Annotated in this window: 54 protein-coding genes and 2 pseudogenes (1 of these 56 running past the window's edge); 14 read left to right on the forward strand and 42 right to left on the reverse strand. The window is 71.8% G+C overall.

The genetic code is table 11. The features are described 5' to 3' along the window. The 12 genes in view from nuoL to ACSLTV_RS03680 are tightly spaced (at most 55 nt apart) and all read right to left on the reverse strand, a layout consistent with a single transcriptional unit that may run on beyond the window. A protein-coding gene (gene nuoL, locus ACSLTV_RS03625) for an NADH-quinone oxidoreductase subunit L (RefSeq protein WP_432155490.1) crosses the window boundary here: on the reverse strand, positions 1–48 show its start. 1917 nt of this gene lie to the left of the window's left edge; only the first 48 of its 1965 coding nucleotides appear in the window; it begins with the start codon at positions 46–48; its stop codon lies off the left edge, out of view. A gap of 15 nt (positions 49–63) precedes the next feature. Beyond that, positions 64–363 (reverse strand): NADH-quinone oxidoreductase subunit NuoK, encoded by a 300-nt coding sequence (gene nuoK, locus ACSLTV_RS03630; protein ID WP_432134309.1) that lies wholly within the window; start codon positions 361–363, stop codon positions 64–66. Continuing rightward, positions 360–1202, reverse strand: coding sequence for an NADH-quinone oxidoreductase subunit J (locus ACSLTV_RS03635; protein WP_432134310.1), 843 nt, complete (start codon positions 1200–1202; stop codon positions 360–362). Before ACSLTV_RS03635 ends, nuoK begins: the two co-directional genes overlap by 4 nt. After that, positions 1199–1849: an NADH-quinone oxidoreductase subunit NuoI gene (gene nuoI / locus ACSLTV_RS03640; protein WP_432134311.1), complete on the reverse strand. Its 651-nt coding sequence runs from the start codon at positions 1847–1849 to the stop codon at positions 1199–1201. Before nuoI ends, ACSLTV_RS03635 begins: the two co-directional genes overlap by 4 nt. Then, the gene (gene nuoH, locus ACSLTV_RS03645) at positions 1842–3206 is read right to left on the reverse strand and encodes an NADH-quinone oxidoreductase subunit NuoH (protein ID WP_432134312.1); all 1365 of its coding nucleotides are present in this window, start codon (positions 3204–3206) and stop codon (positions 1842–1844) included. Before nuoH ends, nuoI begins: the two co-directional genes overlap by 8 nt. After that, positions 3203–5707 (reverse strand): NADH-quinone oxidoreductase subunit G, encoded by a 2505-nt coding sequence (locus tag ACSLTV_RS03650; protein WP_435611603.1) that lies wholly within the window; start codon positions 5705–5707, stop codon positions 3203–3205. Before ACSLTV_RS03650 ends, nuoH begins: the two co-directional genes overlap by 4 nt. After that, a complete protein-coding gene (gene nuoF / locus ACSLTV_RS03655; protein ID WP_432155492.1) occupies positions 5704–7050 on the reverse strand; it encodes an NADH-quinone oxidoreductase subunit NuoF in 1347 nt (448 codons plus the stop codon). The genes ACSLTV_RS03650 and nuoF overlap by 4 nt, the downstream gene beginning before the upstream one ends. Next, complete coding sequence (gene nuoE / locus ACSLTV_RS03660) at positions 7050–7922, reverse strand: NADH-quinone oxidoreductase subunit NuoE (RefSeq protein WP_435611604.1); 873 nt, start codon at positions 7920–7922, stop codon at positions 7050–7052. Before nuoE ends, nuoF begins: the two co-directional genes overlap by 1 nt. Continuing rightward, positions 7919–9235, reverse strand: a complete 1317-nt coding sequence (locus tag ACSLTV_RS03665; RefSeq protein WP_432134316.1) for an NADH-quinone oxidoreductase subunit D — start codon at positions 9233–9235, stop codon at positions 7919–7921. The genes nuoE and ACSLTV_RS03665 overlap by 4 nt, the downstream gene beginning before the upstream one ends. Before the next feature lie 55 nt (positions 9236–9290). After that, positions 9291–10034 (reverse strand): NADH-quinone oxidoreductase subunit C, encoded by a 744-nt coding sequence (locus ACSLTV_RS03670; protein WP_432134317.1) that lies wholly within the window; start codon positions 10032–10034, stop codon positions 9291–9293. After that, complete coding sequence (locus ACSLTV_RS03675) at positions 10031–10585, reverse strand: NuoB/complex I 20 kDa subunit family protein (RefSeq protein WP_055635348.1); 555 nt, start codon at positions 10583–10585, stop codon at positions 10031–10033. Before ACSLTV_RS03675 ends, ACSLTV_RS03670 begins: the two co-directional genes overlap by 4 nt. A gap of 15 nt (positions 10586–10600) precedes the next feature. Continuing rightward, complete coding sequence (locus ACSLTV_RS03680) at positions 10601–10960, reverse strand: NADH-quinone oxidoreductase subunit A (protein WP_007383963.1); 360 nt, start codon at positions 10958–10960, stop codon at positions 10601–10603. 737 nt (positions 10961–11697) lie between these two features. Here ACSLTV_RS03680 and ACSLTV_RS03685 point away from each other — a divergent pair. Beyond that, complete coding sequence (locus ACSLTV_RS03685; protein ID WP_432134318.1) at positions 11698–12525, forward strand: C40 family peptidase; 828 nt, start codon at positions 11698–11700, stop codon at positions 12523–12525. 120 nt (positions 12526–12645) lie between these two features. Here ACSLTV_RS03685 and ACSLTV_RS03690 read toward each other — a convergent pair whose 3' ends face one another. Continuing rightward, positions 12646–13941 carry a geranylgeranyl reductase family protein gene (locus ACSLTV_RS03690; protein ID WP_432134319.1) on the reverse strand — a complete coding sequence of 432 codons (1296 nt, stop codon included), beginning with the start codon at positions 13939–13941 and terminating at the stop codon, positions 12646–12648. 71 nt (positions 13942–14012) lie between these two features. On the opposite strand from ACSLTV_RS03690, the pseudogene ACSLTV_RS03695 reads away from it, so the two are divergent. Together ACSLTV_RS03695 and ACSLTV_RS03700 are read left to right on the forward strand one after the other, a co-directional pair. Continuing rightward, positions 14013–14543 (forward strand): annotated as a pseudogene (locus tag ACSLTV_RS03695) (GNAT family N-acetyltransferase); the annotation flags it as partial. Between the two features lie 292 nt (positions 14544–14835). Next, on the forward strand, positions 14836–15150 hold the full coding sequence (locus ACSLTV_RS03700) for a PASTA domain-containing protein (protein ID WP_432134320.1): 315 nt from the start codon (positions 14836–14838) through the stop codon (positions 15148–15150). Between the two features lie 44 nt (positions 15151–15194). Here ACSLTV_RS03700 and ACSLTV_RS03705 read toward each other — a convergent pair whose 3' ends face one another. The 6 genes from ACSLTV_RS03705 to ACSLTV_RS03730 all read right to left on the reverse strand — a co-directional run bounded on the left by ACSLTV_RS03705 (position 15195) and on the right by ACSLTV_RS03730 (position 21736). Continuing rightward, the gene (locus tag ACSLTV_RS03705) at positions 15195–15890 is read right to left on the reverse strand and encodes a demethylmenaquinone methyltransferase (RefSeq protein WP_432134321.1); all 696 of its coding nucleotides are present in this window, start codon (positions 15888–15890) and stop codon (positions 15195–15197) included. 57 nt (positions 15891–15947) lie between these two features. Further along, a complete protein-coding gene (locus ACSLTV_RS03710; RefSeq protein ID WP_432134322.1) occupies positions 15948–16598 on the reverse strand; it encodes a hypothetical protein in 651 nt (216 codons plus the stop codon). Between the two features lie 7 nt (positions 16599–16605). Then, a complete protein-coding gene (gene mqnC / locus ACSLTV_RS03715; RefSeq protein WP_432134323.1) occupies positions 16606–17817 on the reverse strand; it encodes a cyclic dehypoxanthinyl futalosine synthase in 1212 nt (403 codons plus the stop codon). 78 nt (positions 17818–17895) lie between these two features. Further along, positions 17896–18651, reverse strand: a complete 756-nt coding sequence (locus ACSLTV_RS03720; RefSeq protein WP_432134324.1) for a prepilin peptidase — start codon at positions 18649–18651, stop codon at positions 17896–17898. 178 nt (positions 18652–18829) lie between these two features. Beyond that, on the reverse strand, positions 18830–20803 hold the full coding sequence (locus ACSLTV_RS03725) for a protein kinase domain-containing protein (RefSeq protein ID WP_435611605.1): 1974 nt from the start codon (positions 20801–20803) through the stop codon (positions 18830–18832). A gap of 84 nt (positions 20804–20887) precedes the next feature. Continuing rightward, positions 20888–21736, reverse strand: a complete 849-nt coding sequence (locus tag ACSLTV_RS03730) for a menaquinone biosynthetic enzyme MqnA/MqnD family protein (RefSeq protein WP_432134326.1) — start codon at positions 21734–21736, stop codon at positions 20888–20890. Between the two features lie 375 nt (positions 21737–22111). Between ACSLTV_RS03730 and ACSLTV_RS03735 the strand changes: the two genes are divergently transcribed. From ACSLTV_RS03735 to ACSLTV_RS03745, 3 genes are all read left to right on the forward strand, one after another. After that, positions 22112–22315 (forward strand): cold-shock protein, encoded by a 204-nt coding sequence (locus ACSLTV_RS03735; RefSeq protein WP_004984723.1) that lies wholly within the window; start codon positions 22112–22114, stop codon positions 22313–22315. A gap of 156 nt (positions 22316–22471) precedes the next feature. Next, on the forward strand, positions 22472–23116 hold the full coding sequence (locus tag ACSLTV_RS03740; RefSeq protein WP_432134327.1) for a class I SAM-dependent DNA methyltransferase: 645 nt from the start codon (positions 22472–22474) through the stop codon (positions 23114–23116). Positions 23117–23287: 171 nt separating this feature from the next. Then, the gene (locus tag ACSLTV_RS03745; RefSeq protein ID WP_432134328.1) at positions 23288–24214 is read left to right on the forward strand and encodes a LysR family transcriptional regulator; all 927 of its coding nucleotides are present in this window, start codon (positions 23288–23290) and stop codon (positions 24212–24214) included. Here ACSLTV_RS03745 and ACSLTV_RS03750 read toward each other — a convergent pair. Further along, complete coding sequence (locus tag ACSLTV_RS03750; RefSeq protein WP_435611606.1) at positions 24196–26169, reverse strand: AMP-dependent synthetase/ligase; 1974 nt, start codon at positions 26167–26169, stop codon at positions 24196–24198. The genes ACSLTV_RS03745 and ACSLTV_RS03750 overlap by 19 nt on opposite strands. Positions 26170–26506: 337 nt before the next feature. Here ACSLTV_RS03750 and ACSLTV_RS03755 point away from each other — a divergent pair, with 337 nt between their 5' ends. Then, entirely contained in the window at positions 26507–27343 is an 837-nt protein-coding gene (locus ACSLTV_RS03755; RefSeq protein WP_435611607.1) for a MaoC/PaaZ C-terminal domain-containing protein, read from the forward strand. Here ACSLTV_RS03755 and ACSLTV_RS03760 read toward each other — a convergent pair. From ACSLTV_RS03760 to ACSLTV_RS03815, 12 genes and pseudogenes are all read right to left on the reverse strand, one after another. Further along, a complete protein-coding gene (locus tag ACSLTV_RS03760) occupies positions 27330–27980 on the reverse strand; it encodes a TetR/AcrR family transcriptional regulator (RefSeq protein ID WP_435611608.1) in 651 nt (216 codons plus the stop codon). The genes ACSLTV_RS03755 and ACSLTV_RS03760 overlap by 14 nt on opposite strands. Positions 27981–28049: 69 nt before the next feature. Next, on the reverse strand, positions 28050–29381 hold the full coding sequence (locus ACSLTV_RS03765; protein ID WP_435611609.1) for an SPFH domain-containing protein: 1332 nt from the start codon (positions 29379–29381) through the stop codon (positions 28050–28052). Then, positions 29378–31087 (reverse strand): SPFH domain-containing protein, encoded by a 1710-nt coding sequence (locus ACSLTV_RS03770; RefSeq protein WP_432134333.1) that lies wholly within the window; start codon positions 31085–31087, stop codon positions 29378–29380. The genes ACSLTV_RS03765 and ACSLTV_RS03770 overlap by 4 nt, the downstream gene beginning before the upstream one ends. Positions 31088–31246: 159 nt before the next feature. Continuing rightward, on the reverse strand, positions 31247–31546 hold the full coding sequence (locus tag ACSLTV_RS03775; protein ID WP_432134411.1) for a DUF4229 domain-containing protein: 300 nt from the start codon (positions 31544–31546) through the stop codon (positions 31247–31249). Between the two features lie 98 nt (positions 31547–31644). Continuing rightward, on the reverse strand, positions 31645–32169 hold the full coding sequence (locus ACSLTV_RS03780; RefSeq protein ID WP_432134334.1) for an N-acetyltransferase family protein: 525 nt from the start codon (positions 32167–32169) through the stop codon (positions 31645–31647). A 16-nt stretch (positions 32170–32185) separates the two neighbouring features. Then, positions 32186–32838: pseudogene (locus ACSLTV_RS03785) on the reverse strand (UdgX family uracil-DNA binding protein). Positions 32839–32916: 78 nt separating this feature from the next. Continuing rightward, positions 32917–34080 carry an aminofutalosine synthase MqnE gene (gene mqnE, locus ACSLTV_RS03790; protein ID WP_435611610.1) on the reverse strand — a complete coding sequence of 388 codons (1164 nt, stop codon included), beginning with the start codon at positions 34078–34080 and terminating at the stop codon, positions 32917–32919. 53 nt (positions 34081–34133) lie between these two features. After that, positions 34134–34589 (reverse strand): Lrp/AsnC family transcriptional regulator, encoded by a 456-nt coding sequence (locus ACSLTV_RS03795; RefSeq protein WP_432134336.1) that lies wholly within the window; start codon positions 34587–34589, stop codon positions 34134–34136. Positions 34590–34671: 82 nt separating this feature from the next. Then, on the reverse strand, positions 34672–35331 hold the full coding sequence (locus tag ACSLTV_RS03800; RefSeq protein ID WP_435611630.1) for a UbiX family flavin prenyltransferase: 660 nt from the start codon (positions 35329–35331) through the stop codon (positions 34672–34674). 55 nt (positions 35332–35386) lie between these two features. Continuing rightward, complete coding sequence (locus ACSLTV_RS03805) at positions 35387–35653, reverse strand: hypothetical protein (RefSeq protein WP_432134337.1); 267 nt, start codon at positions 35651–35653, stop codon at positions 35387–35389. Positions 35654–35675: 22 nt separating this feature from the next. Next, positions 35676–36578 (reverse strand): menaquinone biosynthesis prenyltransferase MqnP, encoded by a 903-nt coding sequence (gene mqnP / locus ACSLTV_RS03810; protein ID WP_432134338.1) that lies wholly within the window; start codon positions 36576–36578, stop codon positions 35676–35678. Continuing rightward, positions 36575–38026, reverse strand: coding sequence for a menaquinone biosynthesis decarboxylase (locus ACSLTV_RS03815; protein WP_432134339.1), 1452 nt, complete (start codon positions 38024–38026; stop codon positions 36575–36577). Before ACSLTV_RS03815 ends, mqnP begins: the two co-directional genes overlap by 4 nt. A gap of 87 nt (positions 38027–38113) precedes the next feature. Here ACSLTV_RS03815 and ACSLTV_RS03820 point away from each other — a divergent pair, with 87 nt between their 5' ends. Next, a complete protein-coding gene (locus ACSLTV_RS03820) occupies positions 38114–38428 on the forward strand; it encodes a PLD nuclease N-terminal domain-containing protein (RefSeq protein ID WP_432134340.1) in 315 nt (104 codons plus the stop codon). Positions 38429–38503: 75 nt separating this feature from the next. Here the strand turns inward: ACSLTV_RS03820 and ACSLTV_RS03825 are convergent, their stop codons facing one another. Together ACSLTV_RS03825 and ACSLTV_RS03830 are read right to left on the reverse strand one after the other, a co-directional pair. Beyond that, positions 38504–40411 carry an ATP-binding protein gene (locus tag ACSLTV_RS03825; RefSeq protein ID WP_432134341.1) on the reverse strand — a complete coding sequence of 636 codons (1908 nt, stop codon included), beginning with the start codon at positions 40409–40411 and terminating at the stop codon, positions 38504–38506. Between the two features lie 48 nt (positions 40412–40459). Next, positions 40460–40636: a hypothetical protein gene (locus tag ACSLTV_RS03830; protein WP_432134342.1), complete on the reverse strand. Its 177-nt coding sequence runs from the start codon at positions 40634–40636 to the stop codon at positions 40460–40462. Between the two features lie 246 nt (positions 40637–40882). On the opposite strand from ACSLTV_RS03830, the gene ACSLTV_RS03835 reads away from it, so the two are divergent. From ACSLTV_RS03835 to ACSLTV_RS03855, 5 genes are all read left to right on the forward strand, one after another. Further along, on the forward strand, positions 40883–41491 hold the full coding sequence (locus ACSLTV_RS03835; RefSeq protein ID WP_432134343.1) for a DUF6232 family protein: 609 nt from the start codon (positions 40883–40885) through the stop codon (positions 41489–41491). Then, a complete protein-coding gene (locus ACSLTV_RS03840) occupies positions 41488–41838 on the forward strand; it encodes a hypothetical protein (protein WP_435611611.1) in 351 nt (116 codons plus the stop codon). Before ACSLTV_RS03835 ends, ACSLTV_RS03840 begins: the two co-directional genes overlap by 4 nt. A gap of 93 nt (positions 41839–41931) precedes the next feature. Further along, complete coding sequence (locus ACSLTV_RS03845; RefSeq protein WP_435611631.1) at positions 41932–43323, forward strand: condensation domain-containing protein; 1392 nt, start codon at positions 41932–41934, stop codon at positions 43321–43323. Positions 43324–43434: 111 nt separating this feature from the next. Beyond that, a complete protein-coding gene (locus tag ACSLTV_RS03850) occupies positions 43435–45573 on the forward strand; it encodes a hypothetical protein (RefSeq protein WP_435611612.1) in 2139 nt (712 codons plus the stop codon). After that, positions 45573–47126 (forward strand): hypothetical protein, encoded by a 1554-nt coding sequence (locus tag ACSLTV_RS03855; RefSeq protein ID WP_432134346.1) that lies wholly within the window; start codon positions 45573–45575, stop codon positions 47124–47126. Before ACSLTV_RS03850 ends, ACSLTV_RS03855 begins: the two co-directional genes overlap by 1 nt. Here ACSLTV_RS03855 and ACSLTV_RS03860 read toward each other — a convergent pair whose 3' ends face one another. The 8 genes from ACSLTV_RS03860 to hemL form a co-directional block, all read right to left on the reverse strand. Then, on the reverse strand, positions 47127–47549 hold the full coding sequence (locus ACSLTV_RS03860; protein WP_432134347.1) for a hypothetical protein: 423 nt from the start codon (positions 47547–47549) through the stop codon (positions 47127–47129). A gap of 82 nt (positions 47550–47631) precedes the next feature. Beyond that, complete coding sequence (ccsB, locus tag ACSLTV_RS03865) at positions 47632–48741, reverse strand: c-type cytochrome biogenesis protein CcsB (protein ID WP_432134348.1); 1110 nt, start codon at positions 48739–48741, stop codon at positions 47632–47634. Beyond that, a complete protein-coding gene (resB, locus tag ACSLTV_RS03870) occupies positions 48738–50591 on the reverse strand; it encodes a cytochrome c biogenesis protein ResB (protein WP_435611613.1) in 1854 nt (617 codons plus the stop codon). The genes ccsB and resB overlap by 4 nt, the downstream gene beginning before the upstream one ends. Positions 50592–50594: 3 nt before the next feature. Further along, on the reverse strand, positions 50595–51368 hold the full coding sequence (locus ACSLTV_RS03875; protein WP_432134350.1) for a cytochrome c biogenesis CcdA family protein: 774 nt from the start codon (positions 51366–51368) through the stop codon (positions 50595–50597). Between the two features lies 1 nt (position 51369). After that, positions 51370–52005 (reverse strand): TlpA family protein disulfide reductase, encoded by a 636-nt coding sequence (locus ACSLTV_RS03880; RefSeq protein WP_432134351.1) that lies wholly within the window; start codon positions 52003–52005, stop codon positions 51370–51372. Between the two features lie 110 nt (positions 52006–52115). After that, the gene (locus ACSLTV_RS03885; RefSeq protein ID WP_432134352.1) at positions 52116–53438 is read right to left on the reverse strand and encodes a hypothetical protein; all 1323 of its coding nucleotides are present in this window, start codon (positions 53436–53438) and stop codon (positions 52116–52118) included. 118 nt (positions 53439–53556) lie between these two features. Continuing rightward, positions 53557–54204, reverse strand: a complete 648-nt coding sequence (locus ACSLTV_RS03890) for a histidine phosphatase family protein (RefSeq protein WP_432134414.1) — start codon at positions 54202–54204, stop codon at positions 53557–53559. 32 nt (positions 54205–54236) lie between these two features. Beyond that, on the reverse strand, positions 54237–55553 hold the full coding sequence (gene hemL, locus ACSLTV_RS03895) for a glutamate-1-semialdehyde 2,1-aminomutase (RefSeq protein ID WP_432134415.1): 1317 nt from the start codon (positions 55551–55553) through the stop codon (positions 54237–54239). 625 nt (positions 55554–56178) lie between these two features. On the opposite strand from hemL, the gene ACSLTV_RS03900 reads away from it, so the two are divergent. Further along, the gene (locus tag ACSLTV_RS03900; protein WP_010353923.1) at positions 56179–56616 is read left to right on the forward strand and encodes a hypothetical protein; all 438 of its coding nucleotides are present in this window, start codon (positions 56179–56181) and stop codon (positions 56614–56616) included. Positions 56617–56912: the final 296 nt, after the last annotated feature.

Raw genomic sequence — 56912 nt, forward strand, 5'->3', positions numbered from 1 at the left:
CGCTCCGAGCAGGGGCGCCGCGATGAGCAGCGCGATCAGGTTCTCCACGATTCTTCCGACCCCTTACAGCTTCATCAGGCTGGCGTCGTCGACCGAGGCCGAGTGGCGGGCGCGGAACACCGACACGATGATCGCCAGTCCGACCACGACCTCGGCCGCGGCCACGACCATCGTGAAGAAGGCGATGATCTGGCCGTCGAGATTGCCGTGCAGCCGGGAGAAGGCGACGAGCGCGAGGTTGCAGGCGTTGAGCATCAGCTCGACGCACATGAACAGCACGATCGCGTTGCGCCGGATCAGGACACCGCTCGCGCCGATGCTGAACAGCAGGGCGGCGAGATACAGGTAGTTGACCGGGTTCACTTCGACGCCTCCTCGGTCCGCTGGAAGTGCGGCGGCTCGATCTCGGTCCGCTCCAGGCGGTCCTCGGCGCGCTGCTGCAGCGTCTTGAGATCGCTCAGGGCCTCGGCGGACACGTCGCGGATCTGGCCGCGCTCGCGCAGCGTCCTGCTGACCGTGAGCTCCGCCGGGGTGCCGTCGGGCAGCAGGCCGGCGATGTCGACGGCGTTGTGCCGCGCGTACACGCCGGGCGCCGGCAGGGGCGGCACGTGCTTGCCCTCGCGGACCCGCTGCTCGGCCAGTTCCCGCTGGGTCCTGGCGCGCTCGGTGCGCTCGCGGTGGGTGAGCACCATCGCGCCGACGGCCGCCGTGATGAGCAGGGCTCCGGTGATCTCGAAGGCGAAGACGTACTTGGTGAAGAGCAGGGTGGCCAACCCCTCCACGTTCCCGCCCGAGTTGGCCTGGCCGAGACCGTTGAACTCCGTCAGGGAGGCGTTGGCGATGCCCGCGATCAGCAGGACGGCGAACCCGAGACCGCACAGCAGGGCCAGCCACCGCTGGCCCTTGAGGGTCTCCTTCAGCGAGTCCGCGGCGGTCACACCGACCAGCATCACCACGAACAGGAACAGCATCATGATCGCGCCGGTGTAGACGACGATCTGCACGATGCCCAGGAAGTAGGCGCCGTTGGCGAGGTAGAAGACCGCCAGGACGATCATGGTGCCGGCCAGGCAGAGCGCGCTGTGCACGGCCTTCCTCATCAGCACCGTGCCCAGCGCGCCGAGCACCGCGACGGTGCCGAGCACCCAGAACTGGAACGCCTCACCGGTGGAGGTGGTGTAGGCGGCGAGCTGTGCGCTCATCGGCCGGTCACCTCCTGCGAGGCGGGCTCGTTCTCGCCGGAGTCGGCCGCCGCTTCCTGCGGGGCCTCCCCCTTGGAGACGGCCGCCTGGCGCTCGGTGCCCGGCGCGGCCTCCGTCACCAGGCCCCGGTAGTAGTCCTGCTCGTCCGTGCCCGGGTAGATGGCGTGCGGCGTGTCGACCATGCCCTCTTCGAGCCCGGCGAGCAGCTGCTCCTTGGTGTAGATGAGGTTGGCGCGGCTGGAGTCGGCCAGCTCGAACTCGTTGGTCATCGTGAGCGCGCGCGTGGGGCACGCCTCGATGCACAGGCCGCACAGGATGCAGCGGGCGTAGTTGATCTGGTAGACCCGCCCGTACCGCTCGCCCGGCGAGTAGCGCTCCTCCTCGGTGTTGTCCGCGCCCTCGACGTAGATGGCGTCGGCCGGGCAGGCCCAGGCGCACAGCTCGCAGCCGACGCACTTCTCCAGGCCGTCCGGATGGCGGTTGAGCTGGTGCCGTCCGTGGAACCGCGGAGCCGTGGTCTTCTTCTGCTCCGGGTACTGCTCGGTCAGCCGCTTCTTGAACATGGCCTTGAAGGTCACGCCGAACCCGGCGACGGGGTTCATGAAGCCGGGCTTCAACTGCTCGCTCTCCTTGGGCTCCTCAGCCATCGGACGCCTCCTTTCCATCCAGCGATCCGTCACTCACAGTGTCCGCCCCACCACTGACAATCAGCTCCCGCTCCCGGCTCGGGCGGCGCCTAGGCACCGGGGGCAGCTCCTGACCCGGCAGCGGCGGCACGGGGAACCCGCCCGCCATCGGGTCGAACGCGGCCGGCGGTTCGGCGGCATGCTCGGCCGCCTGGGTCTTCTCGCGGAACATGTCGGCGATGACGGAGACCAGCAGCAGGACCAGCACACCACCGCCGACGTAGAGCGCGATGTCGGCGAAGTCGTAGTTCTCGTTGCGCAGGGTCCGCACCGTCGCGACGAGCATCAGCCAGACGACCGAGACGGGGATCAGGACCTTCCAGCCGAGCTTCATCAGCTGGTCGTAGCGGACCCGGGGCAGGGTGCCGCGCAGCCAGATGAAGCCGAACAGCAGCAGCTGCACCTTGATCGTGAACCAGAGCATCGGCCACCAGCCGTGGTTCGCGCCCTCCCAGAAGGTGCTGACCGGCCAGGGAGCCCGCCAGCCGCCCAGGAACAGCGTGGTCGCCACCGCCGAGACCGTCACCATGTTCACGTACTCGGCGAGCATGAACATCGCGAACTTGATCGACGAGTACTCGGTGTTGAAGCCGCCGACCAGGTCGCCCTCGGACTCCGGCATGTCGAACGGCGCGCGGTTGGTCTCGCCGACCATGGTGACGATGTAGAGGATGAAGGAGACCGGCAGCAGGAGGATGTACCAGCGGTCCTGCTGCTGCTCCACGATCGTCGACGTCGACATCGAGCCCGAGTAGAGGAACACCGACGCGAACGCGGCACCCATGGCGATCTCGTACGAGATCATCTGCGCGCAGGAGCGCAGGCCGCCCAGCAGCGGGTAGGTCGACCCGGAGCTCCACCCGGCGAGCACGATGCCGTAGATGCCCACCGAGGCCACCGCGAGGATGTAGAGCATCGCGATCGGCAGGTCGGTGAGCTGCATCGTGGTGCGGTGGCCGAAGATCGAGATCTCGTTGTCGGCCGGGCCGAAGGGGATCACGGCGATGGCCATGAAGGCCGGGATGGCCGCGACGATCGGCGCGAGGACGTACACCACCTTGTCGGCGCGCTTGACGACGACGTCTTCCTTCAGCATCAGCTTCATGCCGTCGGCGAGGGACTGCAGCATGCCCCAGGGGCCGTGCCGGTTGGGGCCGATGCGCAGCTGCATCCAGGCGACGACCTTGCGTTCCCAGACGATGGAGAACAGCACGGTCAGCATCAGGAAGGCGAAACAGAACACGGCCTTGATGACGACCAGCCACCACGGGTCGCGGCCGAACATCGAGAGGTCTTCTGCGGCGAGGTACGGGCTCATGCCTCCACCTCCTGGGGGGCTTCGGCGGCGGTCAGGGCCGGGCCGATGCGGACGAGGGACCCGGGGACCGCGCCGGTGTCGGAGGCGACGCCCCCGCCGGCGGAGTTCAGCGGCAGCCAGACCACCCGGTCCGGCATCTCGGTGACCTGGAGCGGGAGCCGGACCTCACCGGCCGGCCCGGTCACGGCCAGCAGATCACCGTCCTTGACGCCCGCCTCGGCGGCCGTGGCGGCCGACACGCGTGCGTGTGCGGCGTGCCGGGTCCCGGCGAGCGCCTCGTCGCCCTCCTGCAGGACGCCCTGGTCGAGCAGCAGCCGGTGTCCGGCCAGCACCGCCTCACCGGCCGCGGGCCGCGGCAGCGCGGCCGCGCCCTCCACCGGTTCGGTGGCGCGGGCGCCGTCCCACAGGCCGAGCCGGTCGATCTCCGCGCGCGTGGTGCGCAGGTCCGGCAGGCCCAGATGGATGTCCATGGCGTCGGCGAGCATCTGCAGCACGCGCCCGTCGGTGGGCGCGAGGCGCCGGGTCATCTGCTCCGGTTTGAGTGCGGCGTCGAAGAACCGCACCCTGCCCTCCCAGTTGAGGAAGGCCCCGGCCTTCTCCGGCACCGCGGCCACCGGCAGTACGACGTCGGCGCGCTCGGTGACCTCGCCGGGCCTCAGCTCCAGCGACACCAGGAAGCCCACCTCGTCCAGCGCCGCACGCGCGCGTGCCGGATCCGGGAGGTCGGCGATCTCGACGCCGGCCACGACCAGCGCCTGCAGTTCGCCGCCCACGGCGGCCTCGATGATCTGGCCGGTGTCGCGGCCGTAGCGGTGCGGGAGTTCGGCGACGCCCCAGGCGGCGGCGACCTCCTCACGCGCGCGCGGGTCGGTGGCCGGACGGCCGCCCGGCAGCAGCGACGGCAGCGCGCCCGCCTCGACCGCGGCCCGCTCGCCGGCCCGGCGCGGGATCCACACCAGCCCGGCACCGGTCGACCGCGCGGCCCGCAGCGCGGCCGTGAGCCCACCGGGCACGGCGGCCAGCCGCTCTCCCACGACGATCGCGGCGCCCTGGGCGCGCAGCCCCTCGGACGCCCGGGTGCCCGCCTCGTCCAGGCCGACTCCGCCGGCCAGGGCGTCCAGCCACTCGGTCTCGGTGCCGGGAGCGGCCGGCAGCAGGGTGCCGCCCGCCTTCTCCAGGCCTCGGGTGGCGTGCGTGGCCAGCGAGAACACCTGCATGCCGCGCTTGCGCCAGGCCTTGCGCAGCCGGAGGAAGACGCCGGGTGCCTCCTCCTCGGACTCGAACCCGACGAGGAGGACGGCGGGTGCCTTCTCCAGAGCGGAGTACGTCAGGCCCGTACCGTCGAGGTCACGGCCGTGTCCGGCGACCCGGGCGGCGAGGAAGTCGGCCTCCTCACCGCTGTGCACGCGCGCGCGGAAGTCGATGTCGTTGGAGTCGAGCGCCACGCGCGTGAACTTGCTGTACGCGTAGACGTCCTCCACGGTGAGCCGGCCGCCGGTCAGCACACCGGTGCGGCCGCGCGAGGCCAGCAGGCCCTGGGCGGCGATCTGCAGCGCCTCCGGCCAGGACGCCGGCTCCAGCTCGCCTTCCGCGTTGCGGATCAGCGGCGTCTGCAGGCGGTCCCTCTGCTGCGCGTAGCGGAACGCGAAGCGGCCCTTGTCGCAGATCCACTCCTCGTTGACCTCGGGGTCGTCGGCGGCGAGCCGCCGCATGACCTTGCCGCGCCGGTGGTCGGTGCGGGTGGCGCAGCCGCCGGAGCAGTGTTCGCAGACCGACGGCGAGGAGACCAGGTCGAAGGGGCGGGAGCGGAACCGGTAGGCCGCGGAGGTGAGGGCGCCGACCGGGCAGATCTGGATGGTGTTCCCGGAGAAGTACGACTCGAAGGGGTCGCCCTCGCCGGTGCCGACCTGCTGGAGCGCGCCCCGCTCGATCAGCTCGATCATCGGGTCGCCGGCGATCTGGTTGGAGAAGCGGGTACAGCGGGCGCACAGCACGCACCGCTCGCGGTCGAGCAGCACCTGGGTGGAGATGGGCACCGGCTTCTCGTAGGTCCGCTTGCGGCCTTCGAAGCGGGACTCGGCGTTGCCGTGCGACATCGCCTGGTTCTGCAGGGGGCACTCGCCGCCCTTGTCGCAGACCGGGCAGTCCAGCGGGTGGTTGATGAGCAGGAGCTCCATCACACCCTTCTGGGCCTTCTCGGCGACCGGCGAGGTGAGCTGGGTCTTCACCACCATGCCGTCGGTGCAGGTGATGGTGCAGGACGCCATCGGCTTGCGCTGGCCCTCCACCTCCACGATGCACTGGCGGCAGGCGCCGGCGGGGTCGAGGGCCGGGTGGTCACAGAACCGGGGGATCTCGATGCCGAGTTCCTCGGCGGCCCGGATGACCAGGGTGCCCTTGGGCACGCTGATCTCGGCACCGTCGATCGTCAGCGTCACCAGGTCTTCCGGCGGGACCGCCGCCTCGCCGCTCCCGGAGGGAGCGCTGCTGGTCACTGTCATGCGTTCACCTCCGTACGGTCGGCCCAGGCCGTCGACTTGGCCGGGTCGAAGGGGCAGCCGCGGCCCGTGATGTGCTGCTCGTACTCCTCGCGGAAGTACTTGAGCGAGGAGAAGATCGGCGAGGCGGCGCCGTCGCCGAGGGCGCAGAAGGACTTGCCGTTGATGTTGTCGGCGATGTCGTTGAGCTTGTCGAGGTCGGCCATGGCGCCCTTGCCGGCCTCGATGTCCCGCAGCAGCTGCACCAGCCAGTAGGTGCCTTCGCGGCAGGGCGTGCACTTGCCGCAGGACTCGTGGGCGTAGAACTCGGTCCAGCGGGTCACGGCCCGCACCACGCAGGTCGTCTCGTCGAAGCACTGGAGTGCCTTCGTGCCGAGCATGGAGCCCGCGGCGCCCACCCCTTCGTAGTCGAGGGGGACGTCGAGGTGCTCGTCGGTGAACATCGGGGTCGAGGAGCCGCCCGGCGTCCAGAACTTCAGGCGGTGGCCGGGGCGCATGCCGCCGCTCATCTCCAGCAGTTGGCGCAGGGTGATGCCGAGGGGTGCCTCGTACTGGCCGGGGCTGGCGACGTGGCCGCTGAGGGAGTAGAGCGTGAAGCCGGGCGACTTCTCGGTTCCCATCGACCGGAACCAGTCCTTGCCCCGGTGCAGGATCGCGGGAACCGACGCGATCGACTCGACGTTGTTCACAACAGTCGGGCACGCGTAGAGGCCCGCCACCGCAGGGAAGGGGGGACGCAGCCGCGGTTGACCACGGCGGCCTTCGAGGGAGTCCAGCAGCGCGGTCTCCTCACCGCAGATGTACGCGCCGGCGCCGGCGTGCACGGTGAGGGTCAGGTCGAGTCCGCTGCCCAGGATGTTCTCGCCGAGGTAGCCCGCCGCGTAGGCCTCGCGCACGGCCTCGTGCAACCGCCGCAGAACGGGGACGACCTCGCCCCGCAGGTAGATGAAGGCGTGCGAGGACCTGATGGCGTGACACGCGATGACGATGCCCTCGATGAGGCTGTGCGGGTTCGCGAAGAGGAGCGGGATGTCCTTGCACGTCCCGGGCTCCGACTCGTCGGCGTTGACAACCAGATAGTGTGGTTTTCCGTCTCCCTGGGGGATGAACTGCCATTTCATCCCCGTCGGGAATCCCGCGCCGCCGCGCCCGCGCAGTCCGCTGTCCTTGACGTACGCGATCACGTCGTCCGGTGACATGGCGAGCGCCTTGCGGAGTCCCTCGTACCCCTCGTGCCGTCGGTAGACGTCGAGCGACCAGGACCGGTCCTCGTCCCAGAAGGCCGACAGCACGGGTGCGAGCAGCTTCTCGGGGCCGGTGTCTTTCAGCTCGGGTGCCAAGGTCATCACTCCCCCTCCTCGGCGGTGGGCCCGGCCGGGTGGGCGGGGTCGGAGGCCGATGTGTCCTGCGGCGCGTCATGCGAACTGAGGTGCTCGGTCGGCGACGGCTCGTGCACCGTGCCGTCCCGCGGCCCCTCGTGCGGACCGCCGTCGCGTGGATGGACCACGCGCGCGGGTGCGGTCTCGCCCCTGGCCAGGCGGAGGCCCACCAGTGACGGCGGTCCCGCACTCCCGCTCGCCTCGACGGCCCCGTCCCGCTCGTCGGGGAAGCCGGCCAGGATCCGCGAGGTCTCCTTGAAGGTGCACAGCGGCGCCCCGCGGGTCGGCGAGACGGTCCTGCCGGTGCGCAGGTCGTCCACCAGCCGCCTGACGCTCTGCGGGGTCTGGTTGTCGAAGAACTCCCAGTTGACCATCACGACCGGCGCGTAGTCGCAGGCCGCGTTGCACTCGATGTGCTCCAGGGTGATCTTGCCGTCGTCGGTGGTCTCGCCGTTGCCGACGCCCAGGTGCTCCTGGAGCTCCTCGAAGATCGCGTCGCCGCCCATCACGGCGCACAGCGTGTTGGTGCACACGCCGACCTGGTATTCACCGGACGGCTTGCGCCGGTACATGGTGTAGAAGGTGGCGACGGCGGTGACCTCGGCGGTGGTCAGGCCGAGCATGTCCGCGCAGAACCGCATCCCGGTCCGCGTGACATGTCCCTCCTCCGACTGCACGAGGTGCAGCAACGGCAGGAGCGCGGACCGGGAGTCGGGGTAGCGGGCGATGATCTCGCGCGCGTCCTCCTCCAGCCGGGTCCGGACGTCGTCCGGGTACGCGGGTGCGGGCAGCTCGGGCATGCCCAGTCCGACGCCGCGGTCCGAAGATGAGGTGGTCACCGGTCGACGCCTCCCATCACGGGGTCGATGGACGCGACGGCGACGATGACGTCGGCGACCTGGCCGCCCTCGCACATCGCCGCCATGGCCTGCAGATTGGTGAACGACGGGTCGCGGAAGTGGACCCGGAAGGGCCGGGTGCCGCCGTCGGAGACGGCGTGCACACCGAGTTCTCCCTTGGGCGACTCGACGGCCGCGTACGCCTGTCCCGGCGGTACGCGGAAGCCTTCGGTCACCAGCTTGAAGTGGTGGATCAGGGCCTCCATGGAGGTGCCCATGATCTTCTTGATGTGGTCGAGGGAGTTGCCGAGCCCGTCCGGTCCCAGGGCGAGCTGGGCGGGCCAGGCGATCTTCTTGTCGGCGACCATGACCGGGCCGGGCTGGAGCCGGTCCAGGCACTGCTCGACGATCCTGAGCGACTGGCGCATCTCCTCCAGCCGGATCAGGAAGCGGCCGTAGGAGTCACAGCTGTCGGCGGTCGGCACCTCGAAGTCGTAGGTCTCGTAACCGCAGTAGGGCTGTGTCTTGCGCAGGTCGTGGGGCAGGCCCGTGGAGCGCAGGATCGGGCCGGTGGCGCCGAGGGCCATGCAGCCGGCCAGGTCCAGGTAGCCGACGTCCTGCATGCGGGCCTTGAAGATGGGGTTCCCGGTGGCGAGCTTGTCGTACTCCGGGAGGTTCTTCTTCATCTTCTTCACGAACTCGCGGATCTGGTCCACCGCGCCGGGCGGCAGGTCCTGGGCGAGTCCGCCGGGCCGGATGTACGCGTGGTTCATGCGCAGGCCGGTGATCAGCTCGTAGAGGTCGAGGATCATCTCGCGGTCGCGGAACCCGTAGATCATGATCGTGGTCGCGCCGAGCTCCATGCCGCCGGTGGCGATGCACACCAGGTGGGAGGAGAGCCGGTTCAGCTCCATCAGGAGCACCCGGATGATCTCGGCGCGCTCGGTGATCTGGTCCTCGATGCCGAGGAGCTTCTCGACGGCGAGGCAGTAGGCGGTCTCGTTGAAGAAGGACGTCAGGTAGTCCATGCGCGTGACGAAGGTGGTGCCCTGCGTCCACGTGCGGAATTCCAGGTTCTTCTCGATGCCGGTGTGCAGGTAGCCGATGCCGCACCGGGCCTCGGTGACGGTCTCGCCCTCGATCTCCAGGATCAGGCGGAGCACCCCGTGGGTGGAGGGGTGCTGGGGGCCCATGTTGACGACGATGCGTTCGTCGTCGGCGCGGGCCGCGGACTGGACGACCTCGTCCCAGTCGCCACCGGTGACCGTGTAGACGGTGCCCTCGGTGGTCTCCCGAGGGGAAGCGCTGCTCATGACTGCCTCCCGAGGGGAGTCGTTGAGGGGTGGTGGCCGGGCGACGGGTGGGCACTCACGAGTACGACCTCCGCTGGTCCGGGGCCGGGATCTGCGCGCCCTTGTACTCGACGGGAATGCCGCCGAGCGGGTAGTCCTTGCGCTGCGGGTGGCCCTGCCAGTCGTCCGGCATCATGATCCGCGTGAGGGCCGGGTGGCCGTCGAAGACGATCCCGAAGAAGTCGTAGGTCTCACGCTCGTGCCAGTCGTTGGTCGGGTAGACGGAGACCAGCGACGGGATGTGACGGTCGCCGTCCGGGGCGCTGACCTCCAGGCGGATCAGCCGGTTGTGGGTGATCGAGCGCAGGTGGTAGACGGCGTGCAGCTCGCGGCCCTTGTCGTGCGGGTAGTGGACGCCGCTGACGCCGGTGCACAGTTCGAAGCGCAGGGCGGGGTCGTCGCGCAGGGTCCGGGCGACGCGGACCAGGTGCTCGCGTTCGATGTGGAAGGTGAGCTCGTCGCGGTCGACGACCGTCTTCTCGATGGCGTTGCCGGGCAGCAGGCCCTGTTCCTCCAGGGCGCCCTCCAGCTCGTCGGCGACCTCGTCGAACCAGCCGCCGTAGGGGCGGCTCGCCGGGCCGGGGAGTCGGACGGAGCGGACCAGTCCGCCGTAGCCGGAGGTGTCGCCGCCGTCAGCGGCGCCGAACATGCCGCGCTGGACGCGGATCTCCTCGCCGCCCTGGCCGCGCTGGCCCGGCAGGTTCGAGGCGCTGAGGTCCTTCTCGGGGTTGGCGCCGCCCGCGCCGTTGGCGTCACTCACCGCAGCAGCCCCTTCATCTCGATGGTGGGCAGGGCCTTGAGCGCCGCTTCCTCCGCCTCGCGGGCCGCCTCCTCGGCGTTCACGCCCAGCTTGGAGTTCTGGATCTTGTGGTGCAGCTTGAGGATCGCGTCCATCAGCATCTCCGGCCGTGGCGGGCAGCCGGGGAGGTAGATGTCGACCGGGACGATGTGGTCGACGCCCTGGACGATCGCGTAGTTGTTGAACATGCCGCCGGAGGAGGCGCACACGCCCATGGAGATGACCCACTTCGGGTTGGGCATCTGGTCGTAGACCTGCCTGAGTACCGGCGCCATCTTCTGGCTGACCCGGCCCGCGACGATCATGAGGTCGGCCTGGCGCGGCGAACCGCGGAAGACCTCCATGCCGAAGCGCGCCAGGTCGTACCGTCCGGCGCCGGTGGTCATCATCTCGATGGCGCAGCAGGCCAGGCCGAAGGTGGCGGGGAAGACGGACGCCTTGCGCACCCAGCCCGCGGCCTGCTCGACGGTGGTCAGCAGGAAGCCGCTCGGCAGCTTTTCTTCGAGTCCCATGTCGTTAAAGGCCCCTCAGTCCCATTCCAGGCCGCCGCGCCGCCATACGTACGCGTACGCGACGAAGACGGTGAGCACGAAGAGCAGCATCTCCACGAGCCCGAAAACACCCAGGGCGTCGAAGGTGACGGCCCAGGGGTAGAGGAAGACGATCTCGATGTCGAAGACGATGAAGAGCATCGCCGTCAGGTAGTACTTGATGGGGAAGCGCCCGCCGCCGGCCGGCGTGGGGGTCGGCTCGATGCCGCACTCGTAGGCCTCAAGCTTGGCGCGGTTGTACCGCTTCGGACCGATCAGCGTGGCCATCACCACGGAGAAGATCGCAAAGCCTGCCCCGAGGGCTCCCAGTACGAGGATGGGCGCATACGCGTTCACCGCTCCTCGCTCCCTTCAGTCGGCACTGACTGGTGGCGGTTCTGCGGGCCCGCGGTCCGCCTCAACTGCCCCACGAACCCCGCCCGTCCCGGCGAAGATCGAGAACATGTGAAGCAGGTCACAAGCCCAACTGCCACGCATCTTATGCCCGAGGCTCTGTGATCTGCGACACGGGGTATTACCTGAGCTTTGTGATCTCTGCCACCTGACGAAGGATCATGAAGTCATATCAGCGGTGATCTTCGCACGCGAAGCGTCAGAGTGGTCACAACAAGTGACATTTTTGTTCATCGCCGCAGCTCGGGAGGGGCGTCTCCATATCAAGATGGTTCCGGCGCATGCAAATTGGCCTTGGACATCGGCCCTTGATAGAGGAGCGCGTTCACACCCCGGAGGGAGCCGGGCGACAGGTGTGGACGGAGGCGAGCCGGGCAGGAGCGTGTGCACACGTTCACGAGCGCGGCATGCGGCGCGATACGCCGCGCGAGACGCAGCCCCGCCGGTAACCGTTCCGTGACCTCGGACACATTCGCACGGGCCGCGAGAAAGCCGGGCTTGGCCAACCACCCTCACCGGTGGTAAGCGCGGGGCAATTGGGACGTAACGACGAAAGCCCATGATCACAGGCATGATCACCAGAGTCCGCAATGTCCGTTAAGGCGTCAATAAAGAAGCTGCGGACCGGGAGTTGGGCGGTCGATTGAACAATTGTGGCGCAGCACACGTTTCTTGAAGGTATGGAGCAGCCCCTGGTACCGCTTGTACCCATGTCCCACACCGCTCACATACGTAGCCACCGGAAGCCCCGCCCTCGCAGCGCGTCGACGATCGCGATGCGGGCGGGCGTGGCCGGTGGCATCCTCAGCACCGTCGGCGTGGCCGGCGCGTCCACCGCGGCGAACGCGGCCGAGCCGGTGACGCAGACGCTGGAACTGCCCACGCTGACGGCGGACCTGAGCGCTCAGGTCGCCGAGTCCGCCGCGGCCATGGAGCAGGCCGCCGCGAACTACCAGCTGCAGGCCGAGCGTGACGCGGCGGCAGCGGCAGCGGCCGAGCAGGCCGCGAAGGACCTCGCCGAGGCGAAGAAGGCGGAGGCGCGCAAGCAGGCCGCCGAGGACGCCCGCAAGGCCGCCGCCGAGCGGGCCGCGCGCAGCGCGGAGCGGGCCACCCTGTCCGCCTCGTCGAACACGACCGTCAGCGCGCCCGCCAGCGGCAGCGTGGCCACGGTCATCTCCTTCCTGAAGGCGCAGCTGGGCGACGCCTACGTGCTGGGCGCGACCGGCCCCAACGCGTGGGACTGCTCCAGCCTGGTCCAGGCCGCCTTCCGGCAGGTCGGGGTCGACCTGCCGCGCGTCTCGCAGGACCAGTCCACGCGGGGCACCGAGGTGTCCCTGTCCAACCTCCAGGTCGGCGACATCCTCTACTGGGGCGCCAAGGGCTCGGCGTACCACGTCGCCGTCTACGTGGGCAACGGCCAGTACCTGGACGCGGCCAACCCCTCCAAGGGCGTCGTCATCCAGGACCTGTCCGGTTACCCGGCGTCGGGCGCGGTGCGGGTGCTCTGACGGCGCCACAACCTGTCGACGCCACAGGCGTTCGGCGCCACAGGCGTCGGCGAAGGGCCTTGGCCGCTCAGCGGCCGAGGCCCTTCCGGCTGTTTCCCGGAGGACTGCGCCTCCGGAGGACTACGCCTTCGGGGCCACCTTGCTCAGCCCGTTGATGACGCGGTCCATCGCGTCGCCGCCGGTCGGGTCGGTGAGGTTGGCCAGCAGCTTGAGGGTGAACTTCATCAGCACGGGGTGGGTCAGCCCGCGCTGGGCGGCGATCTTCATGACCCTCGGGTTGCCGATGAGCTTCACGAAGGCGCGGCCGAGCGTGTAGTAGCCGCCGTAGGTGTCCCTCAGGATCTGCGGGTAGCGCAGCAGGGCGAGTTCGCGCTGGCCGGCGGTGGCCCGGGCGTGGGCCTGGACGATGACGTCGGCGGCGAGCTGCCCGGACTCCATGGCGTAGGCGATGCCCTCGCCGTTGAAGGGGTTGACCAGGCCACCGGCATCGCCGACCAGCAGCAGGCCCTTGGTGTAGTGCGGCTTGCGGTTGAAGGCCATGGGCAGGGCGGCGCCGCGGATCGGGCCGGTCATGTTCTCGGGGGTGTAGCCCCAGTCCTCCGGCATGGACGCGCACCAGGCCTTGAGCACCTCGCGCCAGTCCAGCTCCTTGAAGGAGTCGGAGGTGTTGAGGACGCCGAGACCCACGTTGGACGTGCCGTCGCCCATGCCGAAGATCCAGCCGTAGCCGGGCAGCAGCCGGTCCTCGCCCGGGCCCCGGCGGTCCCACAGCTCCAGCCAGGACTCCAGGTAGTCGTCGTCGTGGCGCGGGGACGTGAAGTACGTACGGACCGCGACGCCCATCGGGCGGTCCTCGCGGCGGTGCAGGCCCATCGCCAGCGACAGCCGGGTGGAGTTGCCGTCGGCGGCGACCACCAGCGGCGCGTGGAAGGTGACCTCGCGCTTGTCCTCGCCCAGCTTGGCGGTGACGCCCGTGATGCGGCCGGTGCGGTCGTCGACGATCGGCCCGGAGACGTTGCAGCGTTCGTACAGCCGCGCCCCCGCCTTCTGGGCCTGGCGGGCGAGTTGCTCGTCGAAGTCGTCGCGCTTGCGGACCAGGCCGTAGTCGGGGAAGGAGGCGAGATCCGGCCAGTCCAGCTGGAGACGGACCCCGCCGCCGATGATCCGCAGTCCCTTGTTGCGCAGCCAGCCGGCCTCCTCGGAGACGTCGATGCCCATGGCCACCAGCTGCTTGACCGCGCGCGGGGTGAGGCCGTCGCCGCAGACCTTCTCGCGCGGGAACTCGGTTTTCTCCAACAGCAGGACGTCGAGGCCGGACTTGGCGAGGTGGTAGGCCGTCGTGGAGCCGGCCGGTCCCGCGCCGACCACGATGACATCGGCGGTGTTTTCGGAGAGGGGCTCAGTCACGACGGTCACGGCGGGATCTCCCCAACGTTCGAAATCTGCGTGCCGACCGGCACTGGACATGGGCAGTCTATGCAGCAGAATTGATCACCCGGCTGAAGGGCTGCCCCGTGAACCGAGCTCTCCCCGTAGTACGGCTGCGTGTTCCCACCGACGAGGACGCGGTGGCCTGGCACCGGATCTTCGCCCACCCGGACGTCATGGAGTTCCACGGCGGCAGGCCGGCGGAGCTGTCCGTCTACGAGGAGCTCACCGCCCGCCAGCGCCGGCACGACGCCCAGCTGGGGTTCTGCCTGTGGACGGTGCTGGACGAGTCGGAGCGGGTTCTGGGCTTCACCGGCGCCCAGCCGTGGCCCCGGGACTGGGGGCCGGTCGGCGAGATCGAGATCGGCTGGCGGCTCGGGCGGGAACACTGGGGCCAGGGGTACGTCACGGCCGCCGCCCGGATGACGCTGGAGCGGGTGCGGGAGGCCGGGGTACCCGGCGTCGTGGCCGTCGTCAACGCGCGCAACGCCCGCTCCATAGAGGTCACCCGGCGGCTCGGGATGCGGCCGGCCGAGCGGTTCACGTCGCCGGACTCCGGGCAGGAGGCGCACTGCTACCGGCTGGACCTGGCCTCCGCCACGCCCTCGACGCCGGCCGCGGCCTCGGCATCCCCGGTCCTCTCGCCGTCCTTGGCCCCCGCGCCGTCGCCCGTCCTCTCGCCGCCCCCCGTCCTCTCACCGTCCCCGGCCCCTTCGCCGTCCCCGGCCCCCTCCGCCGGGGCGGGCGCCGGATCCTCCGGTGACGCCGTGTAATCGACTGTCACAGAAAGACACTTGGCGCTTCCGGGCGGCACCCCGGGCGGATACCCTGCCAGTACCGCTGGGGGTGACATCCGTGCTCATACCGCCCACAACACCCGAGGTGCGCGTGCCGCGCCTGATCGGTCTGATGGCCCTGGACGCGCGCGAGTCGGCCCAGGCCCACGGGGTTCTCCTGGCCGCCGCGGACCGGCCCGACGTCGGGCGCGCCGTGGTCGAGCACGTCGTACGGCAGTACCCGCCGCCGGGGGCCGAGGTGCCGCGCGGCGCCGTCGTCACCGTCTGGTTCGACTTCGGTGAAGGGGAGGGCGGCGGCGGGGCGGGCGTACGCGAGCCGCGGGTGCCGAGGCCGGGCGGCGGCGGACTCCAGCGCGAGCTGGACCGGCCCGGGGACACCTGCGAGACGATCGCCGGCTGACCGGACCGGCACCGGAGTCCTGAACCGGCGGCGGACGGACCGGCTCAGCTCTCCTTGAAGCCCCGATGCAGGGCCACCACGCCCCCGCTGAGGTTGCGCCACGCGACCTTCGACCAGCCCGCCTTGCGCAGCCGCTCGGCGAGGGCCGGCTGGTCGGGCCAGGCGCGGATGGACTCGGCGAGATAGACGTAGGCGTCCGGGTTCGACGACACGGCGCGCGCCACCGGCGGCAGGGCGCGCATCAGGTACTCGGTGTAGACGGTGCGGAAGGGCTCCCAGGTCGGGTGCGAGAACTCGCAGATCACCACGCGTCCGCCGGGCCGCGTCACCCGGTGCATCTCACGCAGGGCCGCGTCGAAGTCCTGCACGTTGCGCAGCCCGAAGGAGATGGTCACGGCGTCGAAGGTGTCGTCCCTGAACGGCAGCCGGGTCGCGTCGCCGGCCGTGAACGGCAGCCAGGTGTGCCTGCGCTTGCCGACCTGGAGCATGCCGAGCGAGAAGTCGCAGGGGACGACGTACGCGCCGGTCCGCGCGAACGGCAGGGAGGAGGTCGCGGTGCCGGCGGCCAGGTCGAGGACCTTCTGCGCGGGGCGGGCGTCGACGGCTCTCGCCACCTCCTTGCGCCAGCGCCGGTCCTGTCCCAGGGACAGCACGTCGTTGGTCAGGTCGTACCGTTCCGCCACGTTGTCGAACATCGAGGCGACTTCGTGCGGCTGCTTGTCCAGGGATGCGCGGGTCACCGGTTCATTGTGGCAGTACGGCCCCACCGGAGCGGGTTCCGCCCCCGGACAGCGCGCCTAGCGTCGCCGGTGCACCAGCCGGCCGCCCAGCACCGTCGCCACACAGCACCCGGCGCCGCGCTCCAGCAGCGCCGCCTCGTCGGGCGCGTCGAAGACGGCGAAGCCGAAGAGGACGCCGGCGTGCGGGCTCAGCGGCGTGAGCACCGCCTCCGCCAGTCGCGACCGCCCGGCCAGCGGGTCCAGAGCCGGCGGCCCCGGCGGCACCTCCAGGCGCTCCTCGGCCCTCAACCCCGCCCGGTGCACGGCGTCCAGCACGGCGGGCCGCCACAGGGCGCCCGCCACCGCCACGGTCCCGTGGGCCAGCATCCGCTGCACCCCGCGCCGCGCGCTCGCACCCCAGCGGGCGTCGGTCATGGGCAGGGCGGCCAGCGCCGCGCCGGAGATCGGCTCGGTGCCCAGTTCGCCGGCCTCACGCGGGTCGGGGTGGTAGGCCCCCTCCAGCAGTTCGGGACCGTACGGATTGACCAGCCCCGGCGCGATCAGGCCCGGCCAGCGGCGCACCCGGGCGTCCGGATGCGCCCGCGCCAACTCCTCGTACGGCCCCACGGTCCCGCTGCCCCGCCCCGCGACCAGGACGGCGCCGCCGGGCAGCGCCGAGCCCTGCCGGTCGCCGAAGAGCAGCAGACCGGCGGTGTGGATCGTCGGCAACGGGGGCTCAGTTGGAGGCGAGCAGCTTCAGCTCCGGGTGAGCCGTGCCGCCGTCGATCGCCGTCGAGGAGATGTGGGAGACGACGCGGTCGTCGACCGGGTCGTTCGCCGGGTCGTCGTGCACGACCAGGTGCTCGTACGTCGTCGCGCGCTGGGCCGGGACGCGCCCCGCCCTGCGGATGAGGTCGATGATCTCCAGCCGGTTGGAGCGGTGCTTGGCGCCGGCGGAGGAGACGACGTTCTCCTCCAGCATGATCGAGCCGAGGTCGTCCGCGCCGTAGTGCAGCGACAGCTGGCCGATCTCCTTGCCCGTGGTCAGCCAGGAGCCCTGGATGTGGGCCACGTTGTCGAGGAAGAGGCGGGCGACGGCGATCATCCGCAGGTACTCGAAGATCGTGGCCTGGGTGCGGCCCTTCAGATGGTTGTTCTCGGGCTGGTAGGTGTACGGGATGAAGGCGCGGAAGCCGCCGGTGCGGTCCTGGACGTCCCGGATCATCCGCAGGTGCTCGATGCGCTCGGCGTTGGTCTCACCGGTGCCCATCAGCATGGTGGAGGTGGACTCCACGCCCAGCCGGTGCGCCGTCTCCATGATCTCCAGCCAGCGCTCGCCGGACTCCTTCAGCGGCGCGATCGCCTTGCGCGGCCGCTCGGGCAGCAGCTCGGCGCCGGCGCCCGCGAACGAGTCGAGCCCGGCCACGTGGATGCGCTGGATCGCCTCCTCCACGCTCACCCCGGAGATCCGCGCCATGTGCTCGATCTCGCTCGCCCCCAGGCTGTGGATGACGAGCTGCGGGAACTCCTTCTTGATGGCGGAGAAGTGGTGCTCGTAGTACTCCACGCCGTAGTCCGGGTGGTGACCGCCCTGGAACATGATCTGCGTGCCGCCCAGCTCGACGGTCTCCGCGCACCGGCGCAGGATGTCGTCCAGGTCGCGCGTCCAGCCCTTGTCGCTCTTCGGCGGCGCGTAGAAGGCGCAGAACTTGCACGCCGTCACACACACGTTGGTGTAGTTGATGTTCCGCTCGATGATGTACGTCGCGATGTGCTCGGTCCCGGCGTACCTGCGGCGGCGTACGGCGTCGGCGGCGGCGCCCAGCGCGTGCAGGGGCGCGTCGCGGTACACGGCGAGCGCTTCCCCGGGGGTGATCCGTCCGCCCGCGGCGGCCCGTTCGAGGACGGCTGTGACGTCAATGGAGGTGAGGTCGGCCTTCTCGGTCACCGGCGTCCCCTTCGCAAGGTTCGTAAGGGTTGTGGACGGACCGGACCAGCCTACGCCAGCGCCGTCGGCGACCCCGCGTCAGGCCGCGTACGCCCCCGCCAGCAGCCCCGCCAGCGCTCCCGCGAGCAGGAACGGACCGAACGCGATCACCGTCCCGCGCCCCGCCCGGCGCGCCACGACGAGCACGCCCCCGTACAGCGCGCCGAACAGGAAGCCGGCGAAGGTGCCGAGCATCACCGTCCCCCAGCCGTACCAGCCGAGCACCGCGCCCACGCCCAGCGACAACTTCACGTCGCCGTAGGCCAGACCGGCCGGGTTGAGGAGGTGCAGCAGCAGATAGCCGCCGCCGAGGGCGAGCCCGCCGAGCAGTGCCGTGGTCCACCGCCCGGCGTGCTCCGGCAGCGTCGCGGCCACACCGAGCAGGGCCGGGGCGAGGACCGCCAGCGGCAGCGTCAGCGGGTCGGGCAGCCGCCGCACCCGCAGGTCCACCACCGCCAGCAGCACCCCCGCCGGGGCCAGCAGCAGCCAGACGAGCAGTTCGGGCCGGGTTCCCGTGGCGGCGGCCAGGGCGGCGCAGACCAGCGCGGTGACCGCGGCGACGAGAGGGCCGCCGCCCGTCAGGCCGGTGCCGCAGGGGTCGCAGCGGGCCCGGCCGAGCCACCCGCGCACCGGGTGTCCGGCCGGGCAGGCGGACCGCCAGCCGGCCCCCTCGTCCGCCTCCTCGGCCGGGACGGAGAACCGGTAGACGGCGCGCGGCAGCAGGGACCCCGCCGCCGCGCCCCACAGCGCGGCGGCCGCGTTCACCGTCGCCTCGCTCGGCGGACTGCTCAGCATGCGGGAGATCCTAGGGAGCGACACCGCCCGGCCACGAGGCCGCGAGGCCGATGCGGGGCCGCGGGGCGCCGAGGAGGGAGCCGTCCCGAGCCCCGCGGCGCGTGCCGCACCGGACAGGGCCGTGGGCGACGGGACCTGACAGGCCGTCCGCCGCGGTCGCCGGCGTCCTCGGCTGCCGCTACTCGACCCGTGCCATGCGGGCCACCGGGTTGCCCTCCGCCGCGCTGTCCGACGTGTACGTCAGGTCGTCGCCGGTCGGGGTGAGCCGGACGGTGTGCGGCTCGGGGTTGCAGCCCTTGTGGTTGTCCGGGGCGCCGACCGACGTGGCGACGACCTCCTTCCCGGTCACCTGCTTCAGGGTCAGCAGGTCCACGCAGACCGCGCCGATGATGTCGGTCTGGCGCAGTTCGCCGAGCTTCTGGCCCACCTCGGCCCGGTGCACGGTCAGCCGGAAGGTGCCCATGGGCAACGTGCCGCCGAGCCCGGCCGCCTGACCCTCCCAGGTGCCGACGTAGCGCGCGGGCAGGACGCCGGACCCCGCGCTCGGCTCCTGCTCCCCGCCCGATCCCGGGTCGGGTTGCTGGTCCGGATCCTGGCTCTGGCTCTGGCTGGGCACGGGCGACTTCGAGCCCGCCGAGACGTCCTTGGAGTCGTCCCCGCCCGGCAGCAGATCGAGGACGAACGCCGCGCCGATCGTCACCGCGGCGAACGCGCCGGCGACCGCCAGCGCGACGGTGCAGCTCAGCCGCCGCCCCCGTCCGCCGTCACCGGGCGCGGCGCTCGCGGCGACACTGACCGACAGCTTGCCGGGCCGCCCCGGGGAGGACGCCGTCGGCGCGTCCCGCGGGGCGGGTACGGCACCGGGTACGACGGTCGGGCCGCCCCCCGACGCCGGCCCCCGGCCCCGCGAGGCACCCGAGCCCGGCTCCGCACCTCCGTGGGCCGACGCCGGCCCAGGAGCCCCATGCGTCGGCGCCGGCCCAGCACCCTCGTGCGTCGGCGCCGGCATCACCGGCGGCGGCCCGAACTGCCCCGCGCCGCCCGGCCGCACCGAGGAGCCCCCCGCTCCGTCGGCGCCGCGCTCGACGACCACCCCGCTGAACCCGACCACCCCGGAACCTCCGAAGCCGCCCGAACCACCGAAGCCGCCAGGACCGCCGGAACCGCCCGAACCGCCGGCCCCGCCGGCCCCACCGGAGCTCCCAGAACCCCCGGAGCCCCCGGAGCCCCCGGAAGCACCCCCCGCCGTCCCCTCCAGATTGAGCAGTTCCACAGCCGTCCGCCCCAGCCGCTCCACCAGCGGCCCCGGCAGCCAGCCCGCCGACACCAGGCGTGCGGCACCCTCGGGTGCGAGCCGCAGGGCCACCTCGTCCGGGGCCGGCCGGGCGGCCGGGTCCTTGGCCAGGCAGCCGCGCACGACCTCCCGCAGCGGCCCCTCCCCCAGCCCGGCCCCCAGCTCGGGCTCCTCGTGGACGACCTTGTACAGCAGCGCGGCCGAGGTGTCCCCGCGGAACGGCGGCTCACCGGTGGCGGCGTACGCGAGCACCGCCCCCAGCGAGAAGACGTCGGCGGCGCCGGTGACGCCCTTGCCGAGGATCTGCTCGGGGGCCATGTAGCCGGGCGAGCCGACCGAGACGCCCGTCGAGGTGAGCGAGGCGGTGCCCTCCATGGCCCGCGCGATACCGAAGTCGATCAGCAGCGGGCCGTCGACGGTCAGCAGGACGTTGGACGGCTTGACGTCCCGGTGCACCAGGCCGAGCCCGTGGACCGCGGCCAGCGCCTCGGCGAGGCCCGCTCCCAGCACCCGTACCGTGTGGCCGGGCAGCGCCCCGCCCTGGGTGGCGACAGCCGCCGCGAGGGAGGGCCCGGCCGCGTACGCCGTGGCGACCCAGGGGACTGGTGCCTCCGGGTCCGCGTCCAGCACCGGCGCCGTCCACGCGCCGCCCACCCGGCGGGCCGCCTCCACCTCACGGCGGAACCGGGCCCGGAACTCCTCGTCGAGCGCGAAGTGCGGATGGACGATCTTCACCGCGACCGTGCGGCCGCCCGAGCTGCGTCCGAGGTAGACGCGCCCCATCCCGCCGGCGCCGAGCCGTCCGAGCAGCCGGTAGGGCCCCACTACCGTGGGTTCGTCCGCTCCGAGCGGCTGCATGGCGTGCCCTCCCCCGTCAACGCTCCGGTGGCGCCTCGACCGCGCCTTCCGGCATCCGCGCGCCCCTCATGTCTGAGAGGCAGGTTACGGCCGGAGCAGTTCCACGTTCACGTCCGCGGGGAAGCCGGTCGTCGGGCCGACGCGGCGGGCGAACTCCGCCACCGCCGCGAGCTGCGGCTCGCCGAACCGGAAGTCGAGGGTCGTGAAGTACCGCTCCAGGACCGACTCGTCGAACACCTCCCAGCGGGCCGCCTGCTCGGCGACCTTGCCGACCTCCTGCAGGGAGAGGTTGCGGGAGGCGAGGAACGCCTCGTGGACCTTGCGGGTGATGACCGGCTCGCGCTCCAGGTAGTCCCGGCGCGCCGCCCACACCGCGAAGACGAACGGCAGTCCCGTCCACTCCTTCCACAGCTGCCCGAGGTCGTGCACGTCCAGCCCGAGGCGCGGGCCGTCGTGCAGGTTGGCGCGCAGCGCGGCGTCCCCGATGAGTACGGCGGCCTCGGCCTCCTGCATCATCAGGCTGAGGTCGGGCGGGCAGGTGTAGTAGTCCGGCCGCACGTGGAAGCGTTCGGCCAGCAGCAGTTGAGCGAGACGGACCGAGGTGCGGGAGGTCGAGCCGAGGGCGACGCGGGCGCCGTCCAGCCGCTCCAGCGGCACCTGGGAGACGATCACGCAGCTCATCACCGGACCGTCGCAGCCGACGGCGATGTCCGGGAAGGCGACCAGCTCGTCCGCGTGGCGCAGGAACTCCACCAGGGTCACCGGCGCGACGTCGAGCTCTCCGCGCACCAGCAGCTCGCTGAGCTTCTCCGGGGTGTCCTTGGTCAGCTGGAAGTCGAGGAGGGTGCCGGTTCTCGCGAGCCCCCAGTAAAGGGGCAGGCAGTTCAGGAACTGGATGTGGCCGACGCGCGGCCGAGTGCGAGAATTGTCCACATCGCGAGACTAAACCCCTTCGGGTACGCTGCCGCCCCCGCCCCCTCCCCTCACCCGGCCGATCGTCCGGCACCCCTTTGGTGACGTCCGGGTGACGGCCGGACGGCGCCCGGACGACCTTGTGACGGCCGTCCGGGTCAAGCACGCTCCGGACGTTCAAACATCCGAGTGAAGTGATCTTGACCTCTATTGCTTTCGGCTGGCCACATGCTAGGCTCGCCGCAAGTTGCAGTTTGGTTTCCCTTGCAGTACAGAGCCTGCGGAGCATGTAACCGCGGGCTCTCGTCGTTTTCAGACATATGCAGTTGTGCGGCACCGTTTCACACTTGCAGGTTCTGGAGCAGGGCAAACCCTTTGTGAGCCCAAGGAGGGCTTATGGCTACCGGAACCGTGAAGTGGTTCAACGCCGAAAAGGGCTTTGGCTTCATCGCCCAGGAGGGCGGCGGCCCCGACGTCTTCGTCCACTACTCCGCGATCAACGCAACGGGTTTCCGTTCCCTCGAAGAGAACCAGCAGGTGAGCTTCGACGTCACCCAGGGCCCGAAGGGCCCGCAGGCGGAGAACGTCACCCCGGTCTGATCGCCGCCGACGGCATCGTGATCGCAGTCTGAGAGCAGTACCCAAGGAGCCCCGCGCCGCAAGGCGACGGGGCTCCTGCCTTTGCCGCACGAGACCGTCCCGGCACGTCGAACCGGCCCGGCGCGTTGTCGGTGGCGGCCGTTAGGGTCGCCGGGCATGACCGCTCCCGACTTCCTCACCGCGACCCGCGCCTTCTACGACGCCGTCGCCGACGACTACGCCGACCGCTTCCGCGACCTGTACGCGCGCCTGCCCGTGGACCTGGCGATGCAGTCGCTGTTCGCGCAGCTGGTCGGCGCCGGCGGGAAGGTGGCCGACCTCGGCTGCGGGCCGGGCTGGGTCACCGCCCGTCTGCACGCGCTGGGCCTGGACGTGTTCGGGCTGGACCTGTCGGCGGGGATGCTCGCCGTGGCCCGCCGAGAGCACCCGGGGCTGCGGTTCGAGCAGGGCTCGATGCAGGAGCTGGACCTGCCCGGCGGCTCGCTGGACGGAGTGGTGTCCTGGTACTCCTCGATCCACACGCCGCTTTCCGGGCTTCCGGCGCTCTTCGCGGGCTTCCACCGCGTCCTCGCCCCCGGCGGTCACCTGCTCATCGCCTTCCAGGTCGGCGACCGGCCGCGCCGCCACGACCGGCCCTGGGGCCACCCCGTCGCCCTGGACTTCGAGCGCCGCCGCCCCGAGACGATCGCCGGGCTGCTCATGCGGGCCGGCTTCGCCCTCCACTCCCGGACCGTCCGCGAACCGGACCCGGAGCTGGGCGAACAGGTGCCCCAGGCGTACCTGATCGCCCGCAGGGCGTGAGGGCCCGGCAGTCGGACCGGTGTCGTCGGCGGGTCGGCACCCGCTCCCCGATCCGCGCCGGCGCGGTGGGAGCGGGTTGCCGCCCTGGGCCCGAGGAGATCTTCACGCAGGCGTCGGGGGGCAGTCAATCCTAAGGATTGGTCGCAACCTCCAAGTGTTAGCTTGGGGATCATGACTCTGGACGACCTCCGTGTGTTCGTGGCCGTGTGCCGGGCGGGAAGCCTGAGCGCCGTGGCCCGGGAGCTGGGCTGTACGCAGTCGGCGGTCAGTCAGCACGTGCGGCGGCTGGAGCGGGAGACGGGTGTCGCCCTGCTGGAACGCCGGCCGAGGGGTGTCGCGCCCACCGGGGCCGGCCGGGTGCTGGAGGCCGCCGCGGCGGAGGGCATCGCCGGACTCGACGACGCCGTACGGCAGTTGCGGGACCTGGTGGACGGCACGAGCGGGTACGTCCGGGTGGCGACCGGGGCGACGACCGTGCGGCACTTCATGTCGGACGCGCTGGTCGCGTACCGGCGCCGCCATCCGAAGGTCAGCCTGGAGTTCCGGACGGTCAGCTCGGGCCGAGGCAGCTTCGACGCACTGGCCGACGGCACGCTGGACCTGGCGTGGGTCACGCTCGGGCCGCCGGTGCGGGGGATCGAGCAGCGGGCGGTGGTGGAGCTGCCCTGGGTGCTCGCGGTCCGGGCGGACGACCCCCTCGCGGCCCGGACCGAGGTGGACCCCGGGGAGCTGGCCGGCGTCCGGCTGATCCGCCTCCCGCCGAACTCCGCCTCGGCCGCCCACCTGGAGTCCGCGTGCGCGGAGTCGGGCGTCCGGCTGTCCCACGACACGAGCGTCGCCGACTGGGACACGGCTCTGCTGCTGGCCGAGCTGGGCGTGGGCAGGGCGGTGGTGCCGGCGCTCTCCCGGCTGCCCGCCCCCGGCACCGGCGACCTGCGTCTCGTGCCCGTCCGCGGACTGCGTCCCCTGCCCGTCGGCTGGGCGGTCCGCCGCTGGGACGCCCTGAGCCCGCCGGCCCGGGCCTTCGCGGACACGGTCGCCCGGTGGCGGCGCGGGGAGGGTCAGGCGGACGGGGCGGGTCAGACGGACGGGGGGTAAAGGGATTCCACGGTGGCGGCGAAGTCCTGGAGGATCTGGGGCCGGCGGAGCTTCATCGAGGGGGTGAGATGGCCGGCCGACTCGGTGAAGTCGGCGGGCAGGACGGCGAAGCGGCGGATCGACTCGGGGCGGGAGACCAGCTTGTTGGCCTCGTCGACGGCACGCTGGAGGACCGCGTGCAGATCGGGGTCGTCGAGGAGCAGTTCCACGGGGACCGGGTGCTTGCCGTTCATCTGGCGCCAGTGCGTCAGGCCGTCGGGGTCGAGGGTGAGCAGGGCGGCGACGTAGGGGCGGCCGTCGCCGAGGACCATGGCCTGGGAGATCAGGGGGTGTGAGCGGAGCCAGTTCTCCAGGGGCGCCGGGGCCACGCTCTTGCCGCCCGCCGTGATGATCATCTCCTTCTTGCGGCCGGTGATGGTCAGATAACCCTCGTCGTCCAGTTCACCCAGGTCGCCGGTGGCCAGCCAGCCGTCGCGGGTGGCGGGGACGACTCCGCCGGCCGCCGGGTCCCAGTAGCCGCGCAGCACGTGGTCGCCGGCGAGGAGGATCTCGCCGTCCGCCGCGATGCGCACCCGGGTGCCGGGCAGGGGCCAGCCCACCGTTCCCAGGCGGGGTTTCAGCGGGGGCGTCACCGTGGCGGCACCGGTCGTCTCGGTCAGGCCGTACCCCTCGTAGATGTCGATGCCCGCGCCGGCGTAGAAGGCGGCGAGGCGCCGGCCGAGCGGGGAGCCGCCGCAGATGGCGTGGCGGACACGGCCGCCCATGGCGTTGCGGATACGGCGGTAGACCAGCGGGTCGTAGAAGGCGCGGGCGGTGCGCAGGGCGGCACCGGGTCCCGGTCCGGTGCCCGTCTTCCGGGCCTCCACCGCCTCGCCGTAGCGGCGCGCGACCGACGCCGCGCGGTCGAAGGAGGCCAGCCGGCCGCCGGACTCGGCTCGGGCACGGGCCGTGTTGAAGACCTTCTCCAGCATGTACGGGATGGTCAGCAGACACGTCGGCCGGAAGGCGGCGAGGTCCGGCAGCAGGTCCTCCGGTTTCAGGCTGGGGGCGTGGCCCAGCCGCACCCCGGCGCGGACGCAGGCGATGGCGACCATGCGGCCGAAGACGTGGGAGAGCGGGAGGAAGAGGAGGATCGAGATGTCGTCGCCCCGGGGGCCGTCCGACTTGAAGACCGGGTAGAGCAGTTCGATCGCGTTGTCGACCTCCGCGAAGAAGTTGCCGTGCGTGAGGGCGCAGCCCTTGGGGCGGCCGGTGGTGCCGGAGGTGTAGATGAGGGTGGCGAGGGTGTCGGGGCCGAGGACTCCGCGGCGAACCGTCACCTCTCCGTCGGTCACCCGGGCGGCGCCCAGTTCCGCCAGGCGCTCCACGTGGCCCTTCTCCATCACCCACACGTGCCGCAGGTCGGGCAGGCGGTCCTGTTCGGGGCCGAGGGCCGCCGCCTGGCCGGTCGTCTCGGTGACCAGGGCGACCGCGCCGGAGTCCTGGAGGATCCAGCGGGTCTGGAAGACGGAGGAGGTCGGGTAGACGGGGACGGTGACCAGGCCGGCCGCCCAGCCGGCGAAGTCGAGCAGGGTCCACTCGTAGGTGGTGCGCGCCATGACGGCGATGCGGTCGCCGGGTGCCAGGCCCTCCGCTATCAGTCCCTTGGCCACCGCCAGCACCTGGGCCGCGAAGTGCTCCGCCGTCACGTCGGTCCAGGTGCCGTCGGGCCACCTGCGACCGAGGACGACGGCGTCCGGTGCGGCGGAGGCGTTCTCGAAGGGCAGGTCGGCGAGCGATCCGTGGGTGACCGGGTGCACGAGCGGCGGGACGGCCGCCTCGCGCACGACGCCGTCCAGTCGCCGGGTCTCGGGGACCGTCGGGGCGGGAGCGCCGACGGCGGCGGGGTGTGCGGTGGACACGGGCGGCTCCCTGGGCGTGCAGCGGCGTGCCGCCGCAAGAACTGCTTGCTGCATACGTACGTGCCTCGCGCTGCGAGGTTTCACCACCGGCGCCCCGAAGAGGGTGTTACCGGCGGTTAGTAGGGGATCGTACGACCCTGAGCTGTGGGGTTTGTGAGCGTTCGGGGAGGGTCCGGAGCCAGGGCTGTGCAATCTTGGCGGTTACGTGAGCGACCCTCAGGTCACCGGGACCCGCCCCCCGCCCCATCGGCTTACCTTCGGTAACATTACTCTGGAGTAAGCACTCCTGAGTAAGCACTCCTGAGTAAGCACTCCCGGGTGAACAACCGAGTGGGGAGACGACCATGCCCGTCCGCGTGTGCGGCCAGAGCCTGCTGGGAGCGTGACCCGGATGCCGACGCTCACCCGGCCGCCCGCCCTCGCCCCGCTGTTCGCCCGGGGGGCGCTGCTCTCCCCCGCCAAACGGCCCCGCCCGGACGCCGGCTTCCCGCGCGAGCCGCTGGTGCTGACCGGAGCGCGGATCGACCTCGCCCGGCTGACGGCGTACGAGACGGTGTGCGGCTTCGCCGCCGGCGCGGACGCGCTGCCGGTCACCTATCCGCACGTCCTCGGCTTCCCGCTGGCCATGCGGCTGATGAGCGGCCGCGACTTCCCGCTACCGCTGCTCGGGCTGGTGCACACCTCGATCGGCATCACCCGGCACGCCGAGCTGACGACGACGGGCACCTACGAGATCGCCGTCCGCGTGGCGGGGCTGGCGCCGCACCGACGCGGCACCGAGGCCGCCGTGACGACCGAGGTGCGGGACGCGGGCGGACAGCTGGTCTGGGAGTCCCGGAGCACCTATCTGGCCCGGCACCGCACGGACCACGCTCGGCAACCCCGGCCGGAGCCGGAGGCCCCGCTGCCCGCGCTCGGCGAGTGGCACCTCGCCGGGGACGCCGGGCGGCGCTACGGCGCCGCCTCCGGCGACCGCAACCCCATCCACCTGCATCCCCTCACCGCCCGCCCCTTCGGCTTCCCGCGGGCCGTCGCGCACGGCATGTGGACGGCCGCCCGCTGCCTCGCCGCGCACGGCACCCCGACGGCGGTCCGCGTCGACGCCGAGTTCCGGGCGCCGGTCCTGCTGCCGGGCACGGTGGTGTACGGGGCCGACGGCGCGGGACGGTTCGAGCTGCGCGGGCCGACGGGCCGCACCCACGTACGAGGACGGGTCACTCCGGGGTAGCCGGCGGGGACCAGGACCGGCCGTCCATCAGGTTGCCCAGGCCGGCCCAGGAGAAGTTCATCAGGGTCGCCGCCGCCTGCCGGGCCGTGACGCCCTCGGTGGCGTTGGCCCAGGTGGCCAGGGACTCGGCGGCGCCGACCAGGGCCTCGGCGAGCCCGGCGACCTCGCCCTCGGGCAGATCGGGGTCGCGGTGGGCGGCGCGGGCGGCGGCGAGGATCAGCTGGGTGACGAACGCGACGATCTCCGCCCGCATGGCGGCCACCTCGCCGGCGAACGGCTCGCCGTGGGTGCGCGCCTGGAGGTGCAGCACCGACCAGGCGTCCGGGTGGCGGGCGGTGTGCGCGAAGAACGCCCGCAGCCCGTCCCAGAGTTGGCGGTCGGCGGGGGTGTCGGTGCGGACCCCGGAGCGCACCGCGCCGACGAGGGCCGCCGCCTCCCGCCGGATGCAGGCGGTGAACAGGTCCTCCTTGGAGTTCAGGTACAGGTACACCAACGGCTTGGACACACCGGCCAGTTCGGCGATCTCGTCCATGGAGGCCGCCATGTACCCCCGTTGCCCGAAGGTCCGCACGGCGGCGTCCAGCATCTGCTGCTCACGGACGGCGCGCGGCATCCGCTTGGTCTTCACGGCACCCATGCCGTTCAGCCTACGGGCCGGGCGGGACTTCCCACCCGGCCCGGACGACCGCGATGGCCGACCCGCGCCCTATTCCCCGGCGCCCTCGTAGGCCCCGTGACCGTCCTGGCGCGCGATGCCGTCGACGGCCGGCAGGGCCGTCAGCCGGGGCAGCAACTGGGCGGTGAGCAGCGTGGACAGGGCGGAGGTGTCGCCGCCCGTGCCGTCGGTGCGCACCACCACCGGCTGCGGGGCACGGCCCGCGAGCCGGGCACCCACCTCCAGGCGGCGACGGGCGAGTTCGTACTGCAGGACGGCCCGGTTGTCGCGGTACGCCTTGGCCAGGGCGCGCTGGGCGCGGGCCTCGTTCTCGGCGGCGATCAGGCCGCTGCGGCCGCGCGTCTCGATCTCGAACCGCACCCGCTGCGCGTTGGTCTCCTGCTGCTCCAGCAGCTGGGCGACCTCCTCGCGGGCCCGGTTCAGGGCCGCCTTGACCTCGACGATGCGGGCGTCGCGCACCTTCTTGGCGCGTTCGATGTCCATGCCGAGCTGGTCGATCCGGCGCTTGCGGATCAGGCCCCACTCCTGCTCGTACGCCTCGCGCTCCTTGGCGACCCGCTCCCGGGTGGCCAGGTGCTGCTGGTACTGCGTCGGCAGCTGGACGTCCGGGATGTTGCTGCCGGTGATCCGCACGCCGTAGCCGGACAGCTGGCGGTTGAGCAGCTCCTGCATGTCGGCGACGTCGGAGCCGCGCAGGTCGTAGGCGCGCTCGGTGCGCATCTTGCGGGCCCGCTGGCGGATGGCGTCCTGGACGGCGCTGGAGAGCACCAGGTCGAAGTTGCCGGCGCCGATGGTCCGCACGAACAGCACGGCGTCGGTGATGCGGAACTTCAGGAAGAACTCGATGGAGCGCAGGGGGACGTTCTCCTGCGTGGGACAGGCCATGACCGGCGCCGAGTACGGGATCTCGGTGGCCGTGTCGACCACGAAGTCGACCCGGGACCACGGGTGCCACAGGTAGTGGCGGCCGGCGTCCAGGGTGCGGGTCACGGCGCCGTAGCGGGTCAGCACGCCGTGGGTGCCCTGCTCGATCTCGACGATCGAGGAGCGCCACCACCACAGCCCGCCGATCAGCAGCAGCACCACGCCAACGACGTAGGAGAGAGCGGCCAGGGCGCCGTAGGCGAGGTCCCCGGCGGCCGAGTCGGAGTCCGCCTCGGCCAGCGACAGCATCACGCCCGACAGCAGCGCGTAGCCGCCGAGCCACAGCGGCAGCATCCACCACAGGCGGCGCCGGTGACGGGGGATGATGACCGGGATCAGGGTGTCGGCCTCGCCGCCGCGCAGCAGGCGCGCGATGTCGCTCCAGGGCGCGACGGCCTCGGAGATGACCGACCGGCGGTTCGTACGGGCGGTGCTCACTGGTCGGCCTCCTCGGAGACGTCGGTCGCTTCGGCTGTGTCCGTGCCCGTGCCTGTGCCCGTAGCTGTGCCTGTGCCCGTGGCCGTGCCTGGGACCGTGCCGGTGTCCGGCACCTGGGGCACGGTCGGCCGGTCGGCGGCCAGCAGCGCGCCGATCTCGTCCTCGCGTGCCGCGATCCGCTCGGAGACCTCCGCCAGCCGGGCCCGTACGGCGGCCATGTCCGCGTCGGTGAACAGTTCCGTGCCGCGTTCGCCGACCAGTTCGCGGGCCAGCTCCAGGAAGTCGATGCCGGCTCCGCCGGCACCGTCGGCCGCGCCGATCCGCACCAGGCGGGGCAGGTGGTCGGCGACCTCCTCCAGGGTGTCCAGGACCTGCTGTTGGTAGCGGTACTCCAGGATCTCCGGGGCCTCGGCCGCGGTGACCGCGCGGATGTCGAGGGCCTGCGCCTCCAGCAGGGCGGCGTTGGCCTTGGCCTCCGACTCGGCCTGCACATAGCGCTGGCGGGCGAGCGCGTGGGCGCGGTTGGTCTCGCGCTCCACGGCGGTGTCCATCTGCGCCTGGTACTGGGCGATGTCGGCCTGGATCGCGGACAGCGTCTCCTGGCTGGACGCGAGTTCGCGGGTGAGGTCGCCCTCGTCCTGCTCCTTGCGCAGCTGCAGCGCGTACTCGTGGGTGTACGCCTCCTTGGCGACGCGCACCATCTCGGGCGCCGCGAGGTCCATGCGGTAGCGCTGGTCGGAGGGTTCGGCGTGGGTGATGTTGGCGTTGGTCAGCTCGACGGCCGGGCGGAACTGCTGGTTGAGCTGCTCCAGCAGCCGGCCGGTGTCCTCGCCGACCATGTCGTAGATGCCGGCCGCCTCCTGCTCGTAGATCAGGCTGCGGATGGTCTCGCTGACGGCGTTGCTGAGCTTCTCCTCGAAGCCGCGCACCGCGCCCAGCGTGTACACGAACTCGGTCGGGTCGCTGATCCGGAACTGGATGAACAGGTCGATCGACGCCTTCACGCCGCCCTTGGTCGGGGCCTCCCGCACCGGCGCGTTGAACGGGTACTCACGGGTGGTGTTGACGATGTACGACACCCGCTTCCACGGGCTCAGCAGCACCACGCGGCCCGGGCCGACGACCTTCTCCAGCTTGCCGAACCGGGTGATCATCGCCTGGGAGCCCTCCGGCACCATCACCATGCCCTGCCGCCACCACACGAAGGCGACCGCGAGCGCGGCGATGATCCAGTAGTGCACCCCGAACAGGGGGTTGGTGAGGACGCCGTCACCGGCCGCGCCCACCACGGACGCGCCGATCGTGCCCAGCACCAGCAGCATCAGCACCGGCAGCATGGACAGCAGCGAGCGGCCCTTGGGGATCACCATCGGGCAGATGGCGTGCACGGACTCGCCGCCCTCGCGCACCTGCTCGCTGCGGCCGAGCGCCTCACCGGCCTCGTCCAGCGGGACGGTCTTCTGCGCCATGACGGTGGCTATGGAACCGCCCTGTTCCCGGGCGGCCGGGAAGTCGGCGGGATCGATGCCCTCTTCCTGCGTCCGGTGCGCCTCGCCGCCCTCGCCCGCGGCGTCCCGGGCGGCCCCGGTGCGCGTCCCCCGTCCGGTCTGGCGCAGCAGTTCGTCCTGCGCTGCCGTCCGCGGATCCGTGCCGGATGCGACGGCTTCGGCGACGCGCCGTAGGCTCTGCGCCCGCGTTCGTGCCACGGTTCCCCCTTGCTGTACGGATGCCGGTCCCACCGGCTTCGGTCGGCGTGGATTCGGTCATTCCACACCATGGATCCGGACAAGGGTAAGTGCCGGGTCTGGACAGTTACCGGCAGGTATCACTGCCGGGACACGGCAGCGACCGCAGGGGGCGGTGTCCTAGGAGGTCTGCCCCTGGGTGCGCGCCGCGTCGTCGGCCAGGTCCTCCTGGCTGCGGTTCGCCTCCAGGTTGGCCTTGACGGTGTCGACCTTGCGGACGATCTGCTCGGAGGCCCGGTCGCGCTCCCCGCGCAGCACCACGAAGCTGATGGGCGCGGAGATCACCAGCGACAGCAGCAGGACCCACATGCCGTTGGACTCGCCGAGACCGCGCGGCACGATCCCGGAGTAGACGAGACCCCAGACGACCACGAAGCAGCCCACGAAGATACCGAGGCGCATCAGTGTGTAGCGGAGCATCTCTATCCACTCTTCCGTCGTCAACGGTCGGAACATCCCGAGAAAGGGGGCACTGTCCAGTGAAGCACGACCGGGGCCCGATCTTGGCAGGGGGTGGGTCAGGTCAGCGGCAGCAGCATCATCACGTCGTCGCGGTACTCGCCCGGCCCGAGCCGGATGGCGTCCGGCACCCGGCCGACCTCCTTGTAACCGCAGGCGCCGTAGAACCGCTCCAGACCGAGCCCGCCCCGGCAGGTCAGCCGGATCGCCTCGATGCCGTCGAACGCGCGGGCCGCGTCCTCGGCGGCGGCCAGCAGGTCCCGCCCGTACCCCCGGCCCTGGTGGCGGGGGTGCACCATCACCGTGTACAGCCACACCCAGTGGGTCATCAGCCGGTGGGTGTTGAAGGTGAAGAAGCCGGTGGCGGCGACCCGCCCGTCCGTGTCCCGCCCGACCAGAAGCCGCGCTCTCCCCTCCGCCATCGCCACGAGATGCTGCACCAGCGCCGGCCGGATCGCCTCCCGGGTCACCGGGGGCACGAAGCCGACGGCCCCGCCCGCGTCGGACACGTCCGCCCACAGGTCGAGGATGCCGTCACGCAGGTCGGGCGTGACCGCGGGGTCCAGAGTGAAGGTAAGGGACACTGGGCCATCGTACGCATTACGCCAGCCGGCGGGCCGCGACCCTCAGGTCGCCGACCAGCCCGTCGTAGGCCGCCCGGCGGTCGGCGTCCCGAGCCCGCAGCACGGACGAGGGGTGCACGGTCGGCACCAGCTTCTCCGGCCGCCCGTGGATCTCCTCCTCCAGCACCGTGCCACGCACCCGCCCCACCCGGAACGACGATCCGAGCAGCGCCTTGCCGGCGGTCGCGCCCAGCACCACGATCGACTCCGGCTCCTCCACGGCCGGCTCGGCGGCCAGCCAGGGCCCGCACGCCGTCATCTCGCGCAGGGTGGGCGCCCTGTGGATCCGGCGCTTGCCGGGCTCTGCCCGGGTGAACTTGAAGTGCTTCACCGCGTTGGTGACGTACGCCCGGGCCGGGTCGGCCCCGGCGTCCGACAGGGCCCGGTCCAGCAGCTTCCCGGCGGGGCCCACGAACGGCTCGCCCCGGCGGTCCTCCTGGTCTCCGGGCTGCTCCCCGACGAGCATCACGCGCGCACGCGCGTCCCCGGCGCCGAAGACGGTCTGCGTGGCGGGCCCGTACAGGGGGCAGCCCCGGCATCCGGCGGCGCTTCCCGCAGCGCGGCGAGCCCACCGCGCTCGGGGACGAAGGGCGCGGCGGTGTCGCGGTCCTCGGGGGCCTCGGTGGGCATACGGCCCGAGTACCCGCGCCGGAGGCGCGGGGAACCGCGCGAACAGCCCCCGCCCGCCCGCGCCGGACGGCGAACCGGTCAGACCCGCATCGGCTGCGGCGTCTCCCGGCGCGCCGGGTCCGGGCCCTCGTACTCCCGGATGATCTCGTAGCGCGTGTTGCGCTCCACCGGCCGGAAGCCCGCGTCGCGGATCAGCTCCAGCAGGTCCTCACGGGTCAGCTTGTTCGGCGTGCCGTAGTTGTCCGCGTCGTGGGTGATCTTGTACTCGACGACCGAGCCGTCCATGTCGTCGGCGCCGTGCTGCAGTGCCAGCTGGGCGGTCTGGACGCCGTGCATCACCCAGAACACCTTGACGTGCGGGACGTTGTCGAACAACAGCCGGGACACCGCGAAGGTCTTCAGCGCCTCGGCGCCGGTCGCCATCCGGGTCCGCGCCTGGAGGCGGTTGCGGACCTTGCCGTCCTTCATGTCCACGAAGTCGTGCTGGTAGCGCAGCGGGATGAAGACCTGGAAGCCGCCGGTCTCGTCCTGGAGCTCCCGCAGGCGCAGCACGTGGTCCACGCGGTGACGGGGCTCCTCGATGTGCCCGTACAGCATGGTGGACGGGGTCTTCAGCCCCTTCTCGTGCGCCAGCCGGTGGATCCGGGACCAGTCCTCCCAGTGGGTGCGGTGGTCGACGATGTGCTGCCGGACCTCCCAGTCGAAGATCTCGGCGCCGCCGCCGGTCAGCGACTCCAGACCGGCGTCGATCAGCTCGTCGAGGATCTCGCTCGCGCTCAGCCCGGAGATCGTCTCGAAGTGGTGGATCTCCGTCGCCGTGAACGCCTTCAGCGACACGTCCGGCAGGGCCGCCTTCAGTTCCCGCAGGGACCTCGGGTAGTACCGCCACGGCAGGTTCGGGTGCAGGCCGTTGACGATGTGCAGCTCGGTCAGGTTCTCCGACTCCATCGCCTTGGCCAGCCTGACGGCCTCCTCGATGCGCATCGTGTACGCGTCCTTCTCCCCCGGCTTGCGCTGGAAGGAGCAGTACGCGCAGGACGCCGTGCACACGTTCGTCATGTTCAGGTGGCGGTTGACGTTGAAGTGCACGACGTCGCCGTTCTTGCGGGTGCGCACCTCGTGGGCCAGGCCGCCCAGCCACGCCAGATCGTCCGACTCGTACAGCGCGATGCCGTCCTCGCGGGTCAGCCGCTCACCGGAGCGGACCTTCTCCTCCAGCTCGCGCTTGAGCCCGACGTCCATGCCGATACCTCTTTCTGAGACACACTGCTGAAAACGACCGTACGCCCGCGGGGTCAGACCTCGTCGGGCAGCTCCCCGACCCGGTTCTCCCACTTGGTGCTGAGCACGATCGTGGTACGGGTGCGGGAGACGCCCTTGGTGCCCGACAGCCGCCGGATGATCTTCTCCAGGCCGTCCACGTCGGCCGCGCGCACCTTGAGCATGTACGAGTCGTCGCCCGCGATGAACCAGCAGTCCTCGATCTCGGAGAGGTCCTTCAGACGCAGGGCCACGTCCTCGTGGTCGGTGGCGTCGGACAGCGAGATGCCGATGAGCGCGGTGACCCCGAGGCCGAGCGAGGCGGCGTCCACGGTGGCCCGGTAGCCGGTGATCACACCGGCCGCCTCCAGCCGGTTGATGCGGTCGGTGACGCTGGGCCCCGACAGGCCGACAAGGCGTCCCAGCTCCGCGTACGAGGCCCGGCCGTTCTCCCTCAGGGCCTGGATGAGCTGCCTGTCCACGGCGTCCATGCGATTCGAAGCCTTCCGCTGAAAGTTCCTGAAGTCCTGAAGTCCTGAAGTGGGGCGGAGTGCCGCCGGCCGCCCCCGGCGTCTAGTCGCCCACGGCGTCCCCGGTGCCGCCGCCCAGCTCGCCCCTCCACCGCCGGTACAGATCGTGCTCGACGCCCGCCGCGTCGAGGACCCGCCCCGCGACGAAGTCGACCAGGTCCTGCAGGTGGGTCGCACCCGCGTAGAAACCGGGCGAGGTGGGCACGACCCGCGCGCCCGCGTCGTCCAGGGTGACCAGGTGGCGCAGGGTCTGGCCGGTCAGCGGCGTCTCCCGCACGGCGACGACCAAGGGCCGCCGCTCCTTGAGCGTGACGCTCGCCGCGCGCTGCAGCAGGTCCTTCGACAGTCCGAGGGCGACACCGGCGACACAGGCCGTCGAAGCCGGCACGATGATCATCCCGCGGGCCGCGTACGACCCCGAGGAGGGGCCCGCGGCCAGGTCGCCGGCGGTCCAGTAGCGCACCCGGGCGAGGTCGGTGTCGTAGACCCCCGGTTTGCCGTCGGCCCCCCGGGAGAGCCATTCGGCCAGGTCGTCGCGCCAGTGCGCGTCCCGGAAGGAGATCCCCGTCTCGTCGACGAGCGTGAGCCGCGAGGCCCGGCTGACCACCAGGTCCACGCTCTCCCCGGCCGCGAGCAGGGCACGCAGCACCGCGGCGGCATACGGCGTCCCGGACGCCCCGGAAACCCCCACGATCCAAGGCACGCGCTGCGATTCTCCTGCGTTCACGTCTTGAGCGTACCGGTGGAGCGGGAGCGGCTCAGGAGCGGCCGGGCGCCTCGGGGTCGACCGGCAGCCGGCCCGTGTCGACCGTGAGCTTGCCGAGCGGGGACTCCACGGTCAGCTCCGGCCCGTACGCGATGGTGTCCCGCCCCAGGTAGCCCTCGGCGCCGGGATTCCACATGGTCACGGCATGGCCCTTGAGCGGGTCGAGGATCAGGTAGTCGGCGATGCCCCGGGCGGCGTACCAGCGGGGCTTGACCTCGTAGTCGCGGCGGCCAATGGCGGCCTCCCTGGAATCCTGCACCCGATGGTAGGCCGCACCGTGTTCAGACGGTCAGACCACGGACCGACAGGTCGAGCAAGGCGCACACGAAAAGGGCAATGCCGATGAACCCGTTGACGCTGAAGAACGCCCGGTTCACCCGGGACAGGTCGTGCGGACGGACGATGGAGTGCTCGTACACGAACGCGCCGGCCACGATCGCCAGGCCCAGCCAGAGGAACGCGCCGGCGTCCGTGACCAGCGCGTACCAGACGAACAGCGCCGTGGTGATCGTGTGGCACACCCGGGCGCCCCACACGGCCGCCGGGACCCCGAAGCGGGCCGGCACCGACATGACGCCGATCTCCCGGTCGGTCTCGACGTCCTGGCAGGCGTAGATCAGGTCGAAGCCGCCGATCCAGACGCCCACCGCGAGCCCCAGGACCACGGCCTCCCAGGACCACGTCCCGGTGATCGCGAGCCAGCCGCCGACGGGACCCATCGCCTGCGCGAACCCGAGGATGGCCTGCGGGAAGTTCGTGAACCGCTTGCCGTACGGGTAGACCACCATCGGGACCACCGCGACCGGCGCCAGCGCCAGGCAGAGCGGGTTCAGCAGCGCCGCCGCGCCCAGGAAGACCACCAGGGCGATCAGCGCGCCCGTCCACGCGTGCCGCACCGACACCGCGCCGGTGACCAGCTCCCGCTGCGCCGTGCGCGGATTGCGGGCGTCGATCTCCCGGTCGATGATCCGGTTGACGGCCATCGCGAAGGTCCGCAGACCCACCATGCAGACGGTGACGAGCAGCAGCCGGCCCCAGTGGACGTTCCGGTCCAGCTCGAACATGGCGGTGAGCGCGGCGATGTAGGCGAAGGGCAGCGCGAAGACCGAGTGCTCGATCATCACCAGGCGCAGGAACGCCTTGGTGCGTCCCGGCTGCGGGACCGCCGCGGAAGCGCTGGTCACAGCCCGTACTCCTTCCAGCGGCGGTCCACCAGGGCCGCCGTACCGGGATCCGACTCCACCATGTCGGGCCAGCCGCCGTCACGGGTGTAGCCCTCCTCGGGCCACTTGCGCGTCGCGTCGATGCCCGCCTTGCCGCCCCAGAACTGCTGGTAGGAGGCGTGGTCGAGATGGTCGACGGGACCCTCGACCACGGTCAGGTCCCGGGCGTAGTCGGTGTTGCCGAGGGCCCGCCAGGCGACCTCGTGCAGGTCGTGGACGTCGCAGTCGGAGTCGACGACCACGATCAGCTTGGTCAGCGACATCATGTGCGCGCCCCAGACCGCGTGCATCACCTTCTGCGCGTGCTTGGGGTACTTCTTGTCGATCGAGACGATCGCGCAGTTGTGGAAGCCGCCCGCCTCCGGCAGGTGGTAGTCCACGATGTCCGGGACGATGATCTTCAGCAGGGGCAGGAAGAAACGCTCCGTCGCCCGGCCCAGCGGGCCGTCCTCCGTCGGCGGCCGGCCCACGACGATCGACTGCAGCAGCGGGCGGCGGCGCATCGTCACACAGTCGATCGTGAGAGCGGGGAACGGTTCCTGCGGAGTGTAGAAGCCGGTGTGGTCGCCGAAGGGGCCCTCCGGCAGCATCTCGCCGGGTTCCAGCCACCCCTCCAGCACGACCTCCGCCTGCGCCGGGACCTGAAGCGGCACGGTCCTGCAGTCGACCATCTCGATCCGCTTGCCCGCGACGAACCCGGCGAACAGGTACTCGTCGATGTCGCCGGGCAGGGGCGCGGTGGAGGCGTACGTCACGGCGGGCGGGCAGCCGAAGGCGATCGCGACCGGCAGCCGCTCGCCGCGCCGCGCGGCCACCTGGTAGTGGTTGCGGCTGTCCTTGTGGATCTGCCAGTGCATGCCGATGGTGCGCCGGTCGTGGCGCTGGAGGCGGTACAGCCCGAGGTTGCGGATCCCGGTCTCCGGGTCCTTGGTGTGGGTGAGCCCCAGGTTGAAGAAGGAGCCGCCGTCCTTCGGCCAGGTGAACAGCGCGGGCAGCCGGTCCAGGTCGACGTCGTCACCGTGCAGGACGACCTCCTGCACCGGCGCCTCCTTGACCTTCTTCGGCGGGACGTGGGCCATCGCCCCGAGCTTCCCGAACGCCTCGCGCACCCCGACGAACCCGTGCGGCAGCTCCGGCCGCAGCAGCCCGCCGATCCTCTCGGAGATCTCCGCGTACGACTTCAGGCCGAGCGCCTTCAGCAGGCGGCGGTCGGTGCCGAAGACGTTCATCGCGAGGGGCATCGCGGAGCCCTTGACGTTCTCGAAGAGCAGCGCCGGGCCGCCGGACTTCTGCACCCGGTCGACGATCTCCCCGACCTCCAGGTACGGGTCGACCTCCGCCTTGACGCGCTTGAGGTCGCCTTCACGTTCCAGTGCCCTGAGCAGGGAGCGAAGATCGTCGTAAGCCATGCGGTCCAGTATCCCCGAGCGGCTACCCTTGCCCTGTACCTGGGGGCCGTGCCCCCGGTCCCGACAATCGCTTCGCTGGAGAGGCTCATGCTCCGGGTGCTGATGTTTCTCGTGCCACTGGCGTTGAGCGTGTACGCGTTCATCGACTGCATCAGCACGAAGGACGAGGACGTCCGCCACATGCCCAAGCCGCTGTGGGCGATCCTCGTGCTGCTGTTCCCGCTGGTCGGGTCGATCTCCTGGCTGATCGCCGGCAAGCGGCGCAGCCCGGCCGCCGACGGCTGGACGGGCCTGCGCACCGCCGGCCAGGACCGCCCGCGCTGGGTGGCCCCGGACGACAACCCCGAGTTCCTGAAGTCCCTGGACGACGAGGACCGGGACAAGGACAAGGGCGACGGTTAGGGCGACGGCCGGTCAGGCTCTTTCGCGGGCCCGGGCCGGGCGGCGCTCCTTCGCGCGCCCGGCCCGGGCGGCGGCTCAGGGGGCCGCCGCGACGTTCTCGGCGTCGAAGCCCTCCTCGCCCGTCCAGGCCGCACCCGCGACGAGGTCGGCCGGCAGTATGACCAGCGCGACGGTCTCACCGCCGTCGGGCCGCAACTGCACGCGGACACCGCGCCGGGCGGCGAGGCGGCCGACCACGTACAGGCCCAGCCGCCCCGCCGGGTCGGCGGCCGACGGCGGGGTCCCCAGACGGTGGTTGAGGTCCGCGAAGTCCATGGCGGACAGGCCGAGCCCCCGGTCACGGATCTCGACCAGGACCCGGCCGTCGTGCAGCCGGGCGGTTTGCACCCGCACCGTGGTGTGCGGAGGTGAGAACACCGTGGCGTTCTCCAGCAGTTCCGCCAGCAGGTGCACGATGTCGGTCACGGCCCCGCCGACGACCTCGGCCGCCGCCGATCCGGCCAGTTCGATCCGCTCGTAGTCCTCGACCTCGGAGGCGGCGGCGCGCACCACGTCGACCAGCGGGACCGGACCGTCGAAGCGGCGGGCGGGCTCATGGCCGATCAGCGTCAGCAGGTTCTCGCTGTTGCGGCGCATCCGGATGGCGAGGTGGTCGAGGCGGAACAGCTTCTCCAGCTGGTCCGGGTCGGTCTCATGGGTCTGCAGGTCGGTGAGCAGGGTGAGCTGGGCGGTGAGGAGAGCCTGGTTGCGGCGGGCCAGGTCGGCGTGGACGGCGAGCAGGCCGAGCCGATGCCCGGCCTGCTCGCCGAGCAGCCTCACCGCCTCGCGCAGCAGCCGGTCGAAGGCGCGGGCGAGATCCCCGATCTCGTCCTTGGCGTGGACGCCGAACGGCCGCACGCTGAGTTCCACCTCGCCCGGATCGGACCCCGCCAGCTGGGCGGCCAGCCGGGGCAGCGCCTCGTCGGCGGCTTCGAGCGCCACGCTCCTCAGCCGCCGCAGCGCGGTGGACCGGCTGACCACCGCGGGCCGTATCCGCGCGACCCGGTGGTTGGCCTCCTCGATGATCTCCCTGGCCTGGGCCTCGGCCGCCTCGCGCCGCTCGGCGGCCTCCCGTTCGGCGGCCCGGCGCACCTGCTCGGCCTCCCGGCGGGCGTGGTCGAGGTCGGCGCGGTGCCGGTCGGCGGTGTCCGCCGCCCGCGCCTCGCGCAACCGTTCTTCGGCGACCAGCCGTTCCAGCCGCTCGCGTTCCGCGGCCTCCTCGGCGACGGCGAGTTCCGCCTCGAGTTCGGCGCAGCGGGCCCGGGCCGCGTCGCGTTCCCGTACGGCCTCGGCGAGTTCGGCCTCCAGTTCCTCGACGGTGGCCTGCAGGCGGTCGCAGCGCGCTTCCAGGTCGGCCTGCCTGCGGTGCGGATCGAGTGCGGCGCCCTGTTGCGGGCGCTCCTCGGCGCTCTCCGTCCCGATCTGCCGCAGGCGCTCGCGGAGTTCGTCCAGCTGCCGTCGGTGACCGGTCAGCTCGCCCTCCAGGTCGCGGATGCGCAGCTCGGCCTGTTCCCGTTCGAGAACGGCGTCCTCCAGGCGGTCGCCGGCCATCTGCTCGCGGTAGCGGGCGGGGTTGTCGCTGAGCAGGGCGTCACGGTGGCGCTGGTAGAGGTGGGCCTGTAACTCGGCGGTGACCTGGCGGCCGTTGCGGCGGCAGGCCGACTTCATCAGCACGTCGAGGAACTGCTTGTCGGGGATGCGGTCGCCCTTGAGGTAGCGGGAGACACTGGGCGCGCTGAAGTGGTGGGTGGCGGCGAAGGCGCGCAGGCTGAGGCCGGTCGCCTCGAACAGGCCGCGGAGCGCGAGAACCAGGTCCCGGGTCTCCGGGGAGAGATCGGACCGCGGATCCTGGAAGCCCTTGAGCCGCTCCACATCGCCGAACTCGTGCCGCTGGCCCACTGATCGCCCCGCCTCTCCGTCCGCTTCGCCCCCATAGGCTCCCATCACTTCGCGGCTCCTCCTTCCACTTCCGCGCCGCCGCCGGTCGTCCGTTCAGTCGATGAGGTGGTCGAAGAAGGGCACGGCGAGGCCGAAGCCGGCGGCTCCGGCGAGTACGGCCCGGGCGGTCTCCGCCCCGGCGAGGCCGGTCAGGACGCCCGCCGCGATCCCGCAGAGGATCGCGAGCAGGAAGATCAGGGCCGATCGCATGGTCAGCAACGGGTGGTGCACGGCAACTCCTGTGTTCCGTCGACGGCTCGGACCACAAGCGTGCGGCGGCCCCGGGGCGTTGCGGAACGGAAACACCACCGTTTCCGCAGGTGGAAACGGTGGTCTCGCCGCGGTGGCGGGATCGCGGACCTGCCGCGCCCGGGGGAGGCGGCCCTGCCTCACCCGACCGAATCTGACTCTCGATCTCCGCACCAGCACGTAAAGTGACCGATGTCACCGACAACTCGCTCAACACCAGGGGGACTTGTGGCATCCGTCGAACCACCGGGGCACTATGACGTGCCGCCTCCGCCGGCCACGCCGCCGGGCCCGCCGGGCGGCGGCATCGACCTGCGGATCAGCAAGCGGCTGCTGTGGGTCGGCGGCGCCTGCTACCCGCTGGCGAACGTGGCGCGCGTGCACACGCTCACCATCCATCCCCGGCGCAGGGAGGCCGTCGCCCGGTTCGTGCGCACCATGCTGATCATCGGCGCCGTCGCGATCGCCCTCAGCATCATCAGCGGCCTGACCGCCCTCGGGGACCGCAACACCGGCAGCGGGATGATGATCCTGGTGTGGCTGGGCGGCTTCGCCGCGACGATCTACGCCCTGGTGGAGATGATCCAGGTGCTGGGGTCCCCGTCGCTGTACGTCCTGGCCGTCGAGACGTCCGGCCCGTCTCAGGCGGTGGTGACCAGCACGGACCCGAACCACCTCAACCGGCTGGTGGACCAGATCGCCTACGCGATCGAGCACCCCGAGACCGAGTTCCAGGTGAAGGTCGAGACGATCAACGTCAGCCCGAGGAACTACTACTTCGGCGACAACGTCAACATGTACGGCGGCAGCGGCAACGTGGGGATGGCGAGCGCATGAGCGGCACCAACTACTACTACGGCGACAACGTGAACATGCACGGCGGCAGCGGCAACACCGGCATGATCAAGAACCAGGCACCGGCCCCCGCCGCGCCCGCCTCCCCGGAGCTGCAGGCCGCGGTCCAAGAACTCCTGGACCTGCTGAGCGAGTTGCGGCCGCGCATCCCGGCGGCCAGCGCCCAGGCCCTGGACGACTCCGTGCCGGGCATCACCGCCGACCCCGCCGCGCCGGCGCAGGAGCGGCACCGCGCGCTGCTGGCGGTCGCCGGCATCGCCGCCACGGTCGGCGCGGTCGGCCAGCCGATCGTCGAGGCGGTCAACCGGGTCCTGGAACTGCTGGGCTGACGGCGGGCGTTTCCGCACCGAGGGTTGCCTCGTTGGGCCGGATGCCACCCGATCGGGTGCCTGTCCCGCCGCCGAACGGAGCCGCCCGTGCGAATGACCGACATCCAGCGCTGCGAGGTGCGGCCGGGACGGCTCGTCGAGTTCGGGCTCAGCGACCGCACGGTGGCGGCCGCCCGGAGGCTGCCGGCCGACTCCAGGCCGCCCTCGTACCTGCAGGAATCGCATCTGCGCACCGCACGGTCGGTGCGTGAGAGCGGCCTCTTCGTCCCGACCTGGCTCGGCACGGCGTTCGACCTCCCGGGCCGGGTCGACCTCGACGCCCTGCACCGGGCGCTGCACGGCTGGACCCTGCGCCACGAGACCCTGCGCAGCGGTCTGGCCTGGACCGGTCCGGCCGGTGACGGGCTGCGCCGGTTCACCCTCGACGCCGACGCGGTGTCCCTGCGGCGCACGGACATCGGCGACTTCACCGACCCCGCGGCGCTGGTGCGCCACCTCCAGAGCCGCTTCGACGCGGGCGCCGGCGCTCTCACCTGGCCCAACTTCCTCTACGCGGCGGTGGTCCGGCCCGATTCCACCAGCGTCTACATGGCGTTCGACCACAGCAACGTCGACGCCTACTCCCTGCAGCGCATCCCCGCGGAGATCCACGAGCTGTACGCGGCGGACACCGCGGGCCGTACGGACGAGCGGGCGCCGGCCGGCAGCTACGTCGACTTCTGCGAGCTGGAGCGGACGGACGCGGACCTGATCGGCGACGGCCACGCGGCGGTGGCCCGCTGGCGGGACTTCATCCGCCGGTGCGACGGGAGGATGCCGAACTTCCCCGTCGACCTCGGTGTCGACCCCGACGGCCCGCTGCCCGCCCAGCGGCTGCTGCGCGAGCCCCTCGTCGACGCGGACACCGCCGCCGCGTTCGAGGCGTACTGCCGCCCGCACGGCGGCTCCCTGGTGGGCGTGCTGGCCGCCACCTGCCTGATCGTGCAGGAGCTGGGCGGCCCGCCGGTCTACCGCACCGTGGTGCCGTTCCACACCCGGGCCAAGTCCCGCTGGTCGGACTCCGTCGGCTGGTACGTCGGCGGCGCCCCGATCGAGGTGCCGCTCGCGCGGGCGACCGACTTCCCCGCCGCCCTCACCGCCGTCCGCGCCGAGCTGCGCAGCAGCCGGCCGCTGGCGCGGATGCCCATCGCCCGGGTGCTGCGGCTGCTGGGCACGGACTTCCGCCCCACCTCGCCCGACCTGTACTCGATCGTCTCCTACGTCGACGCCCGCGCCCTGCCCGGCGCCGACCGGTGGGCCGAGCTGAACGCCTACGGGCTGATCCGGGTGTCGTACGGCGACCAGGTGTGCGCGTGGGTCACCCGGCTGCCCGAGGGGCTGTGGTTCGCGAGCCGCTACCCGGACACCGAGATCGCGGACAAGAATCTCCGCCGGTACGCCGAAGGGCTCCGGGACATCGTCGTGTCCGTGGCCCGCCACTCGTGACAACGGCTCGGCCAATTTCGTAACCCAACGGACACCACGCACCCTAGTCCGAACCAACCACCCCTTCTTACCCTGGTGTTGGGCAGACTGACCGCTCCGGGGGGAGACGCGGTGGGCAGAGGATTGCACGGGCGGGGAGCACTGTTCGACGTCGAGCCGGCCGGCCTCGTGCCGCGGCTGGTCGGAATCCGCCCCCACGAACATCTCGGCGTCAAGGTCGACCACCCGCGTGAGCTGCCCGTCCTGGTGCTGGCCGGCGGGCGCGGGCTCGGCAAGAGCGCGGTGCTGACCGAGGTGTGGCAGGCGTACACCGAGCGCACCCGCAGGGGCGAGCAGCGCAAGCGGACGCCGGTCGCGCTGCTCGACTGCGAGGACGAGCAGTTCGCCGGGCCGCCGCACGAGGAGAGCCCGGAGTCCTGGTCGCCGGTGTGGCAGGCGCTGCTGGTGGCGGCCGAGCAGCTCACCGAGCCGGTGAAGGCGGCCGGGCAGCTCACCTTCCCGCGGCTGACGGCGGGCCTGGTGGCGGTCCGGGCGAGCGACTGGAGCGGCCGTACGGACTCGGAGCGGATCCGGCGCGAGCTGACCCGGATCCTGCTGCTGAACGAGCGCGGGTCCCGGTTCGCGCTCGCCGGCCGGTGGGCCGGCAAGGTCGCCGCGAAGGTGATCGCGGCGGCCAGCGGGCAGGGCGCCTTCGTGTCGGCGGCCGTCGAGGCGACGCTGGAGGCGCTGTCCGAGGGCGTCACCTCCCGCAAGGAGCAGCGGCCGTCCGCCTGGTACCGCGCCTACCCGAACGCGGGCGGCAACGCCAAGCGCGGACTGCTGTTGCTGGCCGGGAACTTCCGGGCCGGCGGCACCTCCCGCGAGCACGCGGAGCGCTGGCTGGTGCGGGCGCTGCTGGCCGACCTCACGGAGGCGTACTCGGGGCTGGGCTCGCACCTGCGGCGGCTGGGACGGCCGCTCGTGCTGCTGGACAACGCGCAGGGCGGGCCCGGGCCGGGGCTGCTGGACGCGGTGCTGCGGGACCGCGCCGAGGACGGCGCCGACCAGGTGGTGTTCATCGCCGCCGTCCGCGGCACGGACCACGCCCTGCTGCGGGGCGCGGTGCGGCGCGAACCCGCGGAGGTGGCCCGCACCACCGAGTGGGAGCCGGGCAGCACACCGGCCTCCCGGGCGCTGCTGGTGCCGCTGCCGCCGCTGTCGCCGGACGACACCCTGCACATCGTGGGCGCGGTCTGCGAGGACGCCGAGGTGCCGCCCCGGCTCCCGCACGCCGTGCACCGGTTGACCGGCGGCAACCCCCTGGGCATCGTGCTCGTCGCCACCGCGGCCCGCCGGCACCCGGACCTGGCCGCCTCCCTGGGCCGGCTGCTGACCGCGCCGGCCGACCCGGCGGGCGGACCGGGTGACGGCGGCCCGGCGTACGGGGAGTTACTGGAGCGGCTGGTCCCGCCCGACCGGCTCGACGAGCTGACCGTGCTGGCCGCCGCCCACGACCACGACTCGGCGGTCGCCCTGGCGACCGCCCGGCTCCCCGACGACTTCGGCTCCTCGGGCGTCCGGGCGCTGCGGGCCCGGCTGGCCGAGGAGGGGCTGCCGGCCGCCCCCGGGCAGTTCGTCGGCGACCCGTTCGTGCGCACGCTGCTGCTGCTCCGGCTGCACCACCGCGGCCCGGACCACGCCAAGTGGCGCGAGGTGCACGAGACGCTGATCCGGCACTACACCTGGGAGGACGGGGACGACCCGCACACCGCCCGCTACCGGCTGTACCACGAGCTGGCCCTCGGGGACACCGCCGGCGCGGTGGCCCATCTGCGGGACGGCTTCCACGCGCTGGACCCCCGGGACTGGCTGGACACCCTGCGCTTCCTGGCGACCGCGCCGTACTTCCACGCGCACGACGCCGAGGGCCGCGACTTCGCCGGCCAGGACGATCTGCGGGCCGCCGTTGCGCTCGGCCGCACCGACGCCGACCACCGGCCGCCCGAGGGCGCGGACCCCCTGCTGCACCTGCGGACGCGTCGGCTGCTGCACGCGGTGTGGCAGGTGTCCGACCCGCTGGTGCTGCCCGATCCGCTGGTGTGCGACCGGCTCCGCTTCGAGCTGCTGCAACTGTCCGACCTGCGGCCGGCCGGAGGGGCGCTGCTGTTCGCGGCCTCCGGTGCCTGGCCGCGTGACGCCGCGGCCGGGCGCGCGCTGCGGCTGCCCGCCGAGGACGGGTCGGACTCCGACGACGGGGAGGGGGACGCCTGATGGGGCGTGGGGTACTGCGGTGGCTGCGGGAGGTCTGGGAGATCCGGCTCTACCGGTACGTCGCCCTGCTGGTCGCGGCCGGGCTGGTCGCCGGGGGCGTCGTCGCCCTCCGGGCGATCCTGGACGAGGACCGTTCCTGTGCGCCGGGGGTGGCCCGGCCGGAGGGCAGCGACGAGTGCGTGGGCGTGTCGTCGACGGCGTACGACTTCGGGCGGCCGCAGATGCGGGACGCGGTGACCGCGATCGCCCGGGAGAACGGGCGGCTCAAGGAGGGGTCCTACGTCACCGTCGCGCTGATGCTGCCGTACACCTCCACCACCGCCTCCACCCTGCGGGACGTGCAGCACGAGTTGCAGGGCGCCTATCTCGCGCAGTGGCAGGCCAACCACCGGGCCAACGGGCAGTCCCCGGCGATCCGGCTGGTCCTGGCCAACCCGGGCGCGACCGGCGACCACTGGGAGGCGCTGGTCGACCAGCTGACGGCGATGACGACGAGCGGGGACCGGCTGCGGGCGGTCGCCGGGGTCGGCATGAGCACCGAGCCCAACAAGGACGCCGTCACCGAGCTGACCCGGCGGGGCATCCCGGTGATCGGTTCCTCCATCACGGCCGACTCCCTCGCCAACGGGCGCCACGGCATGGACCCCTTCCCGGGGCTGGCCCGGGTCTCCCCCACCAACACCGACGAGGCCCGAGCGCTGGCCTCCTTCGCCGACGTCGGCCCGGACAAGGCGCTGCTGGTGTACGACAAGCCCGGCGACCCCTACACGCGGACCCTGCAGAACAGCTTCGCCGAGCTGATCAAGGGCTCGCCCTACGAGCCGCAGCCCTTCACCCCGCCCGCCGACCGCAGCCAGGAGGGCACCACCGCGAACACCTTCCGGCAGATCACCCACCTGGTGTGCGACACCGCGCCGGGCACCGACACCCTCCTGTTCGCGGGCCGGCACACCCAGTTGCGGCAGTTCATCAACGCGCTGGGCGGCCGGGGCTGCCAGGACCGCCGGTTCACGGTGCTCACCGGCGACGAGGGCTCGTACCTGGAAGCCGAGAAGGACCTGGACCGCACGGCCCTCACCCGCAACCTCTCCGTGCGCTACACCTCGCTCGCGCACCCGGACGCCTGGACGAAGGCCGCCCCGGGGGCACCGGGCGGCTCGGCGGAGGACGCGGCGGTCCTCACCGGCCTGCTGGAGCTGGCCGCGCAGGACAAGCAGGTCGGGCCGATCGGGAAGGTCGCCCTTCAGGACGGTCAGGTGATCATCGGGTTCGACGCGATGCAACTGGCCGTGAAGGGCATCCGGGAGGCGGTGCCCGAAGGGGAGACGATCCCCCGGCTGGAGGACGTGGGCCTGCAGTGGCCGCAGGTCAAGGGGTCGCTGCGGGTGAACGGGGCGAGTGGCTGGATCTGCCTGGACGGGCACGGCAACCCGTACAACAAGGCGGTGCCGATCGTGGAACTCACCCCGCAGGGCGGCTCCCGCTTCGTCCGCATCGCCTGGCCGGAGGGGAAGCCGCCGGAGAAGGGGTGCCTGACGCCGTCGGAGCCGTAGCTAGTCGGCGGTCCGGGGGCCGGCGCGCGGACTCAGGAGGGTGATCAGGCGTTCGAAACGTTCGCGCCAGCCGCGTTCCGTGTCGCCCTCCCCCTGGAACTCATGGGTGAACCGGAGCAGCACGCCCCGGTCCCCCTCGCGCTCCAGGTGGAAACGGACCCGGCCGCCGCCCTCCACCGTGTACTCGGCGACCCGGTCCACGTCCCACGCGGTGACCTCCCCGGCGCCCAGGCCGCGCAGCGCGACCGTGCCGCCGAGCCGGGGTTCGAGGACGTCGACGGGCGTCCACCAGGCGCCCACCCCGTCCACGGTGGCCAGTGCCGGCCAGACGGTCTCCACGGGTTCGGGCAGGCGCACCAGGAAGTGCAGGATGCGGGTGCTGCCGTGGGTCTGGCTGGTGCCCTGTTCGATCGAACCGGTCATGACACCAGCCTGACCCCGTACGGGCCGATCCGCACCCTTGAGCTCTGCTGACCAGCGCCGTTGCCGGCGGCCGGGAGGCGGTTCAGAATCCGGCGGACCGCAGGACGCCCAGGCCGACGTCGGCGTAGGAGTGCTTGCCGGAGACGAAGATGTTGACGCCGTAGTAGTTGAACAGCCAGCAGCCGAAGGCGGCCAGGGCCAGGTAGGCGGCCTTGCGGCCCTTCCAGCCGGCCGTGGCGCGGGCGTGGAGGTAGCCGGCGTAGGCGACCCAGGTGATGAAGGACCACGTCTCCTTCGGGTCCCAGCCCCAGTAGCGGCCCCAGGCGTCGCCCGCCCAGATCGCGCCCGCGATGATCGTGAACGTCCACAGCGGGAACACCGCCGCGTTGACGCGGTAGGCGAACTTGTCCAGGGAGGCGGCGGCCGGCAGCCGGTCCAGCACCGAGTTGGCGAACCGGCCGGGCGTGCCGCCGCCCGCCAGCTTGTTCTCGTAGGAGTCCTTGAACAGGTAGAGGATCGCGGCGACCGCGCCGACGTAGAACACCGCGCCGCACAGGATCGCCGTGGAGACGTGGATGTACAGCCAGTACGAGTGCAGCGCGGGGACCAGCTGGTCGCTGGCGGTGTACAGGACGGTGACGGCGAGACCGAGGTCGAGCAGGACGGTGGTGGTCAGGAAAAGGCCGAGCCAGCGCACGTTCTTCTTCAGGGCGAGGAGCGTGAGGTACACGCCGACGGCCACCGTGGAGAAGGTGATGTTGAACTCGTACATGTTGCCCCACGGCGCCCGCTGCACCGAGGCCGCGCGGGCGACGACGCCGCCCAGCTCGATCGCGAAGGCGAGCACGGTGAGGGAGATCGCGATCCGCCCGTACAGGTCGCCCTGCTCGTCCCCGCCGTGGGCGCCCGGCCCGTCCGGCAGGTCCCGCGCGCCGGCCGCCGCCCGCACGACCACCTTGGGGCGTTCCAGTACGGCGGTGCCGCCGGCCTGCCGGACGGTGACGGCCGGGGTCCGCGCCGTCTCCGCCTCGGCGGTGAGCGCGGCGGCCGTGCGCCCGACCTTGCTGCGGCTGCCGAACAGCCATTCGGCGATGTAGGCGAAGAAGGCCAGGGTGTAGACGGCCATCGCGGAGTAGATCAGCGTGTTGCTGATGTTCGCGAGGTTCTCGTTGGCGGCGACGGCGAGATTCACTGGTCAGCCCCTTCGGCGGAGACGACTTCGGGATCGGGGGTCGGGACGGGCTTCTCCGGGGTGCCCGGGGCGGAGATCGGCTCCGGGTCGGGGGTCGGCTCCGGGTCGGGGGCGGGGCCGGGGTCCGGCTCCGGGTCGGGGGCGCCCGGCGCCCGGTCGTAGAGGGTGCCGGCGAGGTCGCCGAGTTCCTGGGGAACCTTCGCGGACTCGCTGCGGCCGAGACCGGCCATCTCCACGACGGTGACGCCGTCGGGGCCGGCGGTGGCCCGCACCCACACCCGGCGGCGCTGGATGAACAGCGACCCGGCGAGTCCGAGGATGGCGGCGAGGGCGCCGGCCAGGGCCCAGCCGCTGCCCGGCGCCTGGACGATCTGGAAGTTGGCCCACTCCTTGGTGCCCTCCCAGGTGACCGTACCCGCGCCGTTCGGCAGGGTCAGGGTCTCGCCCGGCTTCAGGTTCTTTCTCAGCTGGGCGCCCTTGTCGTCCTCGTAGATGTCCATGTGGGTCTTGTCCAGCTGGTACACGCTCTGCGGGACGCCGGAGTTCACGCCGAGGTCGCCGTGGTAGGGCTCCAGGTTCATCACCGGGTTGATCAGCGCCGGGAAGCGGGAGCCGGACTCGGTACCCGCGCCGCCGTAGGTGGGGTAGAAGAACGCCTTGATGCCGAGCTGCTCGGACTTGCCCCCGGCGTCCTTGTAGCCGTCGTAGACCTTGATCACGCCGGAGGAGGTGACGTTGGCGTCCAGCGGGAGCAGCGGCACCGCGTCGCGGAACACCACCTCGCCCTTGCCGTCGCGGACCGTCACCACGGGGGCGTAGCCGTGGGCGGTGAGGTAGACCTTGGCGTCGCCGATCTCCAGCGGGTGGTTGACCTGGACGGTGGTCTCGCGGTCCTTGCCGTAGGCGCCCTCGCTGTAGGTGAGGGCGGCCTCGAAGGTGCGCGGCGTGCCGCGGTTGGGGCCGGTCAGCTCGTAGGTGCCGTGGAACTTGTCCAGCTTGAAGCTGAACGGCTCCAGGTCGTCGGTGGTGAAGAGGTTGCCGGACTTGAAGTCGTCGTAGGAGACGAGCGTGTTGGAGAAGCCGTCGCCCTCGACGACCAGCTTGTTGCCCTCGGACTTGAACAGCTGGCCCCAGGCGAAGGCGACGAGCATCACGATCAGGGCGATGTGGAAGAGGAGGTTGCCGACCTCGCGCAGGTAGCCCTTCTCGGCGGCGACGGCGTCCCCGGCCAGGTGGGCGCGGAAGCGGCGCTTGCGCAGCAGTTCCAGCGCGGCCTCGCGGACCTCCTCGGGCGCGGCCTCGGTCCGCCAGGTGGTGTGGGCGGGCAACCGGGTGAGCCGCTTGGGCGCGCCCGGCGGGCGGCCGCGCAGCTGCCCGACGAACTGCCAGGTGCGCGGGACGATACAGCCGATGAGGGAGACGAACAGCAGGATGTAGATCGCGGAGAACCACACCGAGCTGTAGACGTGGAACAGACCGAGCGCGTCGTAGACCGGCGCGAGCGTCCGGTGGGCGGCGCGGAAGGCGGCGACCTTCGTCGCGTCGGTGCCGGTCTGCGGGATCAGCGAGCCGGGGATCGCGCCGAGCGCCAGCAGCAGCAGGAGCAGCAGGGCGACCCGCATGGAGGTCAGCTGGCGCCAGAACCAGCGGACCCAGCCGGTCACGCCGAGGACGGGCCCGCCGGTGAGGCTCTCCCGGGGCGCCGTGGACAGGGAGCCGCCGGTGCCGTCGGGGGCCTCGGTGCCGTCGGTGGCCCCCGTGCCGTCGGCCGACTCGGTGCCTTCGGCCGACTGGTCGTGCCGATCGGGAGCGGTGGCCGGGGTCTGGCCGGGCGTGCTGGTCTTGCTCATGGATCAGATCCCCACAGTGAAGCCGTTGGACCAGGTCTGCATGTCCTGGACGATGCGGTCCCAGACACCTGTCAGCAGCAGCAGCCCGGTCGCGATCATCATCGTGCCGCCGATCCGCATCACCCACACATAGTGGCGCTTGACCCAGGAGAAGGCACCGAGCGCCCTGCGGAAGGCGACCGCGGCGAGCACGAAGGGCACGCCCAGCCCGACGCAGTAGGCGACGGTCAGCAGGGCGCCCCGCCCGGCGCTGTCCTGCTGCGCGGACAGCGCGAGCACGGAGGCCAGGGTCGGGCCGATGCAGGGCGTCCAGCCGACGCCGAACAGCGCGCCGAGCAGCGGCGCGCCGATCAGTCCGGCGGTGGGCCGCCGGTGGAAGCGGAACTCGCGCTGGGTCATCCACGGCATGAGCCCCATGAAGAACACACCCATGAGGATCATGAGCACGCCCAGCACCTTGGACAGCACGCCCTTGTTGGCCTGGAGGGTGTCGCCGAAGAAGCCGAACAGGGCCCCGGTGGAGACGAACACGGCGGTGAAGCCGAGCACGAACAGGGCGGCCCCGGCGACCATCCGCCCGCGCCGGGCCTCGGCGAGGTCGGTGCCGGCGACCCCGGTGACGTACGAGAGGTAGCCGGGCACGAGTGGCAGGACGCACGGGGAGAAGAACGAGACCAGACCGCCGAGCAGGGCGATCGGCAGCGCGACCAGCAGGGCGCCGTTGAGCACCGTGAGGTTGGGGTCGCTCGCCGCGGCGAGCGTGGTGACGGCGGTCACGTCACTTCTCCGCCAGGACCGGGGCGATCATCTTGCGCAGCCGGTCCTCGCTGAGCGCGGCCAGCGAGCGCGCGGCGATCTTCCCGTCCCGGTCGAGGACCAGGGTGGAGGGGATCGCCTGGAGGTTGAGGGTGCCCTTCTTGAACCGGAGCAGCAGCTTGCTGGTCGGGTCGTAGAGGCTGGGGTAGGTGACGCCCTGGTCCTTCTCGAAGTTCAGGGCGTTGGTGACGCTGGTGTCGCGGGTGTTGATGCCGACGAACTGCACACCCTGGCCCTTGAGGTCCTGGTAGACCTTCTCGAAGTTGGGTGCCTCGGCGCGGCAGGGCGCGCACCAGGAGCCCCACACATTGAGGACGACGACCTTGCCCTTGTAGTCGGCGACGCTGAGCCGCTCGCCCCCGATGGTCTCGCCGGACAGGTCGGGGGCGGGGTCGCGCTGCCCCTTGTCGACGGTGGCGATGCCGTTCTTGCCCATCACGAAGTGGGTGTCGCCGCCTCCTCCGGAGGTCCCTCCGGAGGAGCAGGCGGACAGCAGCAGCGCGGCGACGACGGCACCGGCGGCCGCCGTGGTCGGGGCGGCGCGGCGCGGACGGCCGGAGGTGGTCGAGCGCTGGGGGGCGTGGCAGGCGGCACTCATGTGAAAAGTTTCGCATGCCCGTTCAGGGGATCTTGGGCACCCCCCTTGCGGGGACAACCGCGCATTTCAGGCGGGTCGCCGCGGGGGCCCGGGCGCCGCGCCGGGGTGGTTCAGGTGCCGCTCGGCGTCTCGCCGGTGCCGCTCGGGGTCTGGCCGGCGCCGCCGCTCGGGGTCCCGGTCAGGAAGGTCTTCCAGCCGCCGGCCGGCCGCTGTCCGACCTCCAGGGTGCGCAGCTTGTCGAGCACCGCGGGCTTCTGGACGTCCAGCCAGTCGGTGAACTGCCGGAAGGAGACGATCCGCACGTCCCCGCCCTTCTCCTTCTCGGCGGCGATGTGCTTGAAGGCCTCCTCGACGGCGTCCATGTAGATGCCGCCGTTCCACTGCTCGAAGTGGTTGCCGATGAAGAAGGGCGCACGGTTCGTCTCGAATGCCCGCTTGAAGCCGGATATGTACGACTGGGCGGCCTGCTCACGCCACCCCGGGTAGTTGTGCGCGGGCGCCTTGGTCGAGTTGATCGACTGGTTGGCGAGGATGTTGTAGTCCATCGACAGGACCTCGAACGAGTGCCCGGGGAACGGCATCTGCTGCAGCGGGAGGTCCCAGATGCCCTGCTTCCTGCGGGGCCAGACCTGGCGTCCGCCGGGCGACGACGCGTCGTAGCGCCAGCCCAGCTCGCGGGCGGTGGGCAGCAGGTTGTCCTGGCCGAGCAGACACGGCGTACGGCCGCCGACCAGTTCCTTGTCGTAGTCGAACGGCAGCGGCGGCAGGTCGGTCCAGCCGGTGTTGGTGCGCCACTGCTTGACGAAGGACTTGGCCTGGTCGATCTCACTGCGCCACTGCTGCGGCGTCCAGTGGGCGACCGAGCCGTGGCCCTCGCCGCAGAAGTGCCCGTTGAAGTGGGTGCCGATCTCGTGGCCTTCGAGCCAGGCGCGGCGGACGTTGGTGAGCGTCGCCTTCACGTGGTCGTCGGTGAGGTAGCCGATGTCGGAGGCGCCGCGCGGGTTGTTCGGCGGGTCGTAGAGCCGCTTCTTGCCCTCGGGCAGCAGATACAGCCCGGAGAGGAAGAAGGTCATGGCCGCGCCGTGCTCCTTGGCGAGGTCCAGGAAGCGCGGGAAGAGGCCGTTGCCGACCTCGCCGGCGCCGTCCCAGGAGAAGACGACGAACTGCGGCGGCTCCTGCCCCGGCTCCAGCGGCTCGGGCCTGGCCGGCTGGTGGGGCTGCTTGCCGGTGAAGGCGGTGGAGCCGTCGCCGATGGGACGCGCACTGGGACTCGGGCTCGCGCTCGGGTCGGCGCCCGCGCCGCCCTTGCCGTCCTTCCCGCCGGACCCCTGCGGCCCGTCCGGCGAGTCGGAACCCCCACAGGCCGTCAGTCCCACGGCGGCGGCCGCGCCCGCGCCGAGTCCGAGTGCTCCCCTGCGGCTGAAGGTGCGCATCGCGCGTCCCCCCGTTCGTCATGTCCTGCGGTGGTCTCCCCCTTTCAGAGCACATGACGACGAGGGAGGTTCCGCGCCGACGTCCGGGTTCGGTAACAGCCCGCAACGGGCCGCCGGGCTACGCGCCGAACGCCTTGCCCTTGCCCTTCACCGGCTTGGCCCCGGCCAGCAGATGGGCCGGCACCAGGTCGCGGGCGGGCTCGGTGTAGCCGACCGAGACGATCCGGTCGCCCTGGTAGGTGAAGGTGGTCAGCGAGGCGAGCGTGCACTGCCGCTTGCGCGGGTCGTGCCACAGCCGCCGCTTCTCGACGTACGACCGCACGATCCAGATCGGCAGCTGATGGCTGACCAGCACCGACTCGTGCCCCCGCGCCCGCTCCCTGGCCGCGTCCAGCGCCCCCATCATCCGCACGACGATGTCCATGTAGGGCTCGCCCCAGGACGGCTTGAACGGGTTGACGAGGTGCTTCCAGTTGCCGGGGTTGCGCAGCGCGCCGTCGCCGACGCCGAACGTCTTGCCCTGGAAGACGTTGTCGGCCTCGATGAGCCGCGGATCGCTGCCCAGGTCCAGCCCGTGCGCCTTGGCGATCGGGGTGGCGGTCTCCTGGGCCCGCTCCAGCGGGGAGGCGCACACGTCGACGACGTCCCGGTCGGCGAGGTGCTCGGCGACCCGGTCGGCCATCTGCCGCCCCAGTTCCGACAGGTGGTAGCCGGACAGCCGGCCGTACAGCACCCCGTCCGGGTTGTGCACCTCGCCGTGCCGCATGAGATGGACGACGGTGATGTCGTTGCTGCTGGTCACGCGGTGGCCTCCGCGGCGGCTCGGGCCGCCGCCGGAAGGGCGTCGGCGATCTTCTGGACGGCACGCTCGTCGTGCGCCGTGGACACGAACCACGACTCGAAGGACGACGGCGGCAGGTAGACGCCGCCCGCCAGGAGCGAGTGGAAGAAGGCGGTGAACCGGAAGGACTCCTGCGCCCTGGCGTCCTCGTAGGTGCGCACCGGACGGTCGGTGAAGAACACCGAGAACATGTTGGACGCGCTCTGCACGGTGTGCGCCACGCCCTCCTTGCCGAGCGCCTCGGAGACCAGTGCCTGGATCTGCTCGGAGACCGCGTTGACCTTGGCGTACGCGGCGTCGTCGAGCAGCCGCAGCTGGGCGAGGCCCGCGGCGGTGGCGATCGGGTTCCCGGACAGGGTGCCGGCCTGGTAGACCGGCCCGGCGGGCGCCAGGTGCGCCATCACGTCGGCGCGCCCGCCGAACGCGGCGGCCGGGAAGCCGCCGCCCATGACCTTGCCGAAGGTCATCAGGTCGGGCCGCACCCCGTCCACGCCGTACCAGCCGGCGCGGCTGGTACGGAAGCCGGTCATGACCTCGTCGGAGATGAACAGCGCGCCGTTGCTCGCGCACGCGTCCTTCAGCCCCTGGTTGAACCCGGGCAGCGGCGGCACGACGCCCATGTTGCCCGGCGAGGCCTCGGTGATCACGCAGGCGATCTCGCCCGGGTGCCGGTGGAAGGCCTCCTGCACGGCCTCCAGGTCGTTGTACGGCAGCACGATGGTGTCGCCGGCCTGGGCACCGGTGACGCCCGGGGTGTCGGGCAGCGCGAACGTGGCCACGCCGGAGCCGGCCGCGGCGAGCAGCGAGTCGACGTGACCGTGGTAACACCCGGCGAACTTGATCACCTTGCTGCGCCGGGTGAAGCCGCGGGCGAGCCGGATGGCGGACATCGTCGCCTCGGTCCCGCTGGACACGAGCCGCACCTGCTCCACGGGCTCGACCCGGGCGACGATCTCCTCGGCGAGCGCGACCTCGCCCTCACCGGGCGTGCCGAAGGAGGTGCCGCGGGCGACCGCCTCCCGGACCGCGGCGAGGACCTCCGGGTGGGAGTGCCCGAGGATCATCGGACCCCAGGAACACACCAGGTCGACGTACTCCCGCCCGTCGGCGTCCGTCAGGTACGGGCCCTGGCCGGACACCATGAACCGGGGCGTACCGCCCACGGCGCGGAAGGCGCGCACCGGCGAGTTCACCCCGCCCGGCGTGACGACGGCCGCGCGGTCGAACAGGGCCTGCGAGGCAGGCGCATCGTAGGGGTAGGGCGCTGCCTGCAGCGCTCCCGAAGAGGGCGATTCGCTCATGACCTGCGACTTCTCCGACCTTCTCCGACTTGCTCGGACTCCGGTTGCTCAGTGACCTCCTCAGGGTAGGCCAGGCCCGGCCGGGCACGACGGGCCCGGCCCGCGGGTGGCCCGCTGATCGACTCCGGTGACGCAACTCCTGAGATCCCGCATGATCTGCGAAACTGGCTCCCGTACACACAGCTCTTGAACACACGGCCCTTGCGGGCCGTGTTGATCAGAGACTGCGAAGATCCTGCGGACAGGTGTTTCAGCGCACGTTTCGGCGGGCGGCCGTGGGGGAGGTCACTGACACGATGATCGGGTTGCGCGGCGGGGGCCACGCGTCCTAGAAAAGCAGTCGGGTGGAGATATGCATCGCGGTGGCGGACTGGGCGAGGGGACTGATGACCTGGGTCCTCGGCGTGCCCGGCGGGGAAGGCACCGACGCGACGCGGAGAACAGCGCCGAAGCACGTCAGGTACATGGTGGACCGAACGAGCCCGAGCGGATCGACGACGTCGACCGGACGGACCGTACCAACCGTACGGAACGAGTCGACCGTATGACCGACCCTCGGGCCGACCGCCTCCGGGCGGGGAGCAGGAATGGTGGTCGGGTGGGGGTGACGTACAAGTACTTCGGCGCGCCGGACGGCGCGACCGCTGCCCGCGTCCCGATCTCGATGCGGCCCGAGGAACTCGGCGGCGACGAGCTCGGCATGAACGGCATGTTCACCAAGATCAAGCCGGAGACCATGGCCGCCATGGTCCTCACCGGCATCGAGGGCGTCCCCCTGCACAAGGTGCCGCCCCTGGAACTCGTCGTCCTGCACCCCGACTACGCGGTCGTCAAGCTCCCCATGACCGTCGTGGACCCCCTCCGCGACATAGGCGAGGAGGCGGTGGGCGCCGCCGCCTTCATCTGGTCCACGGTCCCGGACCGCGGGGGTCCGCGTGACGCGTTCAACGTGTACCAGTTGCTGCACGAGTGGCAGGACTTCAGCCATCGGTTGCATGAGGCGGGGCATCAGCCTTATTGCCTTGTTTGGCCCTGACCGGCTCTGTTCGCCTGAAGCAACCAGTGGTCGTCCTGGATACACCTCCATAAGCCGCAGCCGACATCTGCGGCCACACCCATGCCGCTTCGTTTCCGACTACAGGAGGGGCAACGCCGAGCGGCCGGGCTCGTCAAGGCACGCCGCCGGATCCGGGCCGCCGCGACCACGGCGTCACCCCGTCCGGAAGCGGCAGCTCCTACGGCGCGAAATGGAGGTGATGTTCCGGGCTTACGAAAACGAGTGGGACATGGCCGAGCGGACTCTGCCCTCGCTCCAGCACCTGATGTCCGCCG

Source organism: Streptomyces sp. bgisy159 (genome assembly GCF_965341775.1).
GTDB lineage: Bacteria > Actinomycetota > Actinomycetes > Streptomycetales > Streptomycetaceae > Streptomyces.

Bases quoted from the DNA above. Each gene is read 5' to 3' on its own strand.
- resB (WP_435611613.1), bottom strand. From the start codon at position 50,591: ATGAGCAAGACCAGCACGCCCGGCCAGACCCCGGCCACCGCTCCCGAT.
- ACSLTV_RS03775 (WP_432134411.1), bottom strand. From the start codon at position 31,546: ATGCTCCGCTACACACTGATGCGCCTCGGTATCTTCGTGGGCTGCTTC.
- ACSLTV_RS03725 (WP_435611605.1), bottom strand. From the start codon at position 20,803: ATGCAGCCGCTCGGAGCGGACGAACCCACGGTAGTGGGGCCCTACCGG.
- ACSLTV_RS03740 (WP_432134327.1), top strand. From the start codon at position 22,472: ATGACCGCTCCCGACTTCCTCACCGCGACCCGCGCCTTCTACGACGCC.
- ACSLTV_RS03855 (WP_432134346.1), top strand. From the start codon at position 45,573: ATGGGGCGTGGGGTACTGCGGTGGCTGCGGGAGGTCTGGGAGATCCGG.
- ACSLTV_RS03880 (WP_432134351.1), bottom strand. From the start codon at position 52,005: ATGAGTGCCGCCTGCCACGCCCCCCAGCGCTCGACCACCTCCGGCCGT.
- ACSLTV_RS03745 (WP_432134328.1), top strand. From the start codon at position 23,288: ATGACTCTGGACGACCTCCGTGTGTTCGTGGCCGTGTGCCGGGCGGGA.
- ACSLTV_RS03845 (WP_435611631.1), top strand. From the start codon at position 41,932: ATGACCGACATCCAGCGCTGCGAGGTGCGGCCGGGACGGCTCGTCGAG.
- ACSLTV_RS03635 (WP_432134310.1), bottom strand. From the start codon at position 1,202: ATGAGCGCACAGCTCGCCGCCTACACCACCTCCACCGGTGAGGCGTTC.
- ACSLTV_RS03825 (WP_432134341.1), bottom strand. From the start codon at position 40,411: ATGGGAGCCTATGGGGGCGAAGCGGACGGAGAGGCGGGGCGATCAGTG.
- ACSLTV_RS03820 (WP_432134340.1), top strand. From the start codon at position 38,114: ATGCTCCGGGTGCTGATGTTTCTCGTGCCACTGGCGTTGAGCGTGTAC.
- ACSLTV_RS03760 (WP_435611608.1), bottom strand. From the start codon at position 27,980: ATGGGTGCCGTGAAGACCAAGCGGATGCCGCGCGCCGTCCGTGAGCAG.
- ACSLTV_RS03735 (WP_004984723.1), top strand. From the start codon at position 22,112: ATGGCTACCGGAACCGTGAAGTGGTTCAACGCCGAAAAGGGCTTTGGC.
- nuoI (WP_432134311.1), bottom strand. From the start codon at position 1,849: ATGGCTGAGGAGCCCAAGGAGAGCGAGCAGTTGAAGCCCGGCTTCATG.
- ACSLTV_RS03720 (WP_432134324.1), bottom strand. From the start codon at position 18,651: ATGCTGAGCAGTCCGCCGAGCGAGGCGACGGTGAACGCGGCCGCCGCG.
- ACSLTV_RS03675 (WP_055635348.1), bottom strand. From the start codon at position 10,585: ATGGGACTCGAAGAAAAGCTGCCGAGCGGCTTCCTGCTGACCACCGTC.
- ACSLTV_RS03750 (WP_435611606.1), bottom strand. From the start codon at position 26,169: ATGCAGCAAGCAGTTCTTGCGGCGGCACGCCGCTGCACGCCCAGGGAG.
- ACSLTV_RS03815 (WP_432134339.1), bottom strand. From the start codon at position 38,026: ATGGCTTACGACGATCTTCGCTCCCTGCTCAGGGCACTGGAACGTGAA.
- mqnE (WP_435611610.1), bottom strand. From the start codon at position 34,080: ATGGACGTCGGGCTCAAGCGCGAGCTGGAGGAGAAGGTCCGCTCCGGT.
- ACSLTV_RS03685 (WP_432134318.1), top strand. From the start codon at position 11,698: ATGGAGCAGCCCCTGGTACCGCTTGTACCCATGTCCCACACCGCTCAC.
- ACSLTV_RS03650 (WP_435611603.1), bottom strand. From the start codon at position 5,707: ATGACAGTGACCAGCAGCGCTCCCTCCGGGAGCGGCGAGGCGGCGGTC.
- ACSLTV_RS03885 (WP_432134352.1), bottom strand. From the start codon at position 53,438: ATGCGCACCTTCAGCCGCAGGGGAGCACTCGGACTCGGCGCGGGCGCG.
- ACSLTV_RS03755 (WP_435611607.1), top strand. From the start codon at position 26,507: ATGCCGACGCTCACCCGGCCGCCCGCCCTCGCCCCGCTGTTCGCCCGG.
- ACSLTV_RS03860 (WP_432134347.1), bottom strand. From the start codon at position 47,549: ATGACCGGTTCGATCGAACAGGGCACCAGCCAGACCCACGGCAGCACC.
- nuoH (WP_432134312.1), bottom strand. From the start codon at position 3,206: ATGAGCCCGTACCTCGCCGCAGAAGACCTCTCGATGTTCGGCCGCGAC.
- ACSLTV_RS03795 (WP_432134336.1), bottom strand. From the start codon at position 34,589: ATGGACGCCGTGGACAGGCAGCTCATCCAGGCCCTGAGGGAGAACGGC.
- ACSLTV_RS03840 (WP_435611611.1), top strand. From the start codon at position 41,488: ATGAGCGGCACCAACTACTACTACGGCGACAACGTGAACATGCACGGC.
- nuoF (WP_432155492.1), bottom strand. From the start codon at position 7,050: ATGACCTTGGCACCCGAGCTGAAAGACACCGGCCCCGAGAAGCTGCTC.
- ACSLTV_RS03890 (WP_432134414.1), bottom strand. From the start codon at position 54,204: ATGCGGCACGGCGAGGTGCACAACCCGGACGGGGTGCTGTACGGCCGG.
- ACSLTV_RS03665 (WP_432134316.1), bottom strand. From the start codon at position 9,235: ATGAGCAGCGCTTCCCCTCGGGAGACCACCGAGGGCACCGTCTACACG.